This is a genomic window from Halorubrum halophilum, assembly GCF_000739595.1.
Classification (GTDB): Archaea; Halobacteriota; Halobacteria; order Halobacteriales; family Haloferacaceae; genus Halorubrum; species Halorubrum halophilum.
The window spans coordinates 1-56,838 of the sequence record NZ_BBJP01000004.1 but is presented as its reverse complement, the minus strand read 5'-3'; the positions used below and the strand labels follow the sequence as shown (position 1 = coordinate 56,838).

At 67.0% G+C, this 56,838-nt stretch carries 50 protein-coding genes and 3 pseudogenes (1 of these 53 only partly in view); 25 read left to right on the top strand and 28 right to left on the bottom strand.

Annotated features, from left to right (window positions below; translation table 11 throughout):
* Positions 1–862, top strand: partial view of a 2-succinyl-5-enolpyruvyl-6-hydroxy-3-cyclohexene-1-carboxylic-acid synthase gene (gene menD / locus ACP96_RS01225; RefSeq protein WP_050031813.1) — the end only. Its footprint begins 998 nt before the window's first position; the window shows 862 of its 1,860 coding nt (coding positions 999–1,860); its start codon lies off the left edge, out of view; its stop codon occupies positions 860–862.
* A gap of 11 nt (positions 863–873) precedes the next feature.
* Here menD and ACP96_RS01220 read toward each other — a convergent pair whose 3' ends face one another.
* Positions 874–1,254 carry a BsuPI-related putative proteinase inhibitor gene (locus tag ACP96_RS01220; RefSeq protein WP_050026259.1) on the bottom strand — a complete coding sequence of 127 codons (381 nt, stop codon included), beginning with the start codon at positions 1,252–1,254 and terminating at the stop codon, positions 874–876.
* Between the two features lie 107 nt (positions 1,255–1,361).
* On the opposite strand from ACP96_RS01220, the gene ACP96_RS01215 reads away from it, so the two are divergent.
* On the top strand, positions 1,362–2,114 hold the full coding sequence (locus ACP96_RS01215; protein ID WP_050031831.1) for a DUF2797 domain-containing protein: 753 nt from the start codon (positions 1,362–1,364) through the stop codon (positions 2,112–2,114).
* 24 nt (positions 2,115–2,138) lie between these two features.
* On the opposite strand, the gene ACP96_RS01210 is transcribed toward ACP96_RS01215, so the two are convergent.
* Positions 2,139–2,456, bottom strand: coding sequence for an ASCH domain-containing protein (locus tag ACP96_RS01210; protein ID WP_050031812.1), 318 nt, complete (start codon positions 2,454–2,456; stop codon positions 2,139–2,141).
* A 198-nt stretch (positions 2,457–2,654) separates the two neighbouring features.
* Between ACP96_RS01210 and pyrB the strand changes: the two genes are divergently transcribed.
* The 3 genes from pyrB to ACP96_RS01195 all read left to right on the top strand — a co-directional run bounded on the left by pyrB (position 2,655) and on the right by ACP96_RS01195 (position 5,205).
* The gene (pyrB, locus tag ACP96_RS01205; RefSeq protein ID WP_050026266.1) at positions 2,655–3,602 is read left to right on the top strand and encodes an aspartate carbamoyltransferase; all 948 of its coding nucleotides are present in this window, start codon (positions 2,655–2,657) and stop codon (positions 3,600–3,602) included.
* The gene (gene pyrI / locus ACP96_RS01200) at positions 3,599–4,057 is read left to right on the top strand and encodes an aspartate carbamoyltransferase regulatory subunit (RefSeq protein ID WP_050031811.1); all 459 of its coding nucleotides are present in this window, start codon (positions 3,599–3,601) and stop codon (positions 4,055–4,057) included. Before pyrB ends, pyrI begins: the two co-directional genes overlap by 4 nt.
* Before the next feature lie 287 nt (positions 4,058–4,344).
* Positions 4,345–5,205 carry a hypothetical protein gene (locus ACP96_RS01195; protein ID WP_050031810.1) on the top strand — a complete coding sequence of 287 codons (861 nt, stop codon included), beginning with the start codon at positions 4,345–4,347 and terminating at the stop codon, positions 5,203–5,205.
* An 840-nt stretch (positions 5,206–6,045) separates the two neighbouring features.
* Here the strand turns inward: ACP96_RS01195 and ACP96_RS01190 are convergent.
* Positions 6,046–7,092: a threonine aldolase family protein gene (locus ACP96_RS01190; RefSeq protein WP_050031808.1), complete on the bottom strand. Its 1,047-nt coding sequence runs from the start codon at positions 7,090–7,092 to the stop codon at positions 6,046–6,048.
* Between the two features lie 132 nt (positions 7,093–7,224).
* Between ACP96_RS01190 and ACP96_RS01185 the strand changes: the two genes are divergently transcribed.
* Both ACP96_RS01185 and ACP96_RS01180 read left to right on the top strand, forming a co-directional pair.
* Positions 7,225–8,751 (top strand): carboxypeptidase M32, encoded by a 1,527-nt coding sequence (locus ACP96_RS01185; protein ID WP_050026272.1) that lies wholly within the window; start codon positions 7,225–7,227, stop codon positions 8,749–8,751.
* A 52-nt stretch (positions 8,752–8,803) separates the two neighbouring features.
* On the top strand, positions 8,804–9,694 hold the full coding sequence (locus tag ACP96_RS01180; protein ID WP_050031807.1) for a mechanosensitive ion channel family protein: 891 nt from the start codon (positions 8,804–8,806) through the stop codon (positions 9,692–9,694).
* A gap of 125 nt (positions 9,695–9,819) precedes the next feature.
* On the opposite strand, the gene ACP96_RS01175 is transcribed toward ACP96_RS01180, so the two are convergent.
* Together ACP96_RS01175 and ACP96_RS01170 are read right to left on the bottom strand one after the other, a co-directional pair.
* Positions 9,820–10,434, bottom strand: a complete 615-nt coding sequence (locus ACP96_RS01175; protein WP_050026275.1) for a hypothetical protein — start codon at positions 10,432–10,434, stop codon at positions 9,820–9,822.
* An 84-nt stretch (positions 10,435–10,518) separates the two neighbouring features.
* Positions 10,519–10,833 (bottom strand): annotated as a pseudogene (locus ACP96_RS01170) (DUF7509 family protein); the annotation flags it as partial.
* Positions 10,834–10,932: 99 nt separating this feature from the next.
* On the opposite strand from ACP96_RS01170, the gene ACP96_RS01165 reads away from it, so the two are divergent.
* Positions 10,933–11,325 (top strand): winged helix-turn-helix domain-containing protein, encoded by a 393-nt coding sequence (locus tag ACP96_RS01165; protein WP_050031806.1) that lies wholly within the window; start codon positions 10,933–10,935, stop codon positions 11,323–11,325.
* Between the two features lie 132 nt (positions 11,326–11,457).
* Here ACP96_RS01165 and ACP96_RS01160 read toward each other — a convergent pair whose 3' ends face one another.
* Positions 11,458–12,630, bottom strand: coding sequence for a 3-dehydroquinate synthase II (locus ACP96_RS01160; RefSeq protein WP_050031805.1), 1,173 nt, complete (start codon positions 12,628–12,630; stop codon positions 11,458–11,460).
* 124 nt (positions 12,631–12,754) lie between these two features.
* On the opposite strand from ACP96_RS01160, the gene ACP96_RS01155 reads away from it, so the two are divergent.
* The gene (locus ACP96_RS01155; RefSeq protein WP_050031804.1) at positions 12,755–14,332 is read left to right on the top strand and encodes an HTTM domain-containing protein; all 1,578 of its coding nucleotides are present in this window, start codon (positions 12,755–12,757) and stop codon (positions 14,330–14,332) included.
* Between the two features lie 27 nt (positions 14,333–14,359).
* On the opposite strand, the gene ACP96_RS01150 is transcribed toward ACP96_RS01155, so the two are convergent.
* The 4 genes from ACP96_RS01150 to trpC all read right to left on the bottom strand — a co-directional run bounded on the left by ACP96_RS01150 (position 14,360) and on the right by trpC (position 18,241).
* Positions 14,360–15,151 carry a 2-amino-3,7-dideoxy-D-threo-hept-6-ulosonate synthase gene (locus tag ACP96_RS01150; RefSeq protein WP_050023344.1) on the bottom strand — a complete coding sequence of 264 codons (792 nt, stop codon included), beginning with the start codon at positions 15,149–15,151 and terminating at the stop codon, positions 14,360–14,362.
* An 82-nt stretch (positions 15,152–15,233) separates the two neighbouring features.
* Positions 15,234–16,130, bottom strand: coding sequence for a tryptophan synthase subunit alpha (gene trpA / locus ACP96_RS01145; RefSeq protein WP_050031803.1), 897 nt, complete (start codon positions 16,128–16,130; stop codon positions 15,234–15,236).
* On the bottom strand, positions 16,131–17,435 hold the full coding sequence (trpB, locus tag ACP96_RS01140; protein WP_050031802.1) for a tryptophan synthase subunit beta: 1,305 nt from the start codon (positions 17,433–17,435) through the stop codon (positions 16,131–16,133).
* Complete coding sequence (trpC, locus tag ACP96_RS01135; RefSeq protein ID WP_050031801.1) at positions 17,432–18,241, bottom strand: indole-3-glycerol phosphate synthase; 810 nt, start codon at positions 18,239–18,241, stop codon at positions 17,432–17,434. The genes trpB and trpC overlap by 4 nt, the downstream gene beginning before the upstream one ends.
* A 188-nt stretch (positions 18,242–18,429) precedes the next feature.
* Between trpC and ACP96_RS01130 the strand changes: the two genes are divergently transcribed.
* Both ACP96_RS01130 and ACP96_RS19445 read left to right on the top strand, forming a co-directional pair.
* Positions 18,430–19,320, top strand: a complete 891-nt coding sequence (locus ACP96_RS01130) for a DMT family transporter (protein WP_050023338.1) — start codon at positions 18,430–18,432, stop codon at positions 19,318–19,320.
* A 512-nt stretch (positions 19,321–19,832) separates the two neighbouring features.
* Positions 19,833–20,210, top strand: a complete 378-nt coding sequence (locus ACP96_RS19445) for a hypothetical protein (protein ID WP_394296535.1) — start codon at positions 19,833–19,835, stop codon at positions 20,208–20,210.
* A gap of 181 nt (positions 20,211–20,391) precedes the next feature.
* On the opposite strand, the gene ACP96_RS01120 is transcribed toward ACP96_RS19445, so the two are convergent.
* A complete protein-coding gene (locus ACP96_RS01120) occupies positions 20,392–23,289 on the bottom strand; it encodes a hypothetical protein (RefSeq protein ID WP_237561588.1) in 2,898 nt (965 codons plus the stop codon).
* A 222-nt stretch (positions 23,290–23,511) separates the two neighbouring features.
* On the opposite strand from ACP96_RS01120, the gene gfo6 reads away from it, so the two are divergent.
* Entirely contained in the window at positions 23,512–24,582 is a 1,071-nt protein-coding gene (gfo6, locus tag ACP96_RS01115; RefSeq protein ID WP_050031799.1) for a D-xylose 1-dehydrogenase Gfo6, read from the top strand.
* A 102-nt stretch (positions 24,583–24,684) separates the two neighbouring features.
* Here gfo6 and ACP96_RS01110 read toward each other — a convergent pair whose 3' ends face one another.
* Positions 24,685–25,104, bottom strand: a complete 420-nt coding sequence (locus ACP96_RS01110; RefSeq protein ID WP_050031798.1) for a hypothetical protein — start codon at positions 25,102–25,104, stop codon at positions 24,685–24,687.
* Positions 25,105–25,228: 124 nt separating this feature from the next.
* Between ACP96_RS01110 and ACP96_RS01105 the strand changes: the two genes are divergently transcribed.
* From ACP96_RS01105 to ACP96_RS01095, 3 genes are all read left to right on the top strand, one after another.
* Entirely contained in the window at positions 25,229–26,146 is a 918-nt protein-coding gene (locus ACP96_RS01105; RefSeq protein WP_050031797.1) for a PLP-dependent cysteine synthase family protein, read from the top strand.
* A gap of 93 nt (positions 26,147–26,239) precedes the next feature.
* On the top strand, positions 26,240–27,412 hold the full coding sequence (locus tag ACP96_RS01100) for an MFS transporter (RefSeq protein ID WP_050031828.1): 1,173 nt from the start codon (positions 26,240–26,242) through the stop codon (positions 27,410–27,412).
* Positions 27,413–27,494: 82 nt separating this feature from the next.
* Positions 27,495–28,277 carry a PHP domain-containing protein gene (locus ACP96_RS01095; RefSeq protein ID WP_050031796.1) on the top strand — a complete coding sequence of 261 codons (783 nt, stop codon included), beginning with the start codon at positions 27,495–27,497 and terminating at the stop codon, positions 28,275–28,277.
* Positions 28,278–28,844: 567 nt separating this feature from the next.
* Here ACP96_RS01095 and ACP96_RS01090 read toward each other — a convergent pair.
* Both ACP96_RS01090 and ACP96_RS01085 read right to left on the bottom strand, forming a co-directional pair.
* Positions 28,845–29,588 carry a ThuA domain-containing protein gene (locus ACP96_RS01090; RefSeq protein ID WP_050031795.1) on the bottom strand — a complete coding sequence of 248 codons (744 nt, stop codon included), beginning with the start codon at positions 29,586–29,588 and terminating at the stop codon, positions 28,845–28,847.
* A gap of 143 nt (positions 29,589–29,731) precedes the next feature.
* On the bottom strand, positions 29,732–30,292 hold the full coding sequence (locus tag ACP96_RS01085) for a thioredoxin family protein (RefSeq protein ID WP_050031794.1): 561 nt from the start codon (positions 30,290–30,292) through the stop codon (positions 29,732–29,734).
* A gap of 568 nt (positions 30,293–30,860) precedes the next feature.
* Here ACP96_RS01085 and ACP96_RS01080 point away from each other — a divergent pair.
* Positions 30,861–31,046, top strand: coding sequence for a hypothetical protein (locus ACP96_RS01080; RefSeq protein WP_050023323.1), 186 nt, complete (start codon positions 30,861–30,863; stop codon positions 31,044–31,046).
* A 63-nt stretch (positions 31,047–31,109) separates the two neighbouring features.
* The gene (locus ACP96_RS01075) at positions 31,110–33,344 is read left to right on the top strand and encodes a PAS domain S-box protein (protein WP_050031793.1); all 2,235 of its coding nucleotides are present in this window, start codon (positions 31,110–31,112) and stop codon (positions 33,342–33,344) included.
* 98 nt (positions 33,345–33,442) lie between these two features.
* Here ACP96_RS01075 and ACP96_RS01070 read toward each other — a convergent pair whose 3' ends face one another.
* The 3 genes from ACP96_RS01070 to ACP96_RS01060 form a co-directional block, all read right to left on the bottom strand.
* On the bottom strand, positions 33,443–33,841 hold the full coding sequence (locus tag ACP96_RS01070) for an OsmC family protein (protein ID WP_004045839.1): 399 nt from the start codon (positions 33,839–33,841) through the stop codon (positions 33,443–33,445).
* 103 nt (positions 33,842–33,944) lie between these two features.
* Entirely contained in the window at positions 33,945–35,342 is a 1,398-nt protein-coding gene (locus ACP96_RS01065; protein ID WP_050031791.1) for a sugar porter family MFS transporter, read from the bottom strand.
* Positions 35,343–35,603: 261 nt separating this feature from the next.
* On the bottom strand, positions 35,604–36,326 hold the full coding sequence (locus ACP96_RS01060; RefSeq protein WP_050031790.1) for a metal-dependent hydrolase: 723 nt from the start codon (positions 36,324–36,326) through the stop codon (positions 35,604–35,606).
* A gap of 303 nt (positions 36,327–36,629) precedes the next feature.
* Between ACP96_RS01060 and ACP96_RS01055 the strand changes: the two genes are divergently transcribed.
* From ACP96_RS01055 to ACP96_RS01030, 6 genes are all read left to right on the top strand, one after another.
* The gene (locus ACP96_RS01055) at positions 36,630–37,745 is read left to right on the top strand and encodes an ATP-binding protein (protein ID WP_050031789.1); all 1,116 of its coding nucleotides are present in this window, start codon (positions 36,630–36,632) and stop codon (positions 37,743–37,745) included.
* Positions 37,746–37,770: 25 nt separating this feature from the next.
* Positions 37,771–38,799, top strand: coding sequence for a zinc ribbon domain-containing protein (locus tag ACP96_RS01050; protein WP_050031788.1), 1,029 nt, complete (start codon positions 37,771–37,773; stop codon positions 38,797–38,799).
* A gap of 62 nt (positions 38,800–38,861) precedes the next feature.
* The gene (locus ACP96_RS01045; RefSeq protein ID WP_050031787.1) at positions 38,862–39,605 is read left to right on the top strand and encodes a fumarylacetoacetate hydrolase family protein; all 744 of its coding nucleotides are present in this window, start codon (positions 38,862–38,864) and stop codon (positions 39,603–39,605) included.
* Positions 39,606–39,714: 109 nt separating this feature from the next.
* Positions 39,715–40,809 carry a histidinol-phosphate transaminase gene (hisC, locus tag ACP96_RS01040; RefSeq protein ID WP_050031785.1) on the top strand — a complete coding sequence of 365 codons (1,095 nt, stop codon included), beginning with the start codon at positions 39,715–39,717 and terminating at the stop codon, positions 40,807–40,809.
* Positions 40,806–41,351: an adenylate kinase family protein gene (locus tag ACP96_RS01035; protein ID WP_050031784.1), complete on the top strand. Its 546-nt coding sequence runs from the start codon at positions 40,806–40,808 to the stop codon at positions 41,349–41,351. The genes hisC and ACP96_RS01035 overlap by 4 nt, the downstream gene beginning before the upstream one ends.
* Positions 41,352–41,377: 26 nt before the next feature.
* Positions 41,378–41,980, top strand: a complete 603-nt coding sequence (locus ACP96_RS01030; RefSeq protein ID WP_050031782.1) for a CDP-alcohol phosphatidyltransferase family protein — start codon at positions 41,378–41,380, stop codon at positions 41,978–41,980.
* A 693-nt stretch (positions 41,981–42,673) separates the two neighbouring features.
* Here the strand turns inward: ACP96_RS01030 and ACP96_RS01025 are convergent.
* The 8 genes from ACP96_RS01025 to ACP96_RS00990 form a co-directional block, all read right to left on the bottom strand.
* Entirely contained in the window at positions 42,674–43,078 is a 405-nt protein-coding gene (locus ACP96_RS01025; protein WP_050031781.1) for a hypothetical protein, read from the bottom strand.
* Positions 43,079–43,154: 76 nt separating this feature from the next.
* Positions 43,155–44,435: an amidohydrolase gene (locus ACP96_RS01020; protein WP_050031779.1), complete on the bottom strand. Its 1,281-nt coding sequence runs from the start codon at positions 44,433–44,435 to the stop codon at positions 43,155–43,157.
* A 108-nt stretch (positions 44,436–44,543) separates the two neighbouring features.
* Positions 44,544–45,566, bottom strand: coding sequence for an NADP-dependent oxidoreductase (locus tag ACP96_RS01015; RefSeq protein WP_050031778.1), 1,023 nt, complete (start codon positions 45,564–45,566; stop codon positions 44,544–44,546).
* 77 nt (positions 45,567–45,643) lie between these two features.
* The gene (locus ACP96_RS01010; RefSeq protein WP_050023305.1) at positions 45,644–46,090 is read right to left on the bottom strand and encodes a hypothetical protein; all 447 of its coding nucleotides are present in this window, start codon (positions 46,088–46,090) and stop codon (positions 45,644–45,646) included.
* Complete coding sequence (locus ACP96_RS01005; protein WP_050031777.1) at positions 46,087–46,662, bottom strand: DUF7342 family protein; 576 nt, start codon at positions 46,660–46,662, stop codon at positions 46,087–46,089. Before ACP96_RS01005 ends, ACP96_RS01010 begins: the two co-directional genes overlap by 4 nt.
* 122 nt (positions 46,663–46,784) lie before the next feature.
* Complete coding sequence (locus tag ACP96_RS01000; RefSeq protein ID WP_050031775.1) at positions 46,785–47,960, bottom strand: CapA family protein; 1,176 nt, start codon at positions 47,958–47,960, stop codon at positions 46,785–46,787.
* 94 nt (positions 47,961–48,054) lie between these two features.
* Complete coding sequence (locus ACP96_RS00995; RefSeq protein ID WP_050031774.1) at positions 48,055–48,999, bottom strand: DUF368 domain-containing protein; 945 nt, start codon at positions 48,997–48,999, stop codon at positions 48,055–48,057.
* Positions 49,000–49,100: 101 nt separating this feature from the next.
* Positions 49,101–52,247: an oligosaccharyl transferase, archaeosortase A system-associated gene (locus ACP96_RS00990; protein ID WP_050031773.1), complete on the bottom strand. Its 3,147-nt coding sequence runs from the start codon at positions 52,245–52,247 to the stop codon at positions 49,101–49,103.
* A gap of 97 nt (positions 52,248–52,344) precedes the next feature.
* Between ACP96_RS00990 and aglG the strand changes: the two genes are divergently transcribed.
* Complete coding sequence (gene aglG / locus ACP96_RS00985) at positions 52,345–53,283, top strand: glucosyl-dolichyl phosphate glucuronosyltransferase (protein ID WP_050031772.1); 939 nt, start codon at positions 52,345–52,347, stop codon at positions 53,281–53,283.
* Here the strand turns inward: aglG and ACP96_RS17420 are convergent.
* Positions 53,280–54,347 carry a glycosyltransferase gene (locus tag ACP96_RS17420; RefSeq protein ID WP_082222425.1) on the bottom strand — a complete coding sequence of 356 codons (1,068 nt, stop codon included), beginning with the start codon at positions 54,345–54,347 and terminating at the stop codon, positions 53,280–53,282. The genes aglG and ACP96_RS17420 overlap by 4 nt on opposite strands.
* Positions 54,348–54,480: 133 nt before the next feature.
* On the opposite strand from ACP96_RS17420, the gene ACP96_RS17415 reads away from it, so the two are divergent.
* A complete protein-coding gene (locus tag ACP96_RS17415; protein WP_082222424.1) occupies positions 54,481–55,239 on the top strand; it encodes a glycosyltransferase family 2 protein in 759 nt (252 codons plus the stop codon).
* 252 nt (positions 55,240–55,491) lie between these two features.
* On the opposite strand, the pseudogene ACP96_RS00980 reads toward ACP96_RS17415, so the two are convergent.
* Positions 55,492–56,312: pseudogene (locus ACP96_RS00980) on the bottom strand (IS1595 family transposase).
* A 392-nt stretch (positions 56,313–56,704) separates the two neighbouring features.
* A pseudogene (locus ACP96_RS18350) lies at positions 56,705–56,824 on the bottom strand (IS5/IS1182 family transposase); the annotation flags it as partial.
* Positions 56,825–56,838: the final 14 nt, after the last annotated feature.

Sequence of the window (56,838 nt, the reverse complement as noted above, 5' to 3'; positions counted from 1 at the left end):
GTACCAGGTCGACCCCGCCGGACGCTGGCGCGAGGCGGAGTTCGCGGCCACCGACCTCGTCGTCGCCGAGCCGAGCCGCCTCTGCGCCCGCCTCTCCCGGCTCGTCCCCGGGGGCGGCGGCGACGCCGACTGGCGCGCGCAGTGGGAGGACGCCGACCGGACCGCCAGAGCGGTTCACGACCGAGAGACGGACGAAGACGCCCTCGCCGACGACGACCCGGTCGAGTTCCACGAGGGCGACGCGCTCCGCGCGGTGGCCGACGCGCTTCCCGACCCCGCGACGCTGTTCGTCTCGAACTCCATGCCTGTCCGCGACCTCGACCGCTTCGTCGGGCCGACGACGACGAGCGTCACCGCCCTCGGCAACCGCGGGGTGAGCGGCATCGACGGGATCGTCTCCAGCGCGCTCGGCGCCGGCTCCGCGACCACCGACGACCTCACGCTCGTCGTCGGCGATCTGGCGCTGTACCACGACACGAACGGGCTGCTCGCTATCGACCGCTGTGACGTCGACGTGACCGTCGTGCTGATCAACAACGACGGCGGCGGGATCTTCCACGAACTCCCGATCGCGTCGTTCGAGCCGGAGTTCACGGAGTCGTTCAAGACGCCACACGGCATCGAGTTCGAGCCGCTGGCCGACCTCCACGGGCTGGAGTACGCTCGGATCGACGCGCGAGCGGACTCCGCGGCGGACGCCGCGCGCGTCCCCGAGGATCTCGCCGACGCGTACACACGGGCTCGCGACGCGGACGGCTCACACCTGATCGAGGTGCGGGCCGACGCCGAGTCGAGCCACCGCACCCGCGAGCGCCTCGAAGCGGCGGTCGAGCGCGCGGTCCACGGCGACGGCTCAGAATAGCCGAACGCGGCTCAGTCGACCGCGACGGTCGCGGTCGCGGTCAGGTCACACTCCTCCGCGGTCACCTCGCCGACGATCCGGTACCGTCCCGGAGAGGGGTTCTCCCACGTCTCCTCGTAGGCCGTCGACTCGCCCGGCTCCAGCGTCTCGCTGCCGAGCACCTGCGTGAACAGCCGGCCGGTGCCGTACCGCCAGACGGGGTCGCCGTCGGACACGTCGTTGCCGTCCTCCTCGCTCGTCCCGTCGATCGAGTAGGCCGCGAAGTCGGCCCGCTGGCCGGTCCTGAACCGGAGGGTCTCGGGCGAGTCCCCGGCGTTTCGCACCGTCAGCGCGAGGTCGACCCCACCGCCGGCGTCGTCGTCGGGATCGATCGCGAGCGCTGCGTCGAGCATGAGACCGTATCGCACGGGAATCGGCTTAAAGACACGTGGCAGCGGATTCGCCGGGAGCCGTCTCCGACGACGACGCGCCTAAGTCGCGGCTCCCCGTAGCGACTCGCGTGCAGGTCGTCGGCTACGAGTCGGGCGAAGGGCTCACGGTCGCCAGCGGCGGCGCGGTCGAGTTCGTCGAGGCGACCCCCGGCACGGCGCTCTCCTTCGGGCTCGGCGACCGCCGCTGCGCGGGGACCGTCCACGACGGCGACCATATCGCCTGCGACGCCGACGACGCCCCCTACTGCGACGCGCATCGGCACGTCTGGGTCTGCGCCCGCTGTACGGGGACGTGTTTAAAAGACGAGATGGACTGCCACGAGGAGCACGCGGTGTACCTCGCGGCGTTCGCGCCGGACGTGCTGAAGGTGGGCGTCACGCGGCTGTGGCGGCTGGAGACCCGGCTCCGCGAGCAGGGCGCCGACCGCGCGGCCCACATCCGGACGTACCCCGACGGGCGGATCGCGCGAGAGATCGAGGCCGAACTGGCCGAGCGCGACGACCTCGTCGACCGGGTGCGCGTCCCGACGAAGGTCTCGGGGTTCGGCCGCGACGTGGACGCGGCGGTGTGGGAGTCCCTTCTAGAGGGGTTCGACCCGATCGAGCGGTTCGCGTTCGACGACGGCCTCGACCTCGGCGAGCGCCCCGTCGCGGAGACGATGGCGGCCGGGACGGTCCGGGGCTGGAAGGGGCGCGTGCTCGTGCTCGACCGCGGCGGGTCGACGTACGCGGTCGACGCCCGAGACCTGGTGGGGTACGAACTCACCGAGGAGGTGCCGGACCGCGAGCTGCAGTCGAGTCTGGGCGCGTTCGGCGGGTGAGCGTCGGCGCGCCGAATCTGGCCCTCACTCGACCCGACGGAACCGGTGTCGCACCACGTCGGCGTCGTCGTCCCAGTCGAAGCTCCCGCCGTGTGCGCGGACCATCCGCTCTTTGTACGCCTCCAGCGACGGCGACCCCTCTCGCTTCGCGTCCTCGTCGGTCATATCGCCGAGGGTGCGCTCGGTCACCTCGGTGAGTTCGAACGTCACGCCGTCGATCTCGAAGGTGTCGCCTTCCTCGCCGTACCGGTTCCCGCGGTGAAGCTGGGTCACGTCGCCGTCGAGCGCGGCCTGTTTCACGCGGTCGTTCGGGAGCAGGTCTGCCGGGTCGTTTTCGGACATACCGGTCCGTAGGGAGCGGATCGGTTTATAAGCGCGGCCGACGGCGACTTCCGACCGCCGCAGGTGCGAACCGTGCTGACGCGCCCCGCGTTCTGCGAATCTCGAAACGCTCGTTCGCGCCGATCTACACGGACGTGAACACCCTCGTCGACGGCCGAGCCGAGGGATTCAAGATACTGCCGGCCCCCTGCTTCGACAATGCGTCAGGACCACCTCATCACCGCGACGCAGCTCTCGCGGGATGACATCGAGGCGGTGCTCGACCGGGCCCGCGAGGTCGCCGACGACCCCGCCGCCTACGCGGACCGGCACGCCGGGCGCGTGCTCGCGCTCTGCTTCTTCGAGCCGAGCACGCGCACCCGGATGAGCTTCGACAGCGCGGCCAAACGCCTCGGAATCGACACGATCGGCATGGGCGACGTCGACTCCTCGTCGGTCTCGAAGGGTGAGTCGCTCTCCGACACTGTCCGCGTCATCGAGGGCTACGCGGACGCGATGGTGCTCCGCCACCCGAGCGAGGGCGCCGCGACGCTGGCCGCGGAGCACGTCTCCGTCCCCGTCGTCAACGCGGGCGACGGCGCGGGCCAGCACCCCTCTCAGACCCTCCTCGACCTCCACACGATCCGCGAGAATCACGGGCTCGACGACCTTACGGTCGGGATCATGGGGGACCTGAAGTACGGCCGCACCGTCCACTCGCTGGCGGCGGCGCTCACGGAGTTCGACGTCAACCAGCACTTCATCAGTCCGGAGTCGCTTCGGCTCCCGCGCTCCGTGCGGTTCGACCTCCACGAGACCGGCGCGCAGATCCGCGAACACGAGGAGCTGGAGCCGGTCCTCGACGAGCTCGACGTGCTCTACGTCACCCGGATCCAGAAGGAGCGGTTCCCCGACGAGAACGAGTACCACCGCGTCGCGGGCGAGTATCAGATCGACGCCGAGACGCTCGAAGAGGCCGACGACGACCTCACCGTGATGCACCCCCTGCCGCGCGTCGACGAGATCGCGCCCGACGTCGACGAGACCGACCACGCGACGTACTTCGAACAGGCTCACAACGGGATTCCGGTGCGGATGGCGCTGCTCGACACCCTCTTGGAGAACGCGAACCCCGACGGCGACGAGGGGACGGAGGTGGACCGATGAGCGACCACGAGCTCCGCGTCTCGAAGATCCGCGACGGCACCGTGATCGACCACGTCGAGGGCGGGCAGGCGCTCAACGTGCTCGCCATCCTCGGCATCGACGGCTCCGAGGGGTTCGGCGTCTCGGTCGGGATGAACGTCCCCTCGGACCGACTCGGCCGGAAGGACATCGTGAAGGTGGAGGAGCGGGAGCTCTCGCAGTCCGAGGTCGACGTGCTCTCGCTGATCGCGCCCGAGGCGACGATCAACATCGTCCGCGACTTCGAGGTCGTCGAGAAGAACCGCGTCACCCGCCCCGACAGCGTGACCGGCGTGCTCTCGTGTCCGAACCGCAACTGCATCACGAACGCGGACGAGCCGGTCGACACCCGGTTCGACGTGGTCGCCGACGGCGTCCGCTGCGACTACTGCTCGACGATCCTGCGCGCTGACATCGCCGATCACATCGACGTGTGACGGCGGGAGGTCCCGTCGGCGATCGACGAGGGCTCCGGTAGATTTTAGCGCCCGCCCCTCGATACATCGGACATGAGCAAGAAACTGAAGCTCGTCCTGGTCCTGTCGCTGGTCGCCCTCGCGTACTTCCTGTTCGCCGGCGACAAGGAGCCGGTCGAAGTCTAATACCCGGGTCGCCGCGCGATCCCCCGTCGGGTCGTTCCCCGACCACCTCACGAACCGTTCGCCCACTACCTCCCGCGGGCGGATGCCCGCCGTTTTTACCCGTCAGTCTCGTAGCGACGCGCATGTACGGGGTCGTCACGCGAAACGCCGACGAGGTCGAGATGGAGCCGTTCGACCTCGGCTTCTACGAGGTGAAAGACGTCACGGGACGGGCGGCCGCGCCCCTGCCGAACGCCGTGAACATGGTGTCGTGTTTCGGCGACAACGCCGCCGCGAGCGAGAATCCCGACCTCGTCCCGGTCGACGAGCGCGGCGAGCCGGCGACCCGCGACCGCGACTACTTCGACTGGGCGTACATCTGCCCGACTCACCCGGAGTACCGCGAGGGACTGCTTGAGATCATCGAGGACTGCGCCGCCGAGAACGACGACGTGCGCCTCGACGACGTGGGGTTCCCGCGCGAGGGGTTCTGCCGCTGCGACCGCTGCGAGCGGCTCTTCGCCGAGAGCGACCGCGAGGACCGGACCGACTGGCGCGCGGACGTGATCACCGAGTTCGTCGCCGACGCCGCCGACCGGATTCCCGGTCGGGTGTTGCTCACGCTGTACCCGGACCCCTACCCCGGCCACCTCCGAGCGCGGGCCGGGCTCGATCTCGATCGGCTCGCCGAGCACGTCGACGAGTTCGTGGTCCCGCTGTACGACACCGAGTACGCGACGACCTACTGGCTGGAGACCATCGCCCGCGGGTTCCGCTCGCGGCTCGGCGGCGACTACGACCTGCACGGTGCGCCCCCGGAGACGCCGTTCTCGCTGGAGCTGTACGCGGTCGAGGTCGACGTCGACGACCTGATCCACGCCGCTGAGGTCGCGGAGCGCTACGCGAAGGACGTGTTCTTCGGCTACGACGCCAACAACGCCGCCGCCGCGCTCCGCCGGAAGGACGCCGACGAGCGCGAGGGCGAGGTCCACCGACCGGAGTGACTCATCCGACGGAGTGACACGAACGGGGCCGCGTGAACGAGGGTTTAAGTACCGGAGCGGCCGACGTTCACTCGACCGGCCGCCGGTGTGCGACACCACTGGTCGTCTCGCGTTCGCGTGAGGCGGCCACCTTTCAACGTCCGCACCGTAGCGGCGGTCGCCCTACAGTGCTGAGCCGACGGCTCGTCGATCGGTTCTCAGAGATGACGGATACGGCCCTGTCGAAGTCTTCTCCTTAGAGATGTCTTCGTCCGCGACGATTGGCCAGTGAACAGTAGCTCTTGAGCGGTCGCGGGAGTATGTACTGCAGATCGTCGGTGGCGGGAGCATATTTAAAAAGACTTGAGCGACAGCGCCGATCTCTTATAAATGAACGCGGCGGTGGCGCGCGCCTCCGAGCGCCCAAAGGGCGCGAGGAGCGTCGTGCGAGGGAGTCGGTCGTCCGGAGCGAAGCGACGGGCGACCGACGAGGCTGGGGAGGTGTGAGGTGCGGTTGCGGGCGGGTGGGACTCAAAGGGGCAGCCGGTAAGGCGGGCGCAGGCGACACAAGCACCGCAAGGAGCGAGTGAAACGAGCGACTGAGGAGCGCAGCGAGCGTGCGCCCGCCTTACCGGTTGGGGCTTTGAAGGTCTTCACCGCAGAGCCATCGACCGCTTATAAACAGCCGACAGCAAGCCCACTCGATCACTGATAAACAATCACACTTGAGACGTACTACACACACTCCCGCTATCAATCGCCGCAGATCCTGTACCGACAGGAACCGGGTCCGATCTCTCACTCTATCCCAACCTCGACAACTCTCTTATAACCAACCGCAGAATACCTTATAAATCTCTCCTACGCAAGCTCCGCGATCACGTCGCCGATCCGGTCGATCGCGGCGTCTACGTCGTCGCGGTCGACGTCGAGGTGGGTGGTGAACCGCGTCGTGTACTCGTCGAACTCCACGCAGCCGACGCCGGCGTCCTTGCAGGCCGTCACGAGGTCGGCCGCCGCGATTCCGGCGTCCTCGGTGTGCGCGACGACGATGTTGGTGTCGGGCTCGGGCGCGCTGACCCCGTCGAGCGCGTCAAGGCCGGCGGCGAGCCGCTCGGCGTTGGCGTGGTCGTCGGCGAGCCGGTCGACGTTCTCCAGCGCGAGGAGGCCCGGCGCGGCGATCATCCCGGCCTGTCGCATCCCGCCGCCGAACAGCTTGCGGACGCGGCGGGCCTCGTCGACGAACGCCTCGTCGCCGGCGACGATCGAGCCGACGGGCGCGCCGAGCCCCTTGGAGAGACAGAACGTGACGGTGTCGACGGGGGCGACGATTTCGCTCGCGTCGACGCCGAGCGCGACCGCGGCGTTGAACACGCGCGCGCCGTCGAGGTGGACCGGCACGTCAGCGTCGCGGGCGACCTCAGCGGCCGCGGCGATCCGGTCGACGGGGATCGCCGTCCCGCCGCGGTAGTTGTGGGTGTTCTCCAGCGAGAGGAGCCCGGTGCCGGGGCGGTGGAGATCCTCGTCGACGAGCCCCTCGCGGACCGCCTCGGGCGTCGGGACGCAGCGCTCGCCCGCGTCGATCGTCCGGGTCTGGGTGCCGGAGAGCTTCGCGGCGCCCGCCAGCTCCCAGCGATAGACGTGGGACTCGCGCTCTAAGAGGAGCTCCTGTCCGGGTTCGGTGTGGACGTGGACGGCGATCTGGTTGGCCATGGTTCCGGAGGGGACGTACAGCGCGGCCTCGGTCCCGACCGCGTCAGCGGCGCGGCGCTCCAGCTCGTTGACCGTCGGATCGTCGCGGTACACGTCGTCGCCGACCTCGGCGTCGCGGGCGGCCTCCCGCATCGCCTCGGAGGGCGTCGTGACGGTGTCGGATCGCAGGTCGATGGTGTCCTCGTCGGTGTCCATTCGTTGCCGGCGGTTCGGCTCCGGGGCAGAAATAGGTCGCGTTCCGGGCGGGGCCGACCGCCTCCGTACGGTGAGCGAGCGCCGGCTTCCGGGTCCGGTCCCTTCTTAACTGACGCGGCCGATCTGCGGGGTATGACGACGGAAGCCGCAGTCGACGACGCAGCCGACGCCCCCGACGCGTACGACGACCTCTTGGACCGCGTTCGACGCTGGAACGCGGTCGGGAGCGCCGCCGGCGTGCTCGGGTGGGACCAGCAGGTGATGATGCCCGAGGGCGGCACCCCCGCCCGGTCGAAGCAGCTCTCGACGCTCTCGTCGATCCGCCACGACATGGTCACCGACGAGGAGACGGGCGACCTGCTCGACGAGCTCGCCGACGCCGACCTCACCGACGAGCGGGCGGCGGTCGTCCGCGAGGTCCGTCGCGACTACGAGCGCGCCGACGCCGTCCCCGTCGAACTCGTCGAGGAGATCTCCGAGACGGGCACGGAGGCGCTGCAGGCGTGGGAGGAGGCGAAGGCCGAGGACGACTTCGAGAAATTCGCTCCCCACCTGGAGAAACACGTCGAGCTGAAACGCGAGTACGCCGAGCACATCGACCCCGACCGGGACCCCTACGAGGTCCTCTTCGAGGAGTACGAGCCGTGCCTCTCGATGGAGCGCACGGAGTCGATCCTGACGGAACTGCGCGAGACGCTCGTCCCCATGATCGACGCGATCCGCGAGTCCGACGCCGACCTCGCCGTCGACACCTTCGAGGGGGTATTCCCCGAAGAGGAGCAGGAGGCGCTCGCGCGCGAGACCCTCGAACTGGTCGGCTACGACTTCGACCGCGGCCGGCTCGACGTCTCCTCGCACCCGTTCACCGCAGGCAACCAGTTCGACTGCCGCGTGACCACCCGGTTCGACGAGTCCGACCCGCTCGGCGCCATCGGCTCGACGGTCCACGAGTTCGGCCACGCGCAGTACAACCTCGGGCTTCCGCAGGAGCAGTTCGGAACTCCGCTCGGCGAGTCCCGCGACCTGTCGGTCCACGAGTCGCAGTCGCGGCTCTGGGAGAACCACGTCGGCCGCAGCCGGGCGTTCTGGAAGCTGTTCCTCCCGACCTTCAAGGAGCACTTCCCGGAGACCGATGACGCCACCGTCGAGGACGCGTATCAGGCGTTCAATCAGGTCCACGAGGACAACCTGATTCGGGTCGAGGCCGACGAGCTCACCTACCACCTCCACATCGTCGTCCGGTTCGAGATCGAGCGCGACCTGGTCCGCGGCGACCTCGCGGTCGAGGACGTGCCCGAGGTCTGGAACGACAAGTACGAGGAATACCTCGGGATCCGCCCAGAGAACGACGCCGAGGGCTGTCTGCAGGACATCCACTGGAGCCACGGCAACTTCGGCTACTTCCCGACCTACTCGCTCGGCTCCGTGATGGCCGCGCAGCTGTTCGCGGCCGCCGAATCGGAGATCGACGACCTCGACGACAAGATCGCGGCGGGCGAGTTCGACGATCTTCAAGAATGGCTCGGCGAGAACGTCCACCGGCACGGCTCGCGCTACGAGACGAACGAGCTGGTGAAGCGGGCGACCGGCGACGACTTCTCGGCGGACGCCTTCACCGACTACGTCGAAGAGAAGTACGGCGAGCTGTACGGGATCTAGCTCGCGCACCTAGCAGCCGGGATTTTTACCGACACGCCGCGATACGCAGCGCATGATCGGCCAGATTTCTCCGCCGAAATGGGCGACAGACATCTTCTCGGCGTACAATCAGGTGTTTTCGGAGCTGTTCTGGTTTCTCGTGGGGTTCGGAGTTATCTATCTCGTCGGCCAGGCGTTTCTCATTCCCCTCATCACCCGCGTCGTCAGAACGCGTAACCGGAATAATCCCACGATCGAGACCGCGGCGAAGACGTATCTTCAGGTGCTTCTGATCGGGTTTGCGATCCTCACGGGCATCATCGCCGCCGGCTACGGGCGGGTGCTCTCCGAGTCGGCGGTCATTATCGCGGCGCTCACGTTCGCTCTCGGGATCGCCGGTCAGCAGGTGTTCGGGTCGCTCATCAGTGGAATGTTCCTCGTCGCCGACCCGGATTTCAACGTCGGCGACTGGATCGAGTGGCAGGGCGGGAGCGGCACCGTCGAGGCGGTCGACTTCCGCGTCACTCGGGTCCGGACGCCGGACAACGAGACCGTCTCGATCCCCAACACCGAACTCACGACCAACGCCATCACCCGGCCCTACGGTCGGAATACGTATCGAATCACGGAGCAAGCGTACGTCGCCTATGACGAGGACGCAGAGCGGGCCCTACTGGAGTTACAACGGATCGCCGCGGCTCTCGATCCGGTTCTCAGTGACCCGGCGCCGAACACACGCCTCGTCGAACTCGGCGAGAACGCGATCACGATACAGGCGGAGTTCTGGATCGACGATCCGAGAGATAGGGACCTGACGACGATCCGCTCTGACTTCCGCCGGACGGTGAAACGGCGCTTCGACGAGGAGGGGATCGCGCTCGCGCCCCCGTCTGCGCAGTCACTCTCGGGGGAAGTGACCGTGACGGAGCGTGCCCCCGAGTCATCCGCTTCGAGCGGCGACTGAACGCGACCGCGACAGAGCCGGCGGCCGGAAACACGCTGATCGACGAGGGTCGTTGGACTCCTCTTCGCCCTCCAGCGCGAGACGTTCTCCGCTCTCTTCGGTGATCCGGGATGTCGACAGCGCCGTTACGCTCCCAGCCGGAACCCCGTCATCAACACGATGAGCCCGAGCATGACGGCCGCCTCGAACAGTCCGACGACGAGGTTCTTCTTCTCGATCGCTTCGAGCCGCGAGGCGTCGGGATCCGGCGAGAGCGTCTCGTAGTACGCGCTGAGCTGCAGGCGGTGCGGGACCGCGAGCCCGAACGCGAACAGGCCCCAGCCGACGCCGAGCGCGAGCCCCGACCACCGCCCCGCGAACCCGTAGCCGAGCCCGATCTCGGGCGTCAGGAGCACCGTTCCCGAGAGCACCGTCGTCAGCGAGAAGCCGACGAGGAAGAAGACCGCCTTCGGAATGAGCGCGGTGTTCACCGCGGCCGACGCCTCCGCATCGAGCCCGCCGAGCGTCGGGCCGATGATCGCCGGGAAGATCAGCGCGAAGCCGAACCACACCGCGCCCGCCGCGACGTGCGTGTAGAAGAGCAGCTCCGTGCTCGAAAGGAGGAGGCTCGCGCCGAGGAAGACCAACGGAATAAGGAGACTCCCGGCTGCGAACGCCGGGTTCGCGGCGTTCGCGAGGTGCTGAACGCGCTCTATTACGTTCCCGTCCGCGACGCGACTGGTCTCGTGACTGACAGCCATGTGACAATGATCATTCAGTTATTTGATAGTCGTTGTGATCGACGCAATCACCGAAACGAGCGAGCCGACACGAACGACCCGAGGTCAGTCTTTCCTCGCGAGCGACCCGTATAGTTCCTCGTTTTGAATATGCGTGCTGAACTGCGCACAGAGACGGCAGCAGTCGGCCGCGTCGGAGAACGTTCGCACGCTGGCGTCCCATCGGGAGTGAACCGATCCGAGCATCGCGCTCCGGACAGACGGTTCGGTCGCGACCATCATTCGACGTGCTCGTTCCGGCGGCGTCGCCTCGGCCGCCGGTCGATCCATCTCCTCAGTAGCCAGCAGATCTTCGAACACGCTTCCGATCTCGATCCCGACGCCGAGGTTATCGCCCACCTGCGGGGCGATGAAGACGGTGTGGTCGTACCGTGCGGGTAGTATATAAATATCGGGTTTGTCAAAAATATTCGACTAGAGAACGGTTAAGTGAATTGCGATTTATCGCTCTCATGAGAGATGGGTGAAACAGATCGTCGGTCTCCGGGCGAGATACGCCGTCCCGAGCCGCCGCTCCCGGAGGAGAGCGGGCTGACGCTCGAAGAGTACCTCGCGATGCAGCAGGCGATCGGCCATCCGATGCGGTTCCGAATCCTCCGAACGCTCGTCGCGAACGACGAGCTGAGCGCGACCGAGCTGAATCGGGTGATCGGCGCCGACGCTCCCAACTTCCACTACCACCTCAGCGAACTGGTGGATGTCGGCCTCGTGGAGAAGCGTCAGCGACGCACCGCCGACAGCCAGGGGTTTTACACGTACTACCGACCGACCGGAATGGGGCGCGGGATCCTTGAACACGGCGTTGAGGAGTTGATGCGACGCGAACGAGAGTTCGACGACGCGTATTCGTAAACACGCTCCCGATTCCGCGATAACGATGCTCGCGGCTTCGCCGTTCGCCTACGAGACCTCCCATCCGGTCGGTCCCGCTACTCGCGGGCCACAGGCCCGCTCGTTTGTAGTGGTCTCACTGCGTTCGACCACTCACTTCTCGATGATGCTCTCCTCGACCGCCTCACCGAAGTGACGCGCCACGTCCTCGTAGTAGACGAGCGCCTCGTCGCCCTCCTCTAAGTCGGTGACCGCCTTCTTCCCGTCCGCGGTCGCGACCTTCACCGTCTCGGCGTTCTGGATCAGCGTCTCGATGCGGTCGACGCCCTCCTCCGTCTCGACCTCGGCCTGAATCCGGAACATCGGCCGCTTCTCGATCTTCACGCGCCCGACGATCGCCTCCCGGGTGTGGCCCGCGGTGTCGACGATCTGCACCTCGTCGCCGCTCGTCAGCTCCGCGAGGTAGTTGGTGCCGCCCTCGGCGTTGCGGACGTACGCGTGGACCGCGCCGGCGTTCACGCGGAACGGGCGCGACTCGACGTACGGCGACTCCGCGGTCTCGGCGTGGACGAAGAACAGCCCGCGCGACATCGACCCGACGAGCATCCCCTCGTCGTCGTCCATGAGCGAGCCGGTGTCGATACAGACGCGGTCGGCCATCCCGGTGCGCTCGACCGCGGTCACCTCGGCGTGCCGGAGGTCGAGCGTCTCGCGGTCGGCGGCGTCGCGGGCGTCGACCGCGCCGCGGATCTCGTCCGGGGAGTCGGTGTCGAGAAGGACGCCGTCGGCGCCAATCTCCAGCGTCTCGAAGGCGGTCTTCGCCTCGGCGGCGGTGGTCGCGCCCGCGACGAGGTGCGTCTCCTCGCCGACCCGCGCGATCAGGTTCTCCAGCGGGATGATCGACCAGTCCTCGCCGACGACGACGGTGAACTCGGCGTCGTCGGCGGCCTCCTCGGCGAAGCGCTCGTACTCGGTGCCGAGCACCCGGACGTAGACGCCCTGTGCCCGGTCGTCGCGCCGCCGGACCGTCGTGAGGTCCGCGGACCCGGACAGGTCCTCGGGCATGTCGATCGTGCCGTCCCCCTCGCCGCCCTTCCCGACGAAGTAGGCGTCGGCCTCGGGACCGTTCTCGCCGTCGTCGATCACGTCCGCCTCGGAGCGGAACGCGGCGACCGAGATGTCGCCGAGGTCGCGGACGCGGCCCACGTCGGTCTCGTCGACGAGCACCCAGTCCGCGCCGGCCTCGATGGCGGCCGTGATCCGTCGCTTGCGCGCCTCCCAGTCGCCGACGTCCCCGTCGGCTTTCACCCAGACCGTGCGTGTCATTGTCGGAACCTCACGGCGGGCGTGCTTGAAAACTGCGGAAGGGTCGTGCGTTGCGGGCGACGGCGCGGCGTTCCGATGACAAAGCACTTACCAGTGAGATCACACTGTTTGAGTCAACGACCGAATGACGCCACCACGCCAGCGCCTCTCGAAGGCGGGTTCCCGATACGCGGCGGCACGCGAGTCCCTCCGCGAGCGGGCCACGCCGTCTCTCGGGATCGATCCGCGAGCCCTCGGCGCGTTCCGAATCGCGGTGGCGCTCTGCATCCTCGGGGACCTGCTAGTCTTTCGGCTTCCGGCGGTGAGGGCGTTTTACACGGACGGCGGCGTCCTTCCGCGTTCGACGCTTGCCGAAGTGTTCCCGCTGTTGGAGGCCGTCTCGATCCACGCGATCTCGGGGTCGATGTGGGTACAGACGGGACTGATAGCGGTCGCGGTTTGCGCCACCGTCGGCCTGCTCGTCGGCTATCGGACGCGGGCGTCGACGGGTCTCTCGGTCGTCCTGCTCGCGTCGCTGTACGCTCGGAACCCGTACGTGATCAACGGCGGGAACACGATTCTGGTCGTGTTCCTCTTCTTGAGCCTCTTTCTCCCGCTCGACGCCCGCTGGTCGCTGGGTGCGGATCGATGGGGCGATCGCACGGAGCGAGATACCGCCGGCGGGCGAGGTGCTGAGGAGCGAGAGGACGGCGTCGCTCCGCGAGTCTGTTCGCTCGGAACGGCCGTCACGCTCCTGACGCTCGTGTCGATCTACGCGGCGAACGCGGTCTCCAAGTACCGGAGCGACGCGTGGATGTCTGGTGTCGCGGTCCCTCGGATCTTCCAGTTAGGGGAGCTCACTGTCGGACTGGGGCCGCTTCTCTCGGAACACGCCGCGGTTCTCGCGGCGGTAAACTGGCTCTGGATCGCGCTCCTTTCGGCGTCCGTTCTGCTGGTCGTCGCGACCGGGTGGCTGAGGGCCGGGATCGCACTCGCGTTCGTCTCCGCGCACCTCGGCATGGCCGCGACGATGCGGCTCGGCGTGTTCCCGTTCGTCATGATCGCGATCCTGCTCCTGTTTCTCCCGCCCGGGGTCTGGAACTGCGTCGAGGCCGCCGCGTCGAAGCTCCACGGCTCCTCCGGGCCTGCGGAGCGGGCATACCGAAGCGGCGGCGACGCGAGCGAGACCGATCGAGACGACGGCGGAAGCGCGGCCGAGGTCGCGTCTCCGGTTCAGTCACGGGTTCGCCGCGGGATCCGGGTGGGAGCGGTCCTGCTGCTCGCGGGCTTCTTCCTCGCGCTCGTGTGGTGGCAGGCCGCGGGTGTCGGGCTTGTCGATCTCCCGGCGTCGGAATCCGGCGGCGAACTGTCGGAGGTGAGCTGGTCGTTCTTCGCGCCGAACCCGCCGGACGCCTCCAGCTGGTACGTCATCCGGGGGACGCTCGAATCGGGCGAATCGATCGACGTGCACCACGGGGAGGCGGTCACGTACGACCGACCGCCGGACGCTGCGGAGGCCTATCCGACGACCCTCTGGCACCAGTTCGGATTCAGGATGAAGAACGCCGGGGAGTCGCGGTATCGACCGGTGGCGGCGTACGTCTGTGAGCGATCGGACCGCAGCGTGGAGTCCGTGACCGTCTTCCACGTCGAGCAGCCGGTCGATCCCAACGGGCCGGTGGGTGAGTCGGTGAGAGAAGAGCGGATACGCGCCGCCTGCTGAGCCTGAACGTCGAAACGGATCGGACCGCTACGCCTCGACAAACCCGCCCGCGGCGAGCGCGTCGTCGACGCTCGCGTCGTCGTGGACGACCGCCGACACCGCGCGGGCGATCCCCTCAGGGTCCTCGTGCTGGAAGATCGATCGCCCCATCGACACGCCGGCCGCGTCGCCGTCCATCGCGCCGCGCACCATCTCGACGGTGTCGCGGTCGGTCCCCTTCGAGCCGCCGGCGATGACGACCGGGAGCCGGGTCGACTCCGTGACGCGCTCGAAGGAGTCGCCGTCGCCCGAGTAGCCCGTTTTCACCACGTCGGCGCCGACTTCCTCGGCGAGCCGTACCGCGTGCCCGAGCGCCTCGGGATCGGTCTCGTCGACGCCGGGTCCGCGCGCGTACGCCATCGCGAGCACGGGGAGGCCGAGGCGGTCGGCGTCGGCGGTCAGCTCCGCGAGCTCTTCGATCTGGTCCGGCTCGTGGTCGGAGCCGACGTTGATGTGGAAGGAGACGGCGTCGGCGCCCGCGCGCACCGCGTCCTCGGCAGTGCCGGTGACGCGCTTGTCGCTCTCGTCGGGGCCGATCGTCGTCGATCCGTTGAGGTGGACGATGTAGCCCGCGTCGTTCTTGTTCTCGTGGACGCGCGGCGCGATCCCCCGCTGGGTGAGCACCGCGTCCGCGCCGCCGCTCGTCACGCCGTCGATCGTCGACTCGATGTCGACGAGGCCGTCGACGGCGCCCATCGTGAGCCCGTGGTCCATGGGGACGATGAGGTACCGGTCGTTCGTGGAGATGCGGTCGAGTCGTGCCGAGAGTCCTGCTGTCATGATGGTGTCGGTCGTTGTGTGAGAGTGTGGCAATCGTAGGTAAGTGGGTTTCGTTCGGGGACGTATTGGCTCGAAGCCGCGATCACCGCGACTCCGCCGGCTCGACGCGCGCGGCGTAGCCGCGCTCGGCCCCCTCCTTCAGTTCCCGCGAGAGCGCCTCCAGCCGGTCGGCGATCTCGGCGGTCGACAGGTCGTCCTCGACGCCCTCGGCGACGATGTCGACGAGCGCCGAACCGACGATGATCCCGTCGGCGCCGCCGGCGACGATGCGCTCGGCGTGCTCGCCCGCCGAGATGCCGAACCCGACGGCCTTCGGCACGTCGTACTCGCGGAGCCGGTCGAGGCTCTGGGTGGTCTGGTCGGACACGTCGTCGCGGGCGCCGGTCGTGCCGAGCCGGGCCTGGACGTACACGTACCCGGACACGCGCTCCATGAGCCGGTCGAGGCGGTCCGCGCGCGTGGTGGGCGCGACGATGAAGACGAGGTCGAGCCCGAACTCGTCGCAGGCCTCCCGCAGCGGGTCGGCCTCCTCGGCCGGGAGGTCGGGGACGACGAGCCCCTCGATGCCGGCCGCGGCGGCGCGCTCGACGAAGGGTCGGGGGCCGGCGCTCGCGGTTTCACCGCTCGCGTCCGAGGCGCTCCGCGCCTCGCTATCCCCGTACTGGTAAATGAGGTTATAATACGTCATGCAGACCAACGCGGCGTCCACATCCAGCTCCTCCGCGAACGCGAAGAACCGGTCGGGCGTCATCCCCGCGTCGAGCGAGCGGACGAGCGCTTCCTGAATCGTCGACCCCTCCGCGATCGGCTCGGAGAAGGGAAGCCCGAGCTCGATCACGTCAGCGCCGCCGCGGTCGAGCGCCTCGACGTACGCCTTCGAGGACTCGTAGTCCGGGTCGCCGACGACGAGGTACGGGACGTAGGCGGGACCGTCGGCGAACGCCTCGGCGATGGCCTCCGAATTTCCGGTATCGGCCATTCAGATCCCCCCCGTGAACATCGACATGTCGGGCGCCTCGTCGATGTCGCGCTGGTCCGTCTCCTCGATGGCGGCGTCGAGGTCCTTGTCGCCGCGCCCGGAGACGTTGACGACGACGCGCTCGCCGAGGTCCTCGTGGTGTTCCTCCAAGAAGCCGAACGCGTGCGCCGTCTCCAGCGCGGGGATGATCCCCTCCGTGGAGGAGAGCCGGTGGAACCCCTCTAACGCCGCGTCGTCGTCGACGGCGACGGGGCTCACCCGCCCCTCGTCGACGAGGTAGGCGAGCTCGGGGCCGACGCCGGCGTAGTCGAGCCCGGAGGAGATCGAGTGGCTCTCCATTATCTGGCCGTCGGAATCCTGCAGGAGCTTCGTGCGCGCCCCGTGGAGCACGCCCTCGTCGCCCGCGTACAGCGACGCCGAGTTCGGGGCCACGCCCGCTTCCTCGTCGACCTCCAGCGTCGAGCCGCCGGCCTCGACCGCGTGGAGGTCGACCGACTCGTCGTCGACGAAGTCGGCGAACGCCCCCATCGTGTTCGAGCCGCCGCCCGCGCAGGCGACCACGTCGGTCGGGAGCCCGCCCGTCTTCTCGATCGACTGCTCGCGCGCCTCCTCGGAGATGACCGCCTGGAAGTCGCGGACCATCACCGGGAACGGGTGCGGGCCGACGATCGACCCGATCACGTAGTGGGTGTCCTCGACCGTCTCCGCCCAGTCGCGCATCGTCTCGGAGATGGCCTCCTTGAGCGTGCCCCGACCCGTCGTCACCGGCTTCACCTCCGAGCCGTTGAGCTTCATCCGGAACACGTTGGGTCGCTGGCGGTTGATGTCGCGCTCGCCCATGTAGATCGTACAGGGCATGTCGAGGTGCGCGGCCGCCATCGCGGTCGCGGTGCCGTGCTGGCCGGCGCCCGTCTCCGCGATGATCCGCTCTTTGCCCATGTACTTCGCGAGCAGGACCTGCCCGAGCGCGTTGTTCAGCTTGTGGGCGCCGCCGTGGAGGAGGTCCTCCCGTTTGAGGTACACCTCCGTGTCGTAGCGCTCCGAGAGCCGGTCGGCGCGCTGAAGCGGCGTCGGCCGCCCGCCGAAGTCCGCGAGTCGCTCGCGGAACTCGTCCATGAACCCGTCCTCGTTGTCGAGGACGTAGCGCTCGTAGGCGTCTGTCAGCTCCTCGATCGCGGGCATCAGCGCCTCCGGGACGTACTGGCCGCCGTAGCGGCCGAACTTCCCGTCGTCGCGGCCGCGCTCGCGGCCGGGCCGTCGCGAAAGCTCTCCAACCTCGCTCGTCGATGATTCGGTCTCGCTCATGTGGGTGTCTCCGTGGTGTCTCTGGTGTCGCTCTCGTCGTCCGCCTCCGCCCGCACCAACTCACGCGTGTTCGCCTCCACGTCGCCGTCCATGATCGCGCTACCGACGAGGAGGGCGTCGGCGCCCGCCGCGCGCATCCGGCGAACGTCGGCGAGCGAGCCGATGCCGCTCTCGGCGATCAGCGTCACGTCGTCGGGGACGCGGGGCGCCACCGACTCGAAGGTTTCGAGGTCGACGACCAGCTCGGCGAGGTCGCGGTTGTTCACGCCGATGATCGTCGCGCCCGCGTCGAGCGCGCGGTCCAGCTCCTCGCGGTCGTGGACCTCGACGAGGACCTGGAAGCCGCGGTCGCGCGCGGCAGCGAGCAGGTCGGGGAGGTCGTCACCGACGAACCGCGCGATCAGCAGGACCACGTCGCTTGCGACGGCGTCGAGCTGCGACTCGGCGACGACGAAGTCTTTCCGGAGGACTGGCACGTCGACTGCCTCGCGCACGCGGTCGAGCGTGTCGGTGCTCCCGCCGAAGTGCGCCGGCTCGGTGAGCACGCTCAGCGCGGCCGCGCCGCCGGCGACCATCCCCTCCGCGAGCGCGACCGGATCGTCCTCGCGGGTGCCCTCCGTCGTCGGGCTCGTGGGCTTCACCTCGGCGATCACGGGGACGCGCCCGTCGGCCTCGGCGCGGTCGAACGCCGCCCGCAGGTCACGCGGCTCGACGGCGACCTCGCCGGATCGGCCCTCGGCCGCCCGGTCGCGGGCCGCCGACAGGATCGATCTGACCGCCGGGGCCAGCTCGGATTGATCCTCCATTAGTGTACACTAATGCACGTATCTGTTCATAAGGCTTGCGGGGGAAGGGGACGTGAAGGAATCTCAGAACGTCAACGAGTGGTACTATCTATAAAATACTATTACCGCCGTCGCCACGCGCGTCCGGACGCTCGGATAGGCGGAGCGGTTCGACGCATATTTCGCCGTTGGCGGCGACCTCCTCGTGAATGAGTCGCTACCGGACGGCCGGCCGTTACCTGCTACTGTGTGCCGTCTGGGGAACGGCGTTTATGGCGACGGATGTCGGCCTCGCGGACCTCCCCGCGGTGCCGTTCGCGGCCGTGCGCTTCGACATCGCCGCCGCGCTGCTGTTCGCCGCCGTTTTCGCCTCCGGTACTGAGTTCCGCCCCCGAACTCGGGACGACTACGTCTACGTGCTCATCGGCGGCGCGCTCATCATCGGCGCCCACCACGCGTTCCTCTTCGCCGGCCAGCGGTACGTCACGGGCGGCGTCGCCGCCGTTCTGTTGGGTCTCGTCCCCGTGGTGACGCCCGCGCTCACGCGCCTCGTCTCCACCGACGCGGAGTTCACCGGCGCCACCGCGCTCGGCGTCGCGCTCGGGTTCGTTGGCGTCATCATCATCGCTGACCCCGACCCCGCAAACATCGCGGACAGCGTCCTCGGTGTGTCGCTCGTGCTCGCGTCCGCGCTCGCGTTCGCCGTCGCCGCGGTCGTCACCCACAGCCGATCACCGTCGATGCCGTTCCTCTCCACGCAGGCGTGGATGATGGCCGTCGGCGCGGTCGTCCTCCACGCCGCCGTGCTTGCGCTCCCCGGCCAGTCGTTCGCGGCCGCCACGTGGACGCCGTCCGCGCTCGGCGCCATCGCGTACCTCTCCGCGGTCGCCGGCGTCGGCGGCTTCCTGCTGTACTTCACACTCCTCGATGACCTCGGCCCAATCGAGATGAGCTTCATCGAGTACGTGATTCCCGTGTTCGCGGCGCTGGCAGGCTGGCTCGTGCTCGGGCAGGACGTGACGCCAGCGACCGTCGCCGGATTCGCGTTCATCTTCGCGGGGTTCGTCGCCGCGAAGTGGCGGGCGCTGCCTCGGCCATAGCGGTACGAACAGTTGGTGGCTCCACCAGTATCACCCACGCCGAGAGAACTCACGGCGCCCGCTGTCTGCTCGTCTCTGCAGACGATACCCCTGCTCGGAATCGGCCCCGAGGGAACGACGCCGACGCGACACCCGCTGTCGGTCGACGGCGATCCTGAGTAACCGACCATCCGGAACCACCGAACCCCGGAGACGCCACCGAGAGCGCGACCCTCCGGAACCGTTCGGAACCGGCCGGGCCACAGTAATCCGTGCGTCGAGGCGACCCCGACACATGCCGAGTGACGACGGCGCGACCAGCCACCGCGCGACGATCGACCGCCCGTAGCTTGAGCGCGCGGTTGACGCCCTCGAGTCGGGTCTTCAGACGGTCGAATAGCGCACGACAGACAACAGCCTCGGTGACACGGATCACCCGTTCGAACGCTCTGAGAATGGTCGTGGAGACGATCCACTCGTCGTGATCGTTGGTGGTGGCGCGATCACACGAAGCCACAGTGGTCGCCGTTGAAGTGGCCTCGGGACGAAGCGGAGCCGTGACGGACGATTCGGCTCCGAACGACGAAACCGAGGTACCGACCGTTTCGTGTACTCGTTGTGATCGAGAGTGGACACTCGACACCGAGTTTGCCGATCTCGGTCCGGGAAGCCATGCGATCGAGCAGTTCGCGCTCGACCACGAGCGTCACACCGGTCACTTCCCGGATGACGTGACTCCGTGGATCGTTCAGTGCCAGCGCTGCCCGGACGGTGACCAGTTTCTCTCAGAGCGACCCGCTCGGCGCTGGGCAGAGGCCCATGCGCGGCATACACGTCACGCCGTTCGTCTCGAAGGACCGACCGGCGTTGACGACGTCGTTTCGGATGACGACGATGAGACCCACGCGTAGGAGTTATGCTCCCTCAACCGCGCCTCTCGGTGGTGCTTTCGGTTATGCTGTCTCTCGATATTTCCCCGAATGCTAATCGTCCAAGCCCCGTTGGAACTCTATATTCAGTACAATATTTTGTAGAATAAACAGGCGCCCCCTGTTACGTATGTGTCCCGTGAGAGGATGTCAAAAGGCTCCCTTACCCGTCTTGGTCGAACGGTTCGCGGTGGAGTGCCTCGCTCTCGTTGAAGACGACGACGGCCATCTCGGGTCTCGTGTCGACCGTGACACTCATCTCGTCGCCGGCGGCCACCTCGTCGGCGTCGGGATCCCACGGGCGCAATCCCTCAGTCGCCGGTTCCACGACCACGTCAACGCGGTCGGCGTCCAGTGTGTCACCGCCGACGTGGGAGACCGTCACGACGCCTCCCTCGGCGTCGTCGGCCGGTTCATACGCGACCTCGAACGTCGCCTGCGGGGGAATCACGTGCTCCGTCACGGTTCGGGTCTCGCCGCCGGCCGTCCACTCGACAGCAACCGTTGTACCGGCGGACAGATCGCCGAGCGACAGCGTCTCCCCACCAGTCAGCCGGTCCGTCTCGTCGGCAGGCTGGTCCGGTGCGGGTTCACCGTCGATCAGAACCCGGAAGGCGTCGGCGTCGCGGCGAACCTCGCCGACGTAGCGGAGCGTCGTCGCTGACGCTTCGTCGTCGTCTCCGTCATCGACGACGAATCCGCGGCGGGGGGTCCCCGAGAAGTGAGCGACGGAACTGGTCGCCGAACCGTTCTCGAACTCGGTGTGGACGCTGACGATCACGGTTTCGTCGAGCCCGACGTCGTCGACCGTGATCGTGTCTCCCGCCGTGAGTTCGTCGTGCTCGACCGCAAACGCCGGCTCCTGATCGCGTTCTCGCCCCCGTGATCCGTCGGCGCCGTTCACCGACACGCGCAGCCGATCGGGGTCAGCGGGTTGTTCACCGACGTACTCGATCGTCATGGCCTCGGCGTCAACGTCGTAGGTCGCCGCGACCGCGTCGCCTGCCGTGGTCGCGCCGCCGAGATGGTGGTCGCGGTCGCCGCCGGTCCACACGAGTCGGACCCGCGAGAGCGGCGGCACCGGAGCGCTGAACGAGTCGTCGGGTCCGAACTCGTCGAGTTCGTCCGCGGGCTGGACATCGGTCGGGGTCCGACCGGCCTGAAGCTCTAACTCCGAAGCCGGAAGGGCCCGGCCGCTCCGATGCTGGACCGTGATCTCGCCCGCGTCCGGGTCGTACTCCATCGACGCGCGCGTGTTCGGGACGACCTCCTCTTCGGCGATGACGGTCGGCTCGTCCGGCTCGCGCCACTCGACTGCGACTGTACTCCCCAGTGGAAGGTCGCCGAGAACCAGCTCCTCGTCGCCCGAGAGCGTGTCGTGCTCGTCGGCGAACTGCACGTCTGTGGGCTCTCCGTCGTTCAGCGTCACGAACGCGTCAGCGGGACGAGACTCCTCTCCGTTGTACTGTACCGTAGTCCCTTCCTCGGGGCGCGAGTGGATCCAAACGCGCGGGGGACGGGCACGGTAATGGACGAGCGAGCCGCCACCCCGAGGTTGTTCAACGTCGAACTCCAGCTGTACACTGTCGCCAATCGACACGTCCTCGACGGTGACAGCGTCGTCGGGTTCGAGCGTTCCGTCGGTCAATTCGTCTCCGACCGTTTGGACGCCGTCCTCGCCGCGGTGGACCAGCCGAAGGGTGTGTGCGTCGGCGGGGCGTTCGGCCTCGTAGCCGAGCTCCACCGTCTCGGCACTCATGTCGTAGTCGACGGCGAACGCCTCGCGGTCGACCCGTTCGCGAGCGTACGTGTCGTAGACGTTCGCGTCCGGGTCGAACCACCGCAGCGTGACGGTTGCGATCAGTCCGGTCTCGATCGCGATCTCGTCGCCGGCCGTGAATTCCTCGCCGTCGAGGACCGCGTCGCTCACCTCCTCGCCGTCGTGCCACACCTCCAGCTCGTCGGCCGGCACCGGCTCGCCCTCGACGTGTTCGAACGTCACTGTCCCGGCGGCACGGTCGAACTGCGACCGGACTCCGGCGTCCGGCGACGCCTCGCGGTCGAGTTCCGGCGGGGCCTCGACGACCGCGTCGACGAGCACGAGTCCGTCAGTTCGGGTGACCTCCATCTCGACCGGGACGGCGGGATCGACGGAACTCACGAGTCGCTCGATGGTCTCGTCGTCGAGCCCGCGGGCGTCAGCAGCCGGGCGAATCACGTACGCGTTCTCCGCGGTTCCGTCGAGGTCTCTGAGATCGTCAGGGTCGGTCTCGAAGCCGACAGCGAATGCGTCCACGTCGTCGGGAACCGCGGGCGGAAACGGACCGCCGGCGGCGTCCGGAACCAAAAGCACCGTTTCGAACCCACCGAGACGAGGGAGGGCAGCCGTGCCCAACGGCGATTCCGCAACGCGGTCGGCCTCACCGGCGGCCGCACGGCCGGCGGCGCGAGCAGCTTCGAGCCGCCAGTCGGTCGTGGCGTCTCCTGACGTGTCCGAACGACCGCGAGGACTCGGCGGACTCTCGTTGCCGGTCGCGGCGGCCGCCACGCCCTCGCCGGTGACGAACGCGGTCTCACCGTCATCGGTGAGTCGCCAGCCGGCGGGGAGTTTGTCCGTCGTCTCGGCCTCCGTGGGGATGTCGTCGTTTGACGCACCGTCTCCCTCGCCGACCGCGATCGTCTCACCGTGGTCGAGTCGGTCAAACCCGCCGGCTGCCGCCAGCAGTTGGAACCCGCGTTCGGACGGCGTGACCGCGACCGTCGCAGCCAACTCGTCGGCGTCGATGTCGAGCCGCTCGGTCACGGAACGGGCGCGGTAGCTCAGGTCCTCCGCCGCGTCGGCGTCGATGCGCTCCGCAATGACCGTCGCGTACGTCGTCGACAGCGCGTCGCCCGCCGGAACGGGGAGGAATGCGTCGGCGAGCGGGCCCGACATGTCGAGGTCGAGATCGGTCGGTCGGCCGGAACTCTGCGCGTCGGTTTCGGGGTTCAGAACCCCTGTCAGCGCTGCGAGCGTCAGGGCGCTTCCCCCGAGGAAGCCCCGACGGGAGGGTCGTACCATACCCAGGGGACATCGACGCCATCTATAAAAAGGAACGATGGTACAAATCGTCGTTGTAGTCTCCAAGTGGTAGCCGCTCCTTGTTCTATCGCTGACCGTCAACTTGCGGATGCGGCCGCGGAGCGATGGGGAGTGGTTTGGATTTGCTCGCTTTCACACTCCAACTGTTGCTGTTCATCTCGTACATGAAGACTATTTGTCGTGGGGGGGGATTTGTCGCCCATGGAAGTCAACCTCGAAAGCTTCAGCGGACGTGACTGGGAGAAGCCCACCGACGCCGACCCGATCCGGTTCGCCATGGTCGGGCTCGGATGGTGGACGCGCGAACAGGCGATCCCTGCCGTCGAAAACGCGGAGTACTGCACGACGACGGCCCTCGTCAGTTCCAGCACCGAGAAGGCCGAGGACGTCGCGGCAGACCTGGAGGGTATCGAAGCGACGCTCACGTACGACGAGTACGCCGGCGGCGCGGCGAGCGACGCGTACGACGCGGTGTACGTCTGCACGCCGAACGGATTCCACCGCGAGCACGTCGAGGCCGCGGTTGGACAGGGCAGGGCGGTTCTCTGCGAGAAGCCCCTGGAAGCGACCGTCGAGGACGCACAGGCGACCGTCGATGCCTGCCGCCAAGCGGACGTACCGTTGATGGTCGCCTACCGGCTCCAGACCGAACCGGTGGTTCGCCGCGCTCGAGAGCTGATCGGGGACGGCGCAATCGGCGACGTCGTCTCGATAGTCGGGCACATGTCGGACACGGTCCTCGACGCCGTCGACGAGACGAGCTGGCGGTTCGACCCAGACCTGGCGGGAGGGACGACGCTCAACGACATCGGGATCTACCCGCTGAACACGATCCGGTTCGTCTTGGAGGAGGACCCGCAGGCGGTGTACGCCCGGACGGAGTCAGAGCACCCCGCCTACGAGGGAACTGACGAACACGGAGCCTTCCAGCTTGAGTTCCCCGACGGCAAGCTCGCCTCGTGTACGGTTTCCCATAGCGCGACGGTGACGTCGAGCCTCCGGTTCGTCGGCACCGAAGGCGAACTGAGCATCGAGGGGCTGTTCTTCCCGAACACCCGGAAGGTGCTCCGGATATCCGGGCCGGACATCGAGGGCGAGTACCGACCGGAACCGGTCGACCAGATGCGCGAGGAGTTCGACTACTTCGCCAATCGCCTCCAGCACGGTCTCGACCTCGGACCCGACGGCGACCACAGTATGGTTGACATGCGCGCCATCCGTGCCCTCTACGAGTCCGCCGAGAGCGGCAGACGCGTCGAACTCGATCTGTGAGCACGGAGGACCAACTGCCCGTGAGTATCGACGGTTTCGCGTTCGACAGTGGGCGTTTCGACGACCGAACTCCGGACCGCTGAATCCGCTTCCGCCGTCACGTCACGTCGGAACGTCCACGCCCGCAAGCTCGCCCGCGAGGAACGCCGCGATCGACACGTCCTCCTCCTCGACGAAGCGCGCGACTTCCTCGCCGTCGGCGGTCTCGACGACGACCGTCGGGATCAGCTCGATCCCGTACTCGTCGACGCCCTCGCCCTCCTTGCCGTCCGGGCCCTTCGTCACCGGGAAGTCCTCGATCCGATCGCCGGGGACGCCGGCCGCGGCGAGCGCCGCGCCGAACGCCGGGAGCTGTCGCTGACAGTCGCCGCACCAGTCGCCGCCCCACACCTTGAACCGGTAGTCGTGGCCTCCGAGCGCGTCGAGCACGGCGGGATCGAACTCCTCGGCGTCGGGGGAAGCCGGGGCGTCGGCAGCATCGTCGGCGTCGTCGAAGTCGGGATCGAGCGTTTCGAGCGTCATGCTCGGTCGTACGCCGGCGACGCTTGTAAACGCCGCGTCGGTGGCAACCGCTCGGGAGGTGCCCGCCGGACACGACTTGCCGCAGTCCGCGGGGCATTTGAGTGGCGCTCCCGTCGGGTCGCACATGGACGACGACGCGTTGGATACGCTCGGCTCGCCGCTCGTGCGAGTCGACTCGCCGCCGGAGACGACGGTGGCCGCGAAGGTCGAGTCGCGCAACCCGGGCGGCTCCGCGAAGGACCGCCCGGCGCAGTACATGGTCGAGGCCGCCGAGGAGTCAGGGGATCTGACGCCCGGCGACGGGATCGTCGAGCCCACCTCCGGCAACACGGGCATCGGGCTGGCGATGGTCGGCGCGGTGAAGGGGTACGACGTGACGCTCGTGATGCCGGAGGGCAAGTCTGTCGAGCGCCGGCGGCTCATGCGCGCGTACGGCGCCGACGTGGAGCTCGTCGACGGCGACATCTCCGAGGCCAAGAAGCGCGCCGACGCACTTGAGCGCGACGAGGGAATGGTTCAGCTCCGGCAGTTCGAGAACCCCGCGAACCCGCGGGCCCACTACGAGACCACCGGCCCGGAGGTCCTCGAGCAGGTCGACGACCGCACCGTCGACGCCCTCGTCGCGGGCGTCGGCACGGGCGGGACCATCACCGGGATCGGGCGGCGCCTCCGGGAGGCGTTCCCCGACGTACGGATCGACGCGGTCGAGCCGAGCGACAACGCCGTCCTCTCCGGCGGCGAGCCCGGAATCGACGCGTTTCAGGGGATGGGACCGGGCTTCATCGCGCCGAACCTCGACACGGACCTGCTCGACGAGGTCCACACGGTCGACATCGAGAGCGCCGAGGCCGAGTGCCGCCGGCTCGCGCGCGAGGAGGGGCTGCTCGTCGGGCAGTCCTCCGGCGCCTCCAACCTCGCGGCCAAGGAGGTCGCCGCCGAGCTCCGGGAGTCGGGCGCGTTCGCGGGCGAGGAGCCCCTCGTCGTCACCGTCTTCTGGGACAGCGGCGAGCGCTACCTCACCGCCGGCACCTTCGACGAGTGAGCACGGGCGCCGCGATCGAGGACCGATGCGATGTCGTCCGGAACCGAAAGCGTTGACCGCGGACCGCCCCGACGAGTCGCCAGTGACGGTCGGATGAGCTGGCAGTACCGACACACGGTGCTGTCGCTGTGTATGCTCGCGTTTCTGGTGACGTACTTCGCCCGGCTGGCGATCAGCCCCGTCGTCCCGCTGATCGTCGACGACTTCGCGGTGTCGAACACCGCCATCGGCGTCGCGCTCTCCGGGATGTGGCTGGCGTACGGCGCCGCCCAGTTCCCGAGCGGCGTGCTCGCGGACCGGTACGGCGAGCGCCTCGTGATCCTCGTCGCGGTCGGCGGCACCGCGGCGATGAGCGTCGTCCTCGCGCTCGCGCCCGTCTTCCCCGCCTTCGTGCTGGCGGCGGTGTGTCTAGGGCTCGTCGCCGGACTCCACTACGCGGTGGCGACGACGCTGCTCTCGCGGACCTTCGACGACATCGGCACGGCGTTCGGGCTCCACTCCGCGGGCGGACCGATCGCCGGGCTCGTGGCGCCCGTCGCCGCCGCGTGGGTCGGGTTCCGGTACGGCTGGCGGCCCGCGGTCGCGCTGGCCGCGCTGGTCGGCGCGCCGGTGTTCCTGCTGTTCGCGTGGCGCGTCCGGCCGACCGAGCCGCGGCGCCCGGACCAGCCGATGCGGGAGCGGTTCGCGCTCGCGCCGCTCGTCGAGCTCCTCTCGCGGCCGAGCGTCCTCCTCCCGCTGTTCGTCGCGATGACCGGCACGTACGTCGTGCAGGGCGTGATGTCCTTTCTCCCGACCTTTCTCGTCGAGTTCCGCGGCTACTCGCCGGCGTTCGCCGCCAGCGTCTTCTCCGCGTTCTTCGTCGTCCGCGCCGTCGCGCAGGTGGGGCTCGGTCGGCTGTCGGACAGCGTGGGCCGCGACGCCGCCATCGGCGCGGCGATGCTCGCGGGCGCGGTCGGCACCGCCGCCTTCGTCCTCGGTCCCGGACTCGTCGGCGTCGCGGTCGCGGTGCTGTTGGCCGGCTCCGGCGCGAGCTTCTTCTCGGCGATCGACCCGCGGTTCATGGACGCGCTCGGCGACGCGGAGCGCGGCGCCGGCTTCGGGCTCGCCCGAACCGTCTACACCGTGATCGGCTCCGCGGGCTCCTTCGGCGTCGGACTGGCGGCCGACCTGTTCGGCTGGGGCGTCTCCTTCGCGATCCTGGCGGTGCTGTTCGGAGTCACGTTCGCCGTGCTCGCCGCGAACTGGGCGCTCGGAACGGGGTACTGACGCGGGGCGGCGGCCGGCAGGCCCGTGGGATGAAGTCACACCCGACCCGAAACTACGAGTCGATCCGGAACCAATTCGGTCCGTGCACGACTACCACGTCCACACGAACTACTCGGACGGCGCGTTCCTCCGCCAGATGGTGAACGCCGCCGCCGACGCGGGAGTCGACGGGGTGGGAATCGCCGACCACTGCAACGTCTCGCCCGACCCGAGCGCGGCGCGGTTCAAGCGCGCGCTCGGCTTCAACCTCGATCTGACCTACGAGCGACGACGCGAGGCGATCGAAGAAGTCCGCGCGGACTCCAGCGTCGATATCGACGTGTACGACGCCGCGGAGATGGACTACGACCCCGCCCACGAGGGGGCGATCGCGGAGTTCCTCGACGAGGCGGGATTCGACTACGCGATCGGGAGCGTCCACGAGCTCGACGGCGCGAACGTCCACACGCGCTCGCATTTCGCCGACAAACCCGCCGACGAACGACGGGCGCTCGTCGACCGGTACTTCGAGAAGCTGGTCGCGCTGATCGACGCTGAGCTGTTCGCGATCGCCGCGCATCCGGACCTGATCGAGCGCAACCCGCACCTCCGCGGGTTCGCGACCGAGGACCACTACGCCGCGGTCGCCGAGGCGTTCCGGGGCTCGCGGACCGTCCCGGAGATCAACGCCGGGCGCCTGCTCGACGACTACGGGGAGTTCCACCCGGCGCCCGCCTTCCTCGACCGGATCGTCGACGCCGGCCTCCGGGTGAGCGTCGGCACCGACAGCCACGAGCCGGCGGTCATCGCGCCCCGGCTCGACGAGATCGAGGCCGAACTGGACCGGCGCGGCCTAGAGCCCGTCCGGTTGGAGAGAATCTGTTGAAATCCTTAGCAAGAGAGACATGCTAACCGGGAGGCGGTCAGTACAGACGCAGCAGTGATCGATAGCGAGAGTGCGTGTTGCAGCTTGTCGGCAGTAATACAATATTTAAATAGTGATAACCGGCTGCGATGATCGCTTATAAATGGACCCGGCTGTGCGGTGGCGCGCGCCTCCGAGCGGCCGTAGGGCGCGAGGAGCGCCGCGCGAGGGAGTCGCTGGCGCCGTCGGCGCCAGCGACGAGGCTGGGGAGGCGTGAGGCTGTGCGGTTGCGGTGCGGGGTGGGACTCAAAGGGGCAGCCGTTGCGGGCGGCGCAGGCGACCCAAGCACCGCAGGGAGCGAGTGTAACGAGCGACCGAGGAGCGCAGCGAGCGTGCGCCGCCCGCAACGGCTGGGGCTTTGGAGGTGTTCACCGCAGTGCCGTCGATCGCTTATAAACAGCCGCCAGCAACATCACTCGATCGCTTATAAATAACCGTTCCACCAATTTGCTATATCCACTCCCGCAATCGATCAAGATCGCAGAGAAGAGGTGACCGCGCCGCGACCGCCGACCGCGGACGCTCCGATCAGTGGACCGTCCGGTCGTCGTCGGTGTCGATCTCCTCGATCGGGTCGGCGTTGCCGAAGTCGGGCGTGGGGCCGTCACCCGGCTCGGCCCACGCGACAGCGTTCCGGAGCACCTGTCGCACGTCGTCGTCGTGGTAGATCGGGTACGTCTCGTGGCCGGGCCGGAAGTAGAACACCCGCCCGTTGCCGCGGCGGTAACAGCAGCCGGAGCGGAACACCTCGCCGCCGGCGAACCAGGAGGTGAACACGAGCGTGTCCGGCGCCGGAACGTCGAACCGCTCGCCGTACATCTCCGTCTCGTCGAGCTCGACGTACTCGCCGATCCCGTCTGCGATCGGGTGGCCCGGCTCGACCGCCCACAGCCGCTCGGTCTCGGCGGCCTCCCGCCACTTGAGCGAGCAGCTGGTTCCCATCAGCCGCTTGAAGATCTTCGAGTAGTGCGCGGAGTGGAGCACCAACAGGCCCATCCCGTCGAGGACGCGCTCGTGAACCCGGTCGACGACCTCGTCGCGCACCTCGTCGTGGGCCGCGTGGCCCCACCACGTCAGCACGTCGGTGTCGGCTACCACCTCCTCGGTGAGCCCGTGATCCGGCCCCTCGTCGAGGGTGGCGGTCCGGACCTCGTGGCCGGCCTCCTCCAGCGCGTCCGCGACGACCGCGTGGATCCCATCGGGGTACACGTCGGCGACCGCGTCGCTCTCGCGCTCGTGGCGGTACTCGTTCCAGACCGTGACACGTGCCATGTTCCCACTTACCAGCGGAGCGACTTGTAGGATCGCATCCAGATCGGTCGGACAGAGCTCTTCGCTTATAAGTAATCTGCGTAGCTACGTCCTCACCCGCGCGGGCTACTTAAAAAGCGCCGCCGCTCGGTCCCGTCCGCCCCTCACTCCTCCGGCCACTTGATCGAACAGCCCCGCGAGGGGCGGTCCGGGACCTCGACCTCCTCGCCGGCGAGGACCGCGTCGACGGCGTCGCGGACGTAGAACTCGGTCGGCTCGTCGTCGGGGTTCAGCGCGTCGTCGAGCCGGCCGTGGTACCGGAGCCGGAAGTCGTCGCCGTCGCGGCCGAACAGGAACGGGTCGGGGGTACAGACCGCGCCGTACGCGTCCGCGACCTCGCCGGTCTCGTCGCGGAGGTACGCGTCGTACGCGATCGTCCCGTCGGCGACGCGCTCGCGCATCGCCTCGAAGGAGTCGTCGGGGTACTCCGCGGCGTCGTTCGGGTTGATCCCCACGACGGCCAGGTCGTCGTACTCGGCCGCCAGGTCGTTGAGGAGGTCGAACTTCGCCTGCGCGTACGGGCAGTGGTTGCAGGTGAACACCAGGAGCAGGGCGTCCGCGTCGAAGTCCTCGAGCGTGTGCGTCTCGCCGTCGGTGCCCGGCAGATCGAACGCGGGCGCGGCGTCGCCCCGGTCGAGCTCCGAGTCGGATTCCATCGCGACCATACGCGTCACTTTCCGCGCCGTCCCCAAAACCGTTCCGCGGGGGGTCATCGACGAGAGGGACCGTCGCTGCGGGTTTCACCGCCCCTCACCGACCCGTCTCGCGGCCACTCTGGCCGCGACGTGCGCGACGGCGAGCGCGCCTAACCAACACCCCGCGACGGCGAGAGGGACCGCGAGCGCGAGGGACCACTCTCGGAGAAGGCCGCTCGCCGACCGCACCGCCGCGAGGATCGCGACGACGCCCAGCGCGGCGAGCGTCGCACCCGGAACGAGGGCCGGAGACGCTCCGGCTCGGCACTCCCTCCCGCGCGGAGTAGTCTCGCTGTCCCGGCGAGGACGGGCCCGTTCCCGGGCGTTTGGTCGGCGTCGCCGTCCTGTCGGATCTCGGCCCCGCTCCGCCGGGTCGTCTCGCGGTCGCATTGGGGCGGGTGGCCGCGGCATCCGTCCTAAACCGTTCCCCGCTTCCCCCGAAACCGACTCAGGTCGCGATCGGCGGCGAACCGCGTGCCGACGCTCTCGGCCTGCCGGCGACTCGTGGGTTTTTGGTCCGAGGAGTCGTAGCGCGGCTATGTCCACCCGAGAGCCGTCCTACCGAACGCTCCGGCTGCTGTGTGCGAACGCGGTCGGCATGGCCGGCTTCCTGCTCGCGTTCGCGATCGCTCGGGAGTTCGCGGTCGCGCTCGTCGCGGCCCTTATCCTGGCTGCGATCGGGTACGTCGCGTCCAGCGCCGTCGTCGCGTACGCGTCGGCGTGACGAGGGGGACCTGACAATCAGAATAGCAATAATTACCATGTCGGAGACTCGACACCCAAACAGATGACGACACGGGAGGATCGCAGATCGGACGCGCTCGCGGCAGATACGCGGTCCGAACCGGTGCGAGTGCTCCTCGTCGCCGATCAGCCGGCTGTCGGGGATCGCGCAGCGTCGGCCATCGAGGCCCGCGCCTCCCGGTTCGCGGTGACGGCGGCCGCCGACGCGACTGAGGGCCTCGGCGTCGTCGACTCCGGCGAGGTCGACTGCGTCGTCAGCGGCTACGATCTCCCCGGAATGGACGGCGTCGAGTTCCTCCGCGCCGTTCGCGACCGCGTCGACGACCTCCCATTCGTGCTGTTCACGGCCCGCGGGTCGGAAGCGGTCGCGAGCGAGGCAGTCGCCGCGGGCGTCGACGAGTACCTGCCGGTGGGCGGTGATGAGGGCCACGCCGACACCGAGGATCTCGCCGATACCGACGACACCGACGACACCGACGACCCCTACGCGACGCTCGCGTCCCGAGTCGAGCGCGTCGTGTCTCGGTCGCACACCGAGTGCCGGGTGACGGAGCACCTCGACCGGATGACTGACGCGTTCTGCGGCATCGACGAGTCCTGGCGACTCTCGTACCTCAACGAGCAGGCGGCGGAGCTGCTCGACCGCGATGCCGACGACCTGCTCGGCGACCGGATCTGGGACCGGTTCGAGGCGCTCCGCGGGACCGAACTGGAAGAGCGGTTCCGCGAGGCGATGGCGACCGGGGAGCCGGCCGACTTCGAGTTTCACTTCGACGGCCCGGATCTGGACCTCGCGATCGACGCCTACCCCTCCGACACCGGACTGTCGGTGTACTTCCGGGACGTGACCGAGAAGAAACAGCGCGAGCGCGACCTGGAGCGCTATCGGCGCCTCGTCGACGAACTTCCCGACTCCGTGGCCCTGTACGACGCCGACGGACGGTTCGCGGTCGTCAACGACCGATTGACCGAGGTGTACGATTCGACCCGCGAGGCACTCGTCGGTCGGAAGAGCCCCCTGTTACAGCGGCTTCGGGAGACCAGCGACAACGACCCGTTCGCGGCGCTGGTCTCCGGCGACCGCGAGACGCTGTCCGGGTCGGTCGAACTGGACCTCGCCGACCGGTCCGACGCGATCGTCGACTTCGGGCTCCGGCGGCTCGTCATCGACGGCGAGTTCGACGGGGTGCTCGGGGTCGCCCGCGACGTGACCGAGAAGCGCCGCCGCCAGCGGGAACTCGAACGCACGTCGGCTCGGCTGGAGGCCCTCTTCGAGGACTCCCCGGACATGATCGACATCCACGACGAGGCGGGCGAGATCGTCGACGCGAACCCGGTGATGGCGGCCGAGCTCGGCTACGACCGCGAGGAGATCGCGGGGATGGACGTCTGGGAGATCGACGCGGAGCTGGACCCGGCGGAGGGGATCGACCTCTGGCAGCGCATCGAGATGGGCGAGACGCGCCGACTGGAGACGACGTTTCGACGGGCTGACGACACGACGTTCCCGGTCGAGGTGCACGTCCGCCGCGTCGACGTGCGGGGCGAGGACCGGTTCCTCGCCACCAGCCGCGACATCTCGGAGCGGAAGGCGTACGAGCGCCGGATCGAGCGCGAGAACGAGCGGCTCGACGAGTTCGCGAACATCGTCTCGCACGACCTCCGGAACCCGCTCAACGTGCTCTCCGGGTACCTCCGGCTCGCCCGAGAGACGGGCAACGAGTCGTACTTCGACCGCTGTGACACCGCGCTCGACGAGATGGAGCGGCTGATCGACGACGTGCTTACCCTCGCCCGGCAGGGCGACGCCGTGGGGTCGGTCGATCCCGTCCCGCTCGGCGAGCTGGCGACCCGATACGCGAACGAGGCGCTCGGGTCGATCGACGGCGTGGGCGACGACGATGACGGCGGCCGAGAGGACGAGACGGCCGGCTCGATCGAAATCGCCGTCGAGACCGAACGCGACGTGCTCGCGGACCCCGGCCGGCTCAAGCGTTTGCTCCAGAACCTCTTCCGGAACGCGGCCGAACACGGCGGGGACCGCGTCGTCGTCGGCGATCTCCCGAACGGGTTCTACGTCGAGGACGACGGCCCCGGGATCCCGGAAGACTGCCGCGACGAGGTGTTCGAGAGCGGCCACACCACCTCAGAGTCGGGAACCGGGTTCGGGCTCGCCATCGTCGAGCGCATCGCGGAGGCCCACGGCTGGGAGGTGACGCTGACGGAGGGCGATGACGGCGGCGCCCGCTTCGAGTTCACAGGCGTCGAGCGGCCCTGAGGAACGCTTTGCGGGACGGTCCGACGGCTCCCGAACCGTGCGAGCTAACGCAAAAAATCGTTGAACCGCTGGACCCTCGAAGCGTTCGCGACGCCGGCTCAGAACGCGCCAGGGTAGACGCTGATGTCGGCGTGGAGGCCGTCGCGCAGCGCGCTGTGGACGTGACAGATGCCCTCGGCGCGCTCGGCGATGTCGTCCGCGGTCTCGTCGTCGAGGTCGGCCTCGACGTGTACGTCGAAAGCGATGGACTCCAGGTCGTCGTCGTCGTCGAGCTCCGCGCTCGCGTCGATCTGGACCTTGCCGAGCTCCTCCTCGCCGCGCTGGCTCCCGCCGACGCGGAATGCGGGGAGGTAACAGGAGGCGTACGTCGCGACGAGCGCGGCGTTCGGGTTCGGTCCCGTCTCGTCGGTCGCGTCGATCTGCAGGTCGAACTCGCCGACCTGACTCGTGCAGGCGTAGCCTTCCTCGGAAACGGTGGATGTCTCGATGTCTGCCATAGTCGTTCTCCGATTCGGTCTCGCGGGGATAAAGGTTACCGGCATCGGAACGTCGGAAGTTCACCGAACGACGGCGCGCTCGATCGGCTGTTACCGCGCTCGCTCAGTCGTCTCCCGGAACCTCCGCCGACGCCCCGGTCGCGCCCCGGAGGTCGGCCTCGATCGCCTCCAGCGTCCGGCCCTTCGTCTCGGGAACGGTGCGGTAGGTGAAGAGGAGCGCGACGACGCTACAGACGCCGAACAGCCAGAACGTCATCGGGGTGCCGATCCCGTCGAGCAGCACGGGGAACGACAGCGCCACGGCGAGGTTCGCGAGCCAGTTGGCGACGGTCACGAGCCCCATCGCGCTCCCGCGGACGGCGAGTGGGTAGATCTCGGAGATGAGCAGCCAGAACACCGGTCCGAGCCCGATCGCGAAGAACGCGACGAACGCGATGAGCGTGAGCGTCGCCAGCCACCCCATCCCGCCGGTCGGGTCGGCGAATTGGAAGACGAGCCCGGCGACGGTCAGCGACCCGATCATCCCACCGGTCCCGACGAGCAGGAGCGGGCGTCGTCCGACGCGGTCGACGAGGAGGATCGCGACGACCGTCATCCCGACGTTGACGATCCCGATGGCCACCGACGCGAGGATCGACTGCGAGCTCCCGAACGCGGTCGACTCCAGGATCGTCGGCGCGTAGTACATTATCGCGTTGATCCCGGTGATCTGCTGGAAGATCGCGAGCCCGAGACCCACGACCATCGCCGGGCGCATCCACGGGCTGAGGAGGTCCCGGACCCCGTTTCCGGACTGCGCCTCGACGGTCGCCTCGATATCGGAGAGCTCCGGCTCGATGTCGCCGTCGCGCGTGCGGCGGAGCACGGCGCGGGCCTCGTCGGTCCGGCCCTGCTCGTAGAGCCACCGGGGGCTCTCGGGCATCCGGAGCATGCCGATCGCGAGCACGACGGCGGGGACCATCCCCGCGCCGAGCATGATCCGCCACGAGCCGGAGCCGGAGAAGGCGTAGTTGACGAAGTACGACGAGAGGATCCCGACGGTGACCATCAGCTGGTTCAGCGACGTGAGGCCGCCGCGGACGGAGGGGGGCGCGATCTCGGAGATGTACAGGGGGCCGACGATCGACGCGAAGCCGATGGCGATCCCGTCGATCATCCGCCCCGCGACGAGCACCTCGACGGTCGGCGCGACCGCCAGGAGGAACGAGCCGAGGAAGAACACCCCGGCCGACAGGAGAATGAACCGTTTGCGGCCGATTCGGTCGGAGATCTGCCCGCCGACGGCCGCGCCGGCGGCCGCCCCGACCATCGCGCCGCTGACGACGATCCCCTCCACCAGCGGCGTCAGCTCGAAGGTCGTGTCGATGAAGAGGATGGCTCCGGAGATGATCCCGGTGTCGAACCCGAACAGGAGTCCGTTGAGCGCTGCGAGCGCGGAGACGATGTAGACGAATCGGCCGCCCTCTCCGCGGATCACAGCCCGCATATCTGCGGTTGACATGACGTACCAATCTGACCGTAACCGTCTTTTATTTAGAAGTCTTCTGATTTATTATTAATTTAAATCTATAGTGTTATTTCATGCTCTTGGAGATCAACGGAATCTACCCCTGTTTGTATAATATTTATTCGTCTCCGAATAGTATTCTATAGCCATGAGAACGCGGCGACGCAGTCACCGATCGAAATCCGAGTCCCGCGGCTCTCCGGCGTGTCGTCGCGTGAAAAAAAAAAAACGATCACCGCCGCGTGCCGGCTCCGATTACTCCAACACGTACGTCTCGTCGCCCTCGAGGACGACGGGTTCGGCCGCGGCGCCGGCCGCCTTCACCTCGTTGACGAACTCCTGCGTCTCGATTTCGATCGGCGGGAACGAGTCGTAGTGCATCGGGAACACCACGTCGGCGCCCACCCAGTCGGCGGCGATGCCGGCCCCGGCGGGGCCCATCGTGAAGTGGTCGCCAGTCGGCAGCGCGGCGGCGTCGGGTTCGAGGTACGGCGCGATCACGTCCACCATCTCGGACATCAGCGACGTATCGCCCGCGTGGTAAAACGTCGTGCAGTCGGCATCTGACTCCTGGGTCGGCTTCTTGTCGCCGATCACGAACCCGGCCGGCATCCCGGCGGAGGTACCGTAGCCGTTGTCGATTCCGTTCGAGTGGTCCGCGCGAACCATCGTCACCCACGCGTCGCCGCACTCGACGGTGCCGCCGATGTTCATCCCCATGCCGCCGACGGCGTCGTCGTGGCCGAAGTTGTCCTGGACGTACCCCGTCAACTCGGGGGTGGCGACCACCGTCGCGCCCTCGTATCGGTCGGCGTCGCCGATGTGGTCCGAGTGACCGTGGGTCAGGAGGAGGTAGTCGGGGTCGAGTTCCTCCGGGTCGACATCGGTCTTCGGGTTGTCGAAGAACGGATCGATCAGGAGTTCCGTGTCGTCGACGACGACGTGCCACGTGGAGTGGCCGTGCCAGGTGAGTTCCATGGTACGCGTGGTACGTCTCAGCGAGTCGTAATAAAAGTCGACACCGCGGATCCGAACGCGGCGTCGCGGGTGGTAATTTGCGGGCCGAAGGGAGATTCGCAGACCGAAGCGCGATCCGCAGGCCGAAAGCGCGATCCGCAGGCAACGCAACGGTAGAACAGACGATGTGTCTACTCCGAGTTTTTATACCCAGACATTTCCGTCGAACGATCAATTCTTCCACGATACGTCGCAATATCTTCCCACGGCTACACGCTTAACAGCCGGATCGGCCTACGGACTCCGTGACAGTGGAGCCTCGACATGGCACGTGAGACGATCGACGGACGTGTCGACGGCGAGACGGAGACCGACCGGTATCGGCACCTCATCGAGCACGTTCAGGACGCGGTCGTCGAGTTCGACCTCGTCGACGGCGATCCCGTCGTCAGCGACGTCAACCGGGCGTTCGTGGACGTCTTCGGCTACGACGCCGACGAGATACACGGCGAATCGCTCAACGAGTGGGTCGTCCCCGACTGGAAGCTCGCGGAGGCGGAGGGGTTGGACGCGAACACGGCCTCCGGCGAGATCAACTACCAGCAGGTGACCCGCGAGACCGCGACCGGGCTCCGAGAGTTCCTGTACCGCGGAATTCCGTACGCCGGCAGCGAGGGCGGAACCGGTGATCTCGACGGCGGCTTCGCCGTCTACACCGACCTCACGGAGGTGTCTCGGAACGAACGGCGGCTAGAGGTGTTGAATCGGGTCCTCCGGCACAATCTCCGGAACAACGCCAACGTCGTCGCCGGTCACACGACGCGGCTGCTGGCCGAGCTGGACGATCAGGGCGGCGAGACGACGGACGTGGCGGCCACGATCGAGCGGGCCGCCCACGAGCTGGAACGACTGGCCGAAGAGGCGAGTCACATCCGCCGCGTCCTCGAACATCCCACGGACGAGGCGACGGACATCGATCCCGAACCGATGGTTCGAGCGGTCGTCGACGATCACCGGGAACAGTCGCCGAGCGCCGCGATCGAGGTCGATATCGCCGACAACGGACCGGTGATGGCCGACAGCCGCCTGCGGTACGCGATCGACAGCCTCGTCGACAACGCGATAGAGCACAACCCGAGACCGGAGCCGCGGGTCCGGGTCCGGGTCGACGACGCCGAGGACGCCCCCGGCGCGGCATCCGACGAGTGGATCGCGATCCACGTCGAGGACGACGGACCGCGGATCCCCGCCGACGAGCGGGACGTGATCCTCGACGGTTCGGAGATAACATCGACCCACCACGGGAGCGGGCTCGGACTCTGGCTCACCGAGCTAACCGTCGAGACGTTCGGCGGGGAGCTGTCCTTCGCCGCGAGCGACCTCGGTGGCAACGACGTCTCGCTCCGACTGCGTCGACGAGACCGGCGGGAGAGGAGTTAACCGCCCGCCGCACGAACCGCCTCCGATGCCCTCCGAGCGGAACGACGCCCCGCCGCGGACCGATCGGTGTCGCGAGTGCAACAGCGCGGTCGCGCCAGACGCGAACTTCTGTCCGGGCTGTGGCGCCGACCTGCGCGCTGCGGACTCGCGAGACGACGCCCCGTCCGCGTACTGCACAGAGTGCGGCGAGTCCGTCGCGCCAGACGACGAGTTCTGCGCGAACTGCGGCGCGCCGTGCGAGAGCACCGAGGTCGGTGACGCCGTGGATCCGGACGCCCGACGCGAGTTCCGCGTCCGGGTTCGCGACCACCTCAATGCCGGCTGGGAGCTGACCGAAGACCACGGCGATCGGGTCGTGCTCGTCGACAGGGATATCGGCTCGATACCCGTCCACGTCCTTCTGCTCCCGACGACCGGCGGCGTCGGGAACCTGCTGTACGGGTGGTACAACTACTCCGAGATGGCAGAGACGCGTCGTCTCAGCGTCTCCGACGGCCCGATCCCGGACGACGAACTGACGACGCGCGGCGACGACGACGACCCGCTCGTCACGCTCTCCGGCTACCTCTTGGGCGGCATTCTCCTGCTGATCGGGCTCGGGATCGCCGCCGTCTCAGCCGAAGTGGGTTCGGTCCCAGTCGCGCTGTTCGGGCTCGCGTTTGCCGCCATCGGGCTAGCGATCTCTCCGCCGGGGGAGCGACGGCTCGACCGCCAACACGGGATCACACGGTTCGGCCGGATCCGGACCGTCGACCACCGGATCACCCCCGCGACGGAGCGGACGGAAGCGCCCTGTATCGTCTGCGGCGAGAGGTTCGAGCGCGGCGTCGTCCGCCGGCGCCGCGACGAGACGGTCGTCGCGGGCGTCCCGATCCGGACCCACTCGACCCGGCACAACCACTACTGCGCCGACTGCGCCCGCGAGGAGCTGTTCGGGGGCGACGCGAGCGAAACGAAGACCGATCCGGACCTCGATCCAAACGCCGTCGATGTCGACGGCTCCGAGTTCGGACAGGGCGAGGAGCCGGAACGAGAGCCGGAGCGAGAACGCTGAGCTACCGCGTTCCGACGAGGGTCCTTCGGTAATCCTTTTGCCAGTCCGTTTGATGGCCCGGTATGCACCACGCACGGTTCCGCGACCCGGCCGGCTCGATCCGCGAGGGGACCTACGACCCCGAGACCGACACCGTCGCCTTCGCCGGCGAGGAGTACGCGCTCGACGATCCCGCGATCGACGTGCTCCCGCCCGCGGAGCCGACGAAGATCGTCTGTATCGGCCGCAACTACGCTGATCACGCCGCCGAGCTCGGCAACGACGTACCGGACCGACCGCTCCTCTTCCTGAAGCCGCCGAACGCGGTGGCGAGCCACGGCGACGAGATCACGGTCCCCGCGGGGAAAGACCGGATCGACTGGGAGGCCGAGATCGCGGTCGTCATCGGTGAGCAGTGCAAGGGCGTCGACGCCGAGGACGCGATGGACGTCGTCGCCGGGTTCACATGCATGAACGACGTATCGAACCGCGACGACCAGGAACGCGAGCAGAACTGGGTGCGCGGCAAGGCGTTCGACGGATCGGCGCCGCTCGGTCCGGTGCTCGCGACCCCGGACGAGGTCCCGAGCGACGCGAGCGTCGAGCTCCGCGTCAACGGCGAGACGGAGCAGTCGAGCGACCGCTCGCACCTCATGTTCGACGTGCCGACGCTGATCGAGGAGATCACGACCTACCTCACCTTGGAGCCCGGCGACGTGATCTCGACCGGCACGCCCGAGGGCGTCGGCGCCCTCTCCGACGGCGACACCGTCGAGGTCGAAATCGAGGGCGTCGGGACGCTCGAACACGACGTGCGGGTTCCCTGACCCGATCTCCGCCTTCGTTTTGCGGTCCGTGCTGTCCGGTCGCACACCGCGTTTCCGGTGAACGACCGGTTCGGCCACCCTTAAGAGCGCCCCGCCCGGATCCACGCGCATGCAACCACGGGATCTCTCCGATCACTCGCGGTACGTGCCGGGTCGGGGCGTCGAGGAGGTCGCCCGCGACCGTGGGCTCGACCCCGACGACCTCATCAAGCTCTCGTCGAACGAGAACCCGCACGGCCCGAGTCCGGCGGCCGTCGAGGCGATCCGCGAGCACGCCGACCGCGTCCACCAGTACCCCAAGTCCTCGCACACAGACCTCACCGCGAAGCTGGCCGAGAAGTGGGACGTGTCGACCGACCAGGTGTGGGTCTCGCCCGGCGCCGACGGCTCGATCGACTACCTCTCGCGGGCCGCGTTGGAGCCCGGCGACGAGGTCCTGGTGCCGACTCCCGGCTTCGCCTACTACGGGATGTCGGCCCGGTACCACCACGGCGAGGTCTCCGAGTACGCGCTCTCCCCCGACGACGGCTTCGCACAGGACGCTGAGACCGTGTTGACCGCCTACGGCGGCGAGCGGATCGTCTACCTCACGTCGCCGCACAACCCCTCGGGCTCGGTCATGCCCCTAGACGAGGTGCGCGCGATCGCGGACGCGACCGCGGAGGAGACCCTCGTCGTCGTCGACGAGGCGTACGGCGAGTTCGCCGCGGTCGACAGCGCGATCCCGCTGGTCGACGAGCGCGACGACGTGGCGGTGCTCCGCACCTTCTCGAAGGCGTACGGGCTCGCGGGGCTCCGGATCGGCTACAGCGTCGTCCCGGAGGCGTGGGGCGAGGCGTACGCCCGGGTCAACACCCCCTTCGCGGCGAACGAGCTCGCGTGCCGGGCCGCGCTCGCGGCCCTCGACGACGAGGAGCACGTCGCGGAGTCGGTCGAGACGGCGCGCTGGGCCCGCGAGTACATCGCTGACGAGCTCGACGCCCCGACCGTCGAGTCGGCCGGAAACTTCGTGCTCGCCGAGGTCGGCGACGCGGAGCAGGTCGCCGAGGCGGCGCAGGAGCGCGGCGTGATCATCCGCGACTGCACCTCGTTCGGGCTCCCGAACCACGTCCGGATCTCGACCGGCACGCGCGAGGGCACCCGCGAGGCCGTCGACCGGCTCAACGAGACGCTCGCCGACCTCGGGTTGGGTGTTCGGGCGTGAGCGGCGCAGATCCATCCGGCTCGGGCTCCCCGCCGACCCGCGTCGCCGTCACCGGCACCCCCGGAACCGGGAAGTCGACGGCGACGGAACTGCTCGCGGACGAGTACGACGTGATCCACCTCAACGACCGCATCAAGGGGGACGACGACCTCTGGACCGAGCGCGACGCCGACCGCGACACGCTCGTCGCCGACCTCGACGCGGTCCGCGAGCGCCTCGGCGACTGGGCCGGCGTGCTCGACTCCCACTTGGCGCACCGGTTCGACGTCGACCGCGTGATCGTCCTCCGGTGTCACCCGGAGACGATCGAAGCGCGGCTCCGCGAGCGGGGCGAATCGGACGCGACCGCCGCCGAAAACGCGGAGAGCGAGGCGCTCGACGTGATCCTCTCGGAAGCGGTCGCCGAACACGGGACGGAGAACGTCTACGAGATCGACACCACCGACCGCGATCCGGAGGCGGTCGCGGACGCGATCCGCGCCGCGATCGAGGGTGACCGCGAGCCGAGCGCGGGCACCGTCGACTTCATGGAATATATATGAGCCCGCCGCGACGGTCGGATCGATAGATGACCCTCGACCAGTACCGCTCGGTCGCGGACCGCCTGCTCGGGCCGTGGGTGCGCGCCGCGGCCAAGATCGGGCTCTCGCCGGACCAAGTGAGCGTCCTCGCGTTCGGCGCCGCCGTCGCCGCCGCCGGCGCGTTCGCCGTCGGCGAGCCCGTCTTTTATATTGCCGGGGCGGTCTTGGTCCTGCTCAACGGCTGGCTCGACATCGTCGACGGCGCGCTCGCGCGCCACCTCGAGGTCTCCTCCGACGGCGGCGACCTCCTCGACCACGTCCTCGACCGCTACGCCGACATCGCGGTGATCGCCGGGTTCACGGTCGGGATCGAAGCGTACGCGCTCGGCTTCGCCGCGGTGACCGGCGTGCTGATGACCTCGTACATGGGCACCCAGATCCAGGCGGTCGGCATCGGCCGCGAGTACGGCGGCCTGCTCGGCCGGGCGGATCGGCTCGCGCTGATGGGGATCGTCGGCGTCGTCGCCGCCGTCTACTCGGCGCCGATCGTCGTCGGCCTGAACGTCGTCGGCCTCCTGCTCGCGCTGTTCGCGGCCGTCGGCCACCTGACTGCGGTCCAGCGGTTCCTCGGTGCGTGGCGCGATTTATAAGGGAACGACTCTGTTGAACACTCAGATCTTGACATTCATTCCTGCGAAACAGCCCGTCGATTAGGACTACCTCTTGATCGATAGCGGGTGTAGGTATATCGGGTTGGGTGAGTGGTTGTGTATACATGATCGAGTGGTGTTACTGTCGACTGTTTATGAGTGATTAGCGACTTTGCGGCGAACACCTCCAAAGCCCCAGTCGGCGAGGCGGGCGCACGCTCGCTGCGCTCCTCACTCAGTCGCTCACGTCGTTCGCTCCCTCGTTGCGGTGCTTGTGTCGTCATCAGAACGCTTCGCGTTCTGATTGGCTCACGAGAGCTTCGCTCTCGTGAACGCCTGCGCCCGCCTCGCCGCCTGCCCCTTTGAGCCCCACCCGCCCGCAACCGCCCCGCACCTCACGCCTCCCCAGCCTCGTCGCCGGACTACGTCCGGCTGCAAGCGAGAGCTTCGCTCTCGCCCTGTCGCTGGCGCCTTATAAGGCGCCAGCGACTCCCTCGCGCGACGCTCCTCGCGGGTCTACGGCCCGCTCGGAGGCGCGCGCCACCGCCTCGTTCATTTATAACGGATTGTCGCCGCTGCTCAGTGCCGTTTAAATACCGAATCTCATCGCCGATCTCCAACGCTCACTCCCGCTCTCGACCGCCCCCGTACCTGTACCGATCGAGACCGAGAGAACTGGGTCAACAACGGGTTTCAACAGCCCCGCGAAGACGGGATTACGGCCGCGTCGCTCGCGCGACCCACGTCTCCGGGTTCCGCCGCTTGCCGCTCCGTCACGCCGGAGAGATCGATCGGGACCACGTCCCGTCGCCAGTCTCCGTCGCCGCCGTCCCCCTCGTCTCGGTCGACGAGGATCCGGCGCACCTCCGCCGCGCCGAACACGTTGACGATCGCCTGTAGCTCGCCATCCCCGGTCAACACGAAGGTGGCGACCAGTTCGCCCGGCGGGTCGGGCGGACGCTCGTCGGCGACGAAGTCGGCGCGCTCGTCGACTGGGTCGACCCGGACCTCTCGTAGGGCCGTCCGTTCCGAGAGCACGGCTACGGGACAGCGATCGCAGGCGGCGGCCGCCAGTCGGACCTGGATCGTGTCGGCCACGGTGGTCGCGCGTACGACGGGCGGTCGCAAAAAGCTTGGAGCCGGCTCCAACCAGAGCTGACGGCCGAGCCGGAGTTCACGGTCGCCGCCGCGACAGTTCGACAAAGGCGTCCGACAGCAGCGCGACGCCGATCGCGAGGCTCTCCTCGTCGACGTCGAAGGTGGGGGTGTGGTGGCTCGTCGGGTGATCCGTGCCGACGAGCACGTACGAAGCCAGCCCGCCGGCGTCTTGCACCTGCCGCATCAGATACGTGCCGTCCTCGCTCACGCCGAACTCCTCGGACGGGATCACGCGCTCGACGCCGTCGACGTCCCACGCCACGTTCCCGACGAGCTCCCGGAGCGCCGGGTGGCTGTCGACGCACGGCGACTCGCTGATCACGCGGGGCGTCACATCGCAGTCGTGGAGCTCGGCGGCGGCGTACAGGATTCGCTCGAGCTCGGTGCGCGCGTACGTCATCAGCTTGGTCGTCTCGCCGCGCACCTCGGCGTCGATCGTCACCTCCTCCGCGATGACGTTGCTCGCGGAGCCCCCCTCGATCCGGCCAACGTTCACCCGCGTCGCCCCGTCGCGGTGGCGAGCGATGCCGTAGGCGTTCCGGATCGCAGCTGCGGCGGCCTGCATGGCGTTGGCGCCCTCGTTGGGCGCCTTCCCGGCGTGCGCGCTCGCGCCCTCGAAGGTGGCCGTCAGGTGCGCCATCGCCAGCGGGCTCTCGACGCCGGCGACGATCTCGCCCGTCGGGTGTCCGAGTCCGATGTGGAGCGCGAACAGGTAGTCGACGCCGTCGAGGTGGCCGCTCTCGGCCATCGCCTTGCCGCCCCCGGAGATCTCCTCGGCCGGCTGAAAGAACACCTTGACCGTCCCCTCGAAGGCGCTCTCTTTGACCGCTTCCAGCGTGCCGAGCGCGATCGCGAGGTGCGCGTCGTGCCCGCACGCGTGCATGTACCCGTCGTGTTCGGACCGGAACCCCTCCGCCGCCGGCCGGTGATCGGGCTCGTCCGACTCCCGAATCGAGATCGCGTCGAGATCGACGCGCAGGCCGATGCACGGCCCCTCGCCCTGCGAGAGCGTCGCGACGACGCCGGTGTGACCGCCCGCGGTGCGTTCGAGGAGGTCGTCGCTGACGCCGGCGCGCCGAGCGCGGTCGAGCCACGGCTGGATCTCGTCGTCGTCGGGCACGGCCATCCGCGCGTCAGTCGCGAGCGCGTCGCGGCCGACCGCGATCTCGTCGACGCCGATTCGCTCGAGCTCCTCGACGACGCGGGCGGTCGTTCGGAACTCGCGCCATCCGGGCTCCGGATGACGGTGGAACGCCCGCCGGAGGTCGCTCAGTCTGGCTCGCGCGTCGTGGGACATCTGTCCGAAGGGGAGGCGGTCAGGCTACTTAATCATGGTCGTGGCTTACTCCCGCACACCGAGGGAAGGGATGCCGAGGTCGGGACCACGACCCCGATCGCCGCCTCGCTACTCTTCGCCCGCGGCCGACACTCGCACCACCTGCTTGCCGATGTTGTCGCCCGCGAAGAGCCCGAGGAAGGCGTCGGGGGCGTTCTCCAGCCCGTCGACGACCGTCTCGCGGTGTTCGAGTTCGCCGCTGGCGACCCACTGGCCGAGCCGCTCGCTTGCCTCGCCGAACCGGGTCGCGAAGTCGCCGACGAGAAGCCCCTCGACTTTGGCTCGCACCGCGATCAGCTGCGGGAGCTTCCGCGGCCCCGTCGGGGCCTCCTCGTCGTTGTAGTGGGCGATCTGGCCGCAGACCGCGACGCGAGCGTCGAGGTTCAGTTTCGTGAACACGGCGTCCGTAATGGGGCCGCCGACGTTGTCGTAGTACACGTCGACGCCGTCGGGCGCGGCCTCGTCGAGCGCGGCGCGGTAGTCGTCGGCCGTCTTGTAGTTGATCGCGGCGTCGAAGCCGAGGTCGTCGGTGAGCCACGCTGTCTTCTCGTCGCTACCGGCGAAGCCGACCACGCGACAGCCGTTGCGCTTGGCGATCTGGCCGACGACCGAGCCGACCGCGCCCGCGGCACCGGAGACGACGACGGTGTCGCCGGGCTTGGGCTCGCCGACCTCCAGCAGGCCGAAGTAGGCGGTTCGACCGGGCATCCCGAGCACGCCGAGATACGCTTCCGGATCGGCGACCGTCGGGTCGACCGGCGCGACCTCGTCGGCGTCGAGGGTCGCGTAGTCGGCCCACCGGCCCTCGCCCGTCACGAGGTCGCCCGCGTCGTACGCGTCGCTCTCGCTCTCGACCACCTCGCCGACGACGCCGCCCTTCAGCGCGTCGCCCACGTCCCACGGCTCGGCGTACGACTCGGCGTCGCGCATTCGGCCGCGCATGTAGGGATCGACCGAGAGGTATCGCGTCCGGACGAGGAGTTCGCCGGGGGCGGGGGAGGGGACGTCCGTTTCGCGCAGTTCGAAGCTGTCCATGTCGGGTTCGCCGTCGGGTCGCTCGGCGAGAAGCCACTCGCGGTTGGTGTTCGTCACGGTCGTCGTTGGGGCATCGGACCCAATAGGGTTTGGACGCCAGCAGGGAGCGGGGTCGAAATCTGCTGGTTACGGGATTAGGGCTCCCAGAACGCGCGCTGTCGGTCGTCGACTTCCGAAAGCGCCATCGAAAGGACATCTCGCCAGTCCGTCGGGTGCGACGCGTTCTCGCCTGGGGTCGGTGCGTCCGGCCCCGGGTGGACGTGATCCCGTGTGTTGTGGTCAGAGGGGTGTCTGTCCCATCGGTGATCGTATTCGCTAGTCCCGTGGTCCTCGTGGTAGTGGATCGAGAAGTCGCCGTTCTGGTACCAGACGACCTCCAGACGGGCGGCCTGGACACTTCCCGGATAGAGCTGCCGATTGTACACGCACTGCAACCGTTCGGGAGCGAACGTCGGGTGCGCCTCAATGCGAGCGAATCGGTCGTCAGTGGTGAACCGCTCGCGGACGATCTCCAGTCGGTCGAAGTCGATCGGCGCGCCGCGATCGGGAGTGGACGCATTCTCGTCACGTCCGTGTGTCATACGACCGATCGTGAATCAGCGGCGTCGTCGGATGCCGTCGTCAACGCTCGCTCGAGAAGCGACACCCGACGGCGAGCCGTGCGCCACGCGGAGAGGCGTCCCCAGACCTCTTCGATAGGCCGGTCGGTCTCCGCGGCATAACCCGTGATCGAAACATCGTCGGGGGACGCGGCGTCGAACTCGGCCGTAAATTCCTCAACGCGTTCTGCCTCCGTCTGCAGGAGATCGAGTAGTTCGTCGGTGGCGTACTCGGTGCGAAGCGTTTGGACGCGTCGCCAGTTCAAGTACTCCTGATTGCGCTCGTAGGTCGCCGGGGACTCGGTGACTTGGGTCACGACGCCCATCCGTTCAAACCAGTCCAAGTACTCGCGCGCGGCGTCCACGCCGTGTCCAGCGAGTTCCGCCACGTCGCCCGCCGTCGCGGGGGCGTCGAGCCCGAGAACCGCATCGAGGAAATCGTCTCGCGTACGATCACCACTCACGAGCTCGGATGGTGGAGTGAGTGCGTCGAAGTCCGGCGCCTCTCTCCGCTCGTCGCGAGAGGCCGTCAGTTCGGGGCGCAGATCGTCCATACGGAATATATCGACTTTATACGGAATAAATCTTTGTAGAACGGGATAATCCATCCCAGTGGCTCAACAGCGGCAACCGTAGTCGAGAGAATGGCGCGGTGGCTTCCGGCGCCGGCTAGCTTTCACTCCTCGCTCAGCGGGAACGCCAACCGGTCGCCGCTCCGCTCGACTTCGGTGTCGAACGCCGCAGAACGCGCTGTGAGGGTATCGCGCACCCACTCGGCGATGTCGTCGTCCGCCAGCGTCGCCGCCTCGTCGACGATCTCGATCGGCTCGACGACCAGTTCGTCAAGGTTGCCGTCACGCACCACCAGTTCGAAGAGGGCGCTCCGCTTGTTGTGGACGCCCTCCCGGTCGATGTAGTCGACATAGTCGTCGACGAAGTCCCCCGCGTCGTAGATGATCGGGCGCCCGTGGTACACCTCGACGCCTTGGAGAACGTGTGCGCTGTGGCCGTGAACCACGTCGACACCCTGATCGATCAGCCACCGGCCGAACCGCTCGTGGACCGCCCGAGGTTCGGTCTCCCAGTTCGGTCCCCAGTGGAGCGACGCGACGACGAGGTCGGGGTCGTGTTCCGCCGCGCGCTCGAGAACCGTCTCGACCAGCGAGCGCGTCGCGGGCACGGACGGATCGAGCGTCGCAAAGGCGGTCCCCGGCTCCGACGCTCCCGCGGCGAACTCCTCGGACTGGTCGGTGAGCCCGAAGGCCGCGACGGTCAGATCGCCCGCCTCGAAGGCCGCGGGTTCGAGCGCGGAGTCGCTGTCGGTGCCGGCGCCGGCGTGTGCGATCCCGGCGTCGGTCAGGTGCGAGTCGGTGTCTCGGAGCGCAGGCTCGCTGTAGTCAAGGACGTGGTTGTTCGCGAGCGAGACGAACGCAGCGCCTGCGGCCTCCAAGGCCGGCACGGCGAAGTCGGGATCCGACCGGAAGTAATACCCCTTGTCCGGCCAGCGCGTCCCACGATTGGAGACGCAACACTCCAGGTTTCCGACCAGTCCGTCGAGTTCTTGGAGTCGCGAGAGTGTCGACCCCCAGACGTTTTCGGGAGTATCGTCGTCGGCCCACCGCTCGTTGACGCTCCGACCGAGCATCAGGTCGCCGACGAACCCTATCCGGGTCGCGTCGCCCTCGGTGGAGTCGTCCTCGTCGCCCGCATCAGCGTCGTTATCGCCCGTTTCGGCGTCGTCGCCGGTCGCTCCGAGGCTCTCGTCGTTCGCAGTCGGGGGCATAGCGGTACACCCGGCGATCCCAGCGAGCCCGGCGACGCCCGATGTCAGCAGGGTCCGGCGCGTTCGCATCGCTCTCGCCTTCGACGAGCGCGGACTTCAACCTGCGGTCCGTGGCGAGCGAGTCGCTTCGAGGAGGCGGTACTCCGACGTGCGTCGGCCGCGGTCAGTACTCGATCGCCGCGGAGTACCGGTCCAACACGAGCACCAGCGCCGCGCCGCCGACCGCCGCGAGCGCGAACCGCGGCGCCGCGGCCCCCCACGCCTCGCCGCTTTCTGCCAGTCGAATCGACACCTCGACGAGTGGCGCCCGGAGCGCGCCGACGATCAGGCTGACGAGGAACGCGAGCGTCGCGGCCCGGGCCCGAGTGAGCGCGTACTTCACGGCGTGAGCGATCGTGACCACGCCGACGACGCCCCCGAGGAGGAACGTCGCGACCGGAGGAAGCGTCTCGGCGAGCGCGTCCGTCCCGTTTCCGAGCGCGACCGCGGCGAGTCCGTCGACGAACCGGCTCACCGTTCCCGACATGTACTCGTACTGGCCGAGCACGATGAGCAGCAGCGATCCGGAGACGCCCGGGAGGATCATCGCGCTGACCGCGACCGCGCCGGCAACGAACACGACCGGTAGCGAGTTCGAAAGCGCCGTCGAGGCGTATCCCGACGCGAGAAAGGCGAGCGAGAACCCGCCGAAGGCGGCCGCTTTCCGACGCGGCGTGTCGAGTTCGACGTCGCCCAAAAGCACAGCCGCGCTCGCGGCGATCAGCCCGAAGAAAAAGCCGTACGTCGCGACGGGACGCGTTTCGAGCAGGTAGTCCACGCCGCTGAGTACGGCGACGACCGCGGTTCCGATCCCCGCGAGGAGGACGACCAGGAAGGCGCCATCGATCTCGCGAAACGCGGCGCGTGCGTCGGAGAGGTTCCCGGGGAGGACGCCCGCGAGCACGCGTCGGATCCGACCCGGATCGACCGCGGTGACCGCCGCGATCAGCCGTTCATAGATCCCGACGATCAGCGCGATGGTGCCGCCGGAGACGCCGGGGACCGCGTCCGCGCTCCCCATCGCGATCCCCTTCAGGTACAGCGCGGCCCACTTTCGGCGGTCACTCATGTACTACCACGGTCATTCGGGAGGCGGTCGTACGACGAGATATTTACTCGGTACACGCGGCCAACTGATAAAACTGGAGGCGGTGCGACAGTGATCCGACGTTACGCCGTGGTAAGGGAGGGATCGGCGGACGCGTCGATGGCGAGCGCGTCGGCCGCCGTTAGCGCGTTCGTCGTGTTCCCGTCGTCGTTGGCGGTACTGTCGCTGCCGCTGGGTCCGTCGCTATTGCTGGTGTCGCTGCTACCGTCACTGCCGTCCTCGCCTTCGCCGCCGCCGAGAGTCGTCTCTTCGAGTTCGACCGTGGCGGCCGCGTCGTCCGCGCCGACGACTTGCGCTTCGGTCACGTTCACCGTGCCAGTGAGCGCGCTTGCGGTGCCGTTATCGATCGAGAGCCCGGTCGAGAGCTGGTACGGACCGGTCGCGCGAACGCTCGTGTTCGTGTAGCCGTTCTCGGGGCCGAACTCGTCGTATCCCGTCGTCGAGTAGGGGACCGTGAGCTCGAAGTCCCCGTTCGCGTCGGCCTCGGCGTACTGGGTGTACTCGAAGGTGTCTCCCGTGGACTTTTCGAGCTCGACGGTCGCTTCGACCTCCTGGCCGGGCTCCGCGCCCGAGCCCTCGATCGTCGCGCCGGGGACGCGTTCGAACGTCTTCACGAAGTCGTCTTGGAAGGCCTGCAGGGTCGACTCGCCGAGGACGCTCTGGACGTCGACGCCGAACTGCTGGAGGACCTGCACCTGCAGCGCCGACGGCGACTGCCCCGCCGCCTCCGACGCGTGAACGAGTCGGTGGTTCTCGAGGGCCTCGACGCGCTCCGAGGGGAGGTCACCGACGCCGCCGATCTGGGCGCTCCCGTCTTCTTCGACGTACGCGCGGGCCGCAGAGACGTTGTCGAACTGTCGGATCGTCGCGCCCTGATCCTCCGGAAGCGTGTCGACGTCGACCTGCTCGCCGCTCGCTGTCTGGGCGGTCTGGGTCTCCCAGTCGACGACGACCGGCGCGGGGTCGACCGCGCTGCCGTAGTGCTCGTACAGCCGGATCATCTGGCTCTCGTGATACCGTTGGGTGTTCACCTGCATCACCGTCTGGAACCCGCCCTGCTCCGTCTGCTGGTAGAGAACGCGGTTGAAGTCCGAGCGCGTCTCGTTGCCCGAGTAGAACGTGACGGGCGCGCCGAACTTGGAGTTGGGCGAGGCCATCTGCGAGTCGACCATCACGTAGCGGGTGTGTTCACCCTCCGTGCTCTGGCTGGCGAGCACCTCGCGGGACGCCTCCTCGCTGGGCGCGAGGAGGTAGTCGGCGGCTTCGTTCGCGTTCTGCTGGAACGGGTTCGCGTTCGGGATGCGCTCGGCGCGGGTGGTGATCCAGTGCCCGTAGTCCCACCACGACTGCACGCCGTACGCGCCCTCCGGATACTCGAAGTCGCCGTCGGCGGGGCGCTCGTAGGTGCCGTACAGCTCCATGGGGTTGTCGGCGCCCTCGAGCTCGCCCGGCGTGGGCGTCTCGTCGTTCATCCACTGGAGGCTCCCGTCCCACTGCGTGACGCTGCCTGGGCCGGTGTTCGCGCCCGCGGCCCACACCGGCGTCGCCATCGCGACCAGCGGGACGAGGACGATGACGACGAGCACGAGCGCGCCCATCGCCTGCCATCCCTCGATGTCGCGGGCTTCGTCGAGCGAGCGCAGACGCAGGAAGTCGACGGCAAGCTGGACGAAGTACGCCGCGCCGACCGCGACGATCACCGCGAGGTAGTAGTTGAATCGGGTCTGGGTGAACGCGGCGCTGCCGATGAACGCCGCCCACACGATGAAGTAGAGGTCCTCGGTGTCGTACTCGACGAGGAACGTCGCACCGACGAGGAAGGCCGCGGCGACGACGAGCCCGACCACCTGCCAGCCCACGCCGACGACGCCGCCAATCGCGTCGTAGAGTTGGGGAACCGCGTAGACGGACCCGACCACGGCGAGCGCGGCCGGGATGTAGAGCGTGTGGTTCGCGTCGTCGGAGCGGTAGAGGGGCCGGGCGACGACGTAGAGGACTGCGGCGAGCGCGAGGAAGAAGGCGAGCCCGTACTCCGAGAGCACGAAGTCGGCGAAGGAGGCGTCTTGGAGGGGGGGTTGGCCTTCGCCGATCGTCTGGAACGTCGCGCGGGCGCTGAAGCCGACGAAGTTCAACAGGTTACTCGTGAGCGTCGACCACAGCGAGGGGAGCGCGAGCCAGACGACGCCCATGGACGCGAGGATGAGGCCGCCGACCGCGGGCGGGTAGGTCATCGTCTCGAGGTCGCGCGATTCCCACTGGCGAGCGAGCCACGCGAGGAAGACGGCGCCGACGGCGACGCCGAGGGGGAGAATGACCTGCGTGAGCGAGTAGCTGGTGACGGCGAACGAGAAGTTGTCGAGCGGAATCACCTGCATCAGCCCGGCGACGGCCATCGACACCGCGCCCGCGAAGGCGATCGGCTCGGGGCTCCTCTCGTGGTACACGTCGCTCGTGATCTTGACCGCGAGGAAGACGCCGGTGAACCCCACCATGAGGACGCCCGGCTGCCACGTCCACATGTAGAGACCGAGCGCCACGCCCGCGGCGGCCGCGTACGCGGCGGGACGCTTGAGGGCGGTCCAGTCCCGATCGACGACGAGTTCCCAGACCGGTGCCTCCCGTTCGGCGACCGCGAAGGCGACGAGGAACGCGAGGACGGCGATACTCTGGAAGAGCACCTCGGCCGCGCTGTGGTCCGGGAAGCCGACGAGACTGTAGCTGAAGAAGGTTCCCGGGAGGAGCGCAAGCACGACGACCGCGGCGAGGGCCGCAAAGCGATCGACGAACCGCCGAGCGATGAAGTAGGTCGGAACCGCAACGAGCGCTCCCGCGATGGGGGCCATGATCAGCAGGACCTCTTCGGTGCTTCCCATGATGGGACGGGCGATCCAGACGCTCACCGCCATGATGTGGTCCCAGAGCGTCCCGAACTGGCCGGCCGACCGGCCGTACGGGAAGCCGGTCCACACGTCGAAGGGGAGCGTGTTCGGCCAGTTTTCGAGGAGGTAGCTCGTCTCGCGGAAGTGATACCACGCGTCGTTGCCGCGGAAGTACACCTCGCCGTCTTGGATGAAGTTACCGTACGACCGGAGGCGAGTCCACAGCATGAACGCGAGCGCCCCGAGGAGGATCGGGACGTGATACCACCGTCGCAGCGCGTCGAGAGGCGATCCCCCGTCGGCGTCGACGGCGTCGGTTTGCTGACTCATTACACGATGTCACTCGCAAAACCTCCATAAGGCTTGTTATATACCGCCCGGCGGCGGGTCAGAATCCTTATTGATCCGGGCGAGAGAGTCGGCGATAATGAAGGTCTCCGTCGTCGTTTGCACGTACACGATGGAGCGCTACGACGTGTTTACCGAGGCCGTCGAGAGCGCGCTCGCGCAGACCCATGACCCGATCGAGGTCGTGCTCGTGATCGACGGCAACCCCGACGTGTACGAGCGCGCGGTCGAGGACTTCGGGGACAACGAGAACGTCGTGATCTCCGACAACGACGAGAATCAGGGCATCTCCTACAGTCGGACACGGGGCGCGGAGCTGGCGTCGGGCGAGATCGTCGCGTTCATCGACGACGACGGGGTGGCCGAGGAAGACTGGATCGCGAACCTCGTCGACGTGTACGAGGAGACGGACGCCATCGCGGCCGGCGGCGACGTGCGCCCGAACTGGCAGGGGGAGCGACCCGACTTCTTCCCCGAGGAGTTCTACTGGCTCGTCGGCTGCGTCGAGCCGGGGTTCGCCGAGGACGGCGAGGAGGTCCGAAACACGTACGGATCGAACATCTCGTACCGACGCGAGGCGTTCCTGGAGGTCGGCGGCTACGACCCGAACACGGGCCGGAAGGGCGACAAACACCTACAGGCGCACGAGGCGCCCGTGGGGATTCGGCTGCTGGAGGAGTTTGGACAGGGGATGGTGTACACCGAGGACGCGGTCGTGTATCACACCCTGTTCGAGTACCGCGGGGAGTTCCGGTGGCTGGTGTCGCGGTCGTTCTGGCAGGGGTATTCGAAACGGGTTATGGACCTCCTGTATCCGGACGCGCCCGACGCCAAGGGGGACTATCTGAAACAACTATTGACATGCTTTGTGCCGAGACGAGTGAAAGACTTGATCCAATCGCCGTCACTAGCAGGCGTGAAGCAGTTGGTGTCAATCTTTGTGTTTACAGGAGCTGTAGGGTTCGGGTACCTGTATGCGATGTTAACACCGGACATAGTGGAAAAAGCAAACAGCTAAGAGTACAACTCTACCGTCTGTCGAGATATTTTATCCCAGTCATGATTATCCTTTGCTGCCTTTAGATTACTCTCACCGATTATTTGTAGGTCCCTCCGGGATTTTTGCTGTAGCCTTCGAAGGCCGGATTCTAAGTCATTGTACAGCAGATTTTCATCCGGGGCGATTGTCTGAATACTCCCCTTTGCTGGTGCTAGAAACGTACGTCCAAAACTCATAGCGAGTACAACAGAGCCAGAGTTGAAAATGTCTTTATAAGGGAAAATAGCCGCATCACACGCAGTAAAGAACTTAGGAACCTCCTTATCCGGGATATATCGCAAATCAAGCCTGACACGTGGATCATCTACTGCGAGTTCTTGGATATTTCTCTTTACTTCAGCGTTCATTGGGTTTCCAGCGATTAGCAAACACGTGTTTGAATCGATCTTTGAGAAAGCTTTCAGCAAACCGGGTACATTCTTATAGGGTCGTATTATTCCGAAATATAAAAAAACACGATCAAAATCTTGTAATCCGAGTTCTTGACGTGCCTCCTCAACCGAGGGGGCATCAGTATCGTCATAAACCGGGATGTAGTTCCCGTGGGGGATACATTCAATTGACGAACGGGGTATCTCGAACGTGTCTGAGACCTCTTGTGCGGTATTCTCATCCCAAGCCTGTACAACATCTACGGCCTGACCAAGTTGCCTGCTCACCCAACGATCAATCCGAAGGAACCGTTGTTCGTGGTTATGTTTGTTATGGACTGTCCATACCACCCTATCACAGAATCTTCCGGCAACTCGAACTTGAACTGTGAACCAAAACGCAGCGAGCAAAGCGACGATCCTGATTCCAGGAATCCTGTATATGTTATCTCTGCTGCCGAAGAGAAAGTAGGGATGAGTCCAGTGGATGTGGAGGACATCAACGTTTCCAAATATAATCCGATGGATGAATGGGGTGAATGGCAGAGGGTCCTCTTGCGTCGTCACCTCAATATCTTCGCCACGGATACCTTCGGCTAGCAATTCTTGATAGGGGTTGTCGCTGAAAAAAGGAAGCATTAGAACGTCCATTTATCGATAATAAGGCGTGGCAACCAAAGTGCTTTTCCACTTGTATCCACCTGTGAGTCGTGTCTTGTGATCAATGAAGGACATAACAGACCAATACGATAAAAAAGAAGGGGTCCGATAAACGACCCAGTATATGAGTACGCCAGTTTCCGCGATCATTATTGCGCACAACGAGGAAGAAAATCTGCGCGATTGTATCGCAACCCTTGATTGGTGTGATGAAGTTATCGTTGTTGATAACGAAAGCACCGACTCAACTCATGAGATTGCATCTGAATTAGCTGATAAAACTATAGTTCGAGAAGTGCCCCCTGATCAAGAATCCTTCGAGATACTTCGCCAATATGGGATTGATGAGGCCACCAATGAGTGGATATTACGGATCGATGCTGATGAGCGCATTCCAGAGTCGCTCGCAGAAACACTACAACAGATTATAAAGCGAGAAGAACACGACGTAATTAAAGTTCCGCGAAAGAACTTTATTCTGGATTCTTGGTACGAGTTTAGCTGGCCCGACTATACCACAACGTTGTGGAAAAAGGGCACAGTTGTGGTTACCGATCGGCTTCACCAAGGAATAGTTGCTAGGGAAGACAGTGATGTGTATCAACTACCAGCAATCGAGTCAAACGGGTTAATTCATTACACACACACGAGCTATACCGGATTCCTGAAGAAATTCTGGAATTACACCGGACTTCAAGCGAAACATACTGAACCCTCGCTCCGGGGGCTCATACTTGAGCCAGGATATCATTTTATTGATCTTTTTCTCATCCAGCGCGTTTGGATGAATGGCTTCAAGAATATCTTACCTGCATTAGGGAGAATATTAACGCCCCCAATTGTCGCTATGAGAAGTATTATTAGACAAATCCAAGATAATTGAGTGAGTCAGACGTGCGACCGGAAATAGTCTCTCAGCGTCTCATTCCGAACACAGTCTCGGCGTCTTACTTAGTGACTAGTTCCAACAGATATTGGCTCATCAATACTGACATCAACTCCGCCGCGACAGAATTTTACAATATGTGGCGCGCCCGAGTCGAACTTGTCTAACTCGTGCTGCGTCTTCGGTTCGCGGAACGGTAGTTCTCATCCGTCTTTAGTTAACGCTCTTGTGGTATAGATTGTTGGTGAGTCACAGTACAGTTTCGAGGATTATTTTGAGCGCTTCTTCACCTGGTTTGCGGAACACTTCACGGCAGAGCTGAAACGTTCGAAAATACGGTGTGAGTCTGTCTTTGGAGAACCTCGATGCGGCGAGAGCCACCGTCACGCCAGCGACGCGTGGCTCTCGCAGGTGTTCATGTGAACGTCTCCATTAACATACTCACCGTCACCGTGGACGACGTATTCACGAGTGAATGTGTCGTCCTCCTCAAGAGGTTCGTACGCCCGAAAGCCGTCAGTATAAACAGTTAACGACTCCTGCTGGCCGACCGCCAGCAGGAGTCGAATCTTCGATTCCGTTGCGGCTTTCGCCGGGATCACGTACCGTTCACCACTGCCACGATCTGCGAGAACAAAGAGGGGAGTTTGTCCTCAGCGTTATCCACGTTCGCGCGTGACAGCACGCGAGCGCGACGGCTAGTCGCGCTCGCGGCCTTTGAGTCCAGCTTTCACGTAGAATTCGTCGATCTCAATCGGGCCTTCAAATTGTAGTCGAGGCGCGTCCAGCGATCGTAGGAAGCGCTGGACGCGCCGGTAGATCGTCTTGTAAGGAACGTCGATTTCTACGTCTAACTGCCTGAGACTCGCGTTGAAACGGATGTACGTGTTGACTGCGAGGAACCACTTTCTAAGCGCTACTGCGGAGTGTTCGAACACTGTGCCTGTTTGATCGTTGAACGTGCGGTCGCAATCCTTACAGAGATACCGCTGAAATACCCGATAGCTGCCGTACCGAATCACAGATTCGCCACGGCAACGTGGGCAATAGACGCCGTCACGCCACTGAATCTATGCCAGCAGATTCGCGGCGCGTCGCTCCGAGACGAACGTCTTGATTGGAACATCGTTCGTCGGGTGACGCGGCCGCGTCACCCTTGCCCGCTGTGACTTCCAGCTACTGCTGAGAATTCACCAACAATCCTCTACCCAAGAGCGTTCGTGGTATAAGACAGATTTTGTCGCATCATCAGCGGTGGCGTTGTATCTGTCCCGAAAACTACCCAGTCAGTGTCCGGCTCTCGCCTGCGCGGTCCAACACGAATATCTACTGAAGGCAGGTACCTGTGGTTTCTATTGCGCTCGCTTACACCAATCTCATCAGCCACTCGTTGAGAGACTACTACTGAGAACGGACCAATGATCTCCACCGGCTGTGTTGAATCGCTGTAAGGCGTAGAGATTCACTGTTTGACGAAGCGCTTGATGTTATAGACGACACACATCAGCGCGATTTCGCGGAACTCACGAAACCATGACCGCGCTCGCACGGCGAAGCCGAGCGAGCGCTTCACAGCCGAGTTAGTTTTATGTTATT

Bases quoted from the DNA above. Each gene is read 5' to 3' on its own strand.
- ACP96_RS01220 (WP_050026259.1), bottom strand. From the start codon at position 1,254: ATGCTCGACGCAGCGCTCGCGATCGATCCCGACGACGACGCCGGCGGT.
- ACP96_RS01210 (WP_050031812.1), bottom strand. From the start codon at position 2,456: ATGTCCGAAAACGACCCGGCAGACCTGCTCCCGAACGACCGCGTGAAA.
- pyrB (WP_050026266.1), top strand. From the start codon at position 2,655: ATGCGTCAGGACCACCTCATCACCGCGACGCAGCTCTCGCGGGATGAC.
- pyrI (WP_050031811.1), top strand. From the start codon at position 3,599: ATGAGCGACCACGAGCTCCGCGTCTCGAAGATCCGCGACGGCACCGTG.
- ACP96_RS01195 (WP_050031810.1), top strand. From the start codon at position 4,345: ATGTACGGGGTCGTCACGCGAAACGCCGACGAGGTCGAGATGGAGCCG.
- ACP96_RS01190 (WP_050031808.1), bottom strand. From the start codon at position 7,092: ATGGACACCGACGAGGACACCATCGACCTGCGATCCGACACCGTCACG.
- ACP96_RS01185 (WP_050026272.1), top strand. From the start codon at position 7,225: ATGACGACGGAAGCCGCAGTCGACGACGCAGCCGACGCCCCCGACGCG.
- ACP96_RS01180 (WP_050031807.1), top strand. From the start codon at position 8,804: ATGATCGGCCAGATTTCTCCGCCGAAATGGGCGACAGACATCTTCTCG.
- ACP96_RS01175 (WP_050026275.1), bottom strand. From the start codon at position 10,434: ATGGCTGTCAGTCACGAGACCAGTCGCGTCGCGGACGGGAACGTAATA.
- ACP96_RS01165 (WP_050031806.1), top strand. From the start codon at position 10,933: ATGGGTGAAACAGATCGTCGGTCTCCGGGCGAGATACGCCGTCCCGAG.
- ACP96_RS01160 (WP_050031805.1), bottom strand. From the start codon at position 12,630: ATGACACGCACGGTCTGGGTGAAAGCCGACGGGGACGTCGGCGACTGG.
- ACP96_RS01155 (WP_050031804.1), top strand. From the start codon at position 12,755: ATGACGCCACCACGCCAGCGCCTCTCGAAGGCGGGTTCCCGATACGCG.
- ACP96_RS01150 (WP_050023344.1), bottom strand. From the start codon at position 15,151: ATGACAGCAGGACTCTCGGCACGACTCGACCGCATCTCCACGAACGAC.
- trpA (WP_050031803.1), bottom strand. From the start codon at position 16,130: ATGGCCGATACCGGAAATTCGGAGGCCATCGCCGAGGCGTTCGCCGAC.
- trpB (WP_050031802.1), bottom strand. From the start codon at position 17,435: ATGAGCGAGACCGAATCATCGACGAGCGAGGTTGGAGAGCTTTCGCGA.
- trpC (WP_050031801.1), bottom strand. From the start codon at position 18,241: ATGGAGGATCAATCCGAGCTGGCCCCGGCGGTCAGATCGATCCTGTCG.
- ACP96_RS01130 (WP_050023338.1), top strand. From the start codon at position 18,430: ATGAGTCGCTACCGGACGGCCGGCCGTTACCTGCTACTGTGTGCCGTC.
- ACP96_RS01120 (WP_237561588.1), bottom strand. From the start codon at position 23,289: ATGGTACGACCCTCCCGTCGGGGCTTCCTCGGGGGAAGCGCCCTGACG.
- gfo6 (WP_050031799.1), top strand. From the start codon at position 23,512: ATGGAAGTCAACCTCGAAAGCTTCAGCGGACGTGACTGGGAGAAGCCC.
- ACP96_RS01110 (WP_050031798.1), bottom strand. From the start codon at position 25,104: ATGACGCTCGAAACGCTCGATCCCGACTTCGACGACGCCGACGATGCT.
- ACP96_RS01105 (WP_050031797.1), top strand. From the start codon at position 25,229: ATGGACGACGACGCGTTGGATACGCTCGGCTCGCCGCTCGTGCGAGTC.
- ACP96_RS01100 (WP_050031828.1), top strand. From the start codon at position 26,240: ATGAGCTGGCAGTACCGACACACGGTGCTGTCGCTGTGTATGCTCGCG.
- ACP96_RS01090 (WP_050031795.1), bottom strand. From the start codon at position 29,588: ATGGCACGTGTCACGGTCTGGAACGAGTACCGCCACGAGCGCGAGAGC.
- ACP96_RS01085 (WP_050031794.1), bottom strand. From the start codon at position 30,292: ATGGTCGCGATGGAATCCGACTCGGAGCTCGACCGGGGCGACGCCGCG.
- ACP96_RS01080 (WP_050023323.1), top strand. From the start codon at position 30,861: ATGTCCACCCGAGAGCCGTCCTACCGAACGCTCCGGCTGCTGTGTGCG.
- ACP96_RS01075 (WP_050031793.1), top strand. From the start codon at position 31,110: ATGACGACACGGGAGGATCGCAGATCGGACGCGCTCGCGGCAGATACG.
- ACP96_RS01070 (WP_004045839.1), bottom strand. From the start codon at position 33,841: ATGGCAGACATCGAGACATCCACCGTTTCCGAGGAAGGCTACGCCTGC.
- ACP96_RS01065 (WP_050031791.1), bottom strand. From the start codon at position 35,342: ATGTCAACCGCAGATATGCGGGCTGTGATCCGCGGAGAGGGCGGCCGA.
- ACP96_RS01060 (WP_050031790.1), bottom strand. From the start codon at position 36,326: ATGGAACTCACCTGGCACGGCCACTCCACGTGGCACGTCGTCGTCGAC.
- ACP96_RS01055 (WP_050031789.1), top strand. From the start codon at position 36,630: ATGGCACGTGAGACGATCGACGGACGTGTCGACGGCGAGACGGAGACC.
- ACP96_RS01050 (WP_050031788.1), top strand. From the start codon at position 37,771: ATGCCCTCCGAGCGGAACGACGCCCCGCCGCGGACCGATCGGTGTCGC.
- ACP96_RS01045 (WP_050031787.1), top strand. From the start codon at position 38,862: ATGCACCACGCACGGTTCCGCGACCCGGCCGGCTCGATCCGCGAGGGG.
- hisC (WP_050031785.1), top strand. From the start codon at position 39,715: ATGCAACCACGGGATCTCTCCGATCACTCGCGGTACGTGCCGGGTCGG.
- ACP96_RS01030 (WP_050031782.1), top strand. From the start codon at position 41,378: ATGACCCTCGACCAGTACCGCTCGGTCGCGGACCGCCTGCTCGGGCCG.
- ACP96_RS01020 (WP_050031779.1), bottom strand. From the start codon at position 44,435: ATGTCCCACGACGCGCGAGCCAGACTGAGCGACCTCCGGCGGGCGTTC.
- ACP96_RS01010 (WP_050023305.1), bottom strand. From the start codon at position 46,090: ATGACACACGGACGTGACGAGAATGCGTCCACTCCCGATCGCGGCGCG.
- ACP96_RS01005 (WP_050031777.1), bottom strand. From the start codon at position 46,662: ATGGACGATCTGCGCCCCGAACTGACGGCCTCTCGCGACGAGCGGAGA.
- ACP96_RS01000 (WP_050031775.1), bottom strand. From the start codon at position 47,960: ATGCGAACGCGCCGGACCCTGCTGACATCGGGCGTCGCCGGGCTCGCT.
- ACP96_RS00995 (WP_050031774.1), bottom strand. From the start codon at position 48,999: ATGAGTGACCGCCGAAAGTGGGCCGCGCTGTACCTGAAGGGGATCGCG.
- ACP96_RS00990 (WP_050031773.1), bottom strand. From the start codon at position 52,247: ATGAGTCAGCAAACCGACGCCGTCGACGCCGACGGGGGATCGCCTCTC.
- aglG (WP_050031772.1), top strand. From the start codon at position 52,345: ATGAAGGTCTCCGTCGTCGTTTGCACGTACACGATGGAGCGCTACGAC.
- ACP96_RS17420 (WP_082222425.1), bottom strand. From the start codon at position 54,347: ATGGACGTTCTAATGCTTCCTTTTTTCAGCGACAACCCCTATCAAGAA.
- ACP96_RS17415 (WP_082222424.1), top strand. From the start codon at position 54,481: ATGAGTACGCCAGTTTCCGCGATCATTATTGCGCACAACGAGGAAGAA.